Annotated in this window: 39 protein-coding genes; 19 read left to right on the top strand and 20 right to left on the bottom strand. The window is 54.5% G+C overall.

The genetic code is table 11. The annotated features are described in order from the left end of the window. On the bottom strand, positions 1–579 hold a 579-nt coding region (locus tag JRJ26_10850; protein ID MBW2057982.1), incomplete at its 3' end, for a hypothetical protein. Positions 580–1,171: 592 nt separating this feature from the next. Beyond that, positions 1,172–1,357, bottom strand: a complete 186-nt coding sequence (locus tag JRJ26_10845) for a hypothetical protein (protein MBW2057981.1) — start codon at positions 1,355–1,357, stop codon at positions 1,172–1,174. 42 nt (positions 1,358–1,399) lie between these two features. Here JRJ26_10845 and JRJ26_10840 point away from each other — a divergent pair, with 42 nt between their 5' ends. The 3 genes from JRJ26_10840 (at position 1,400) to JRJ26_10830 (ending at position 5,333) form a co-directional block, all read left to right on the top strand. Then, positions 1,400–1,705: a zinc ribbon domain-containing protein gene (locus JRJ26_10840; protein ID MBW2057980.1), complete on the top strand. Its 306-nt coding sequence runs from the start codon at positions 1,400–1,402 to the stop codon at positions 1,703–1,705. Positions 1,706–1,930: 225 nt separating this feature from the next. Further along, on the top strand, positions 1,931–4,777 hold the full coding sequence (locus JRJ26_10835; protein ID MBW2057979.1) for a UPF0182 family protein: 2,847 nt from the start codon (positions 1,931–1,933) through the stop codon (positions 4,775–4,777). A 109-nt stretch (positions 4,778–4,886) separates the two neighbouring features. Next, positions 4,887–5,333, top strand: a complete 447-nt coding sequence (locus JRJ26_10830; GenBank protein ID MBW2057978.1) for a methylated-DNA--[protein]-cysteine S-methyltransferase — start codon at positions 4,887–4,889, stop codon at positions 5,331–5,333. 36 nt (positions 5,334–5,369) lie between these two features. On the opposite strand, the gene JRJ26_10825 is transcribed toward JRJ26_10830, so the two are convergent. Further along, complete coding sequence (locus tag JRJ26_10825) at positions 5,370–6,479, bottom strand: PilT/PilU family type 4a pilus ATPase (GenBank protein MBW2057977.1); 1,110 nt, start codon at positions 6,477–6,479, stop codon at positions 5,370–5,372. 178 nt (positions 6,480–6,657) lie between these two features. On the opposite strand from JRJ26_10825, the gene JRJ26_10820 reads away from it, so the two are divergent. Then, on the top strand, positions 6,658–7,587 hold the full coding sequence (locus JRJ26_10820) for an LD-carboxypeptidase (GenBank protein ID MBW2057976.1): 930 nt from the start codon (positions 6,658–6,660) through the stop codon (positions 7,585–7,587). Beyond that, positions 7,584–9,014 (top strand): UDP-N-acetylmuramate:L-alanyl-gamma-D-glutamyl-meso-diaminopimelate ligase, encoded by a 1,431-nt coding sequence (gene mpl, locus JRJ26_10815; protein MBW2057975.1) that lies wholly within the window; start codon positions 7,584–7,586, stop codon positions 9,012–9,014. Before JRJ26_10820 ends, mpl begins: the two co-directional genes overlap by 4 nt. Before the next feature lie 24 nt (positions 9,015–9,038). Here mpl and JRJ26_10810 read toward each other — a convergent pair whose 3' ends face one another. Then, a complete protein-coding gene (locus JRJ26_10810; protein MBW2057974.1) occupies positions 9,039–9,404 on the bottom strand; it encodes a response regulator in 366 nt (121 codons plus the stop codon). 418 nt (positions 9,405–9,822) lie between these two features. Between JRJ26_10810 and JRJ26_10805 the strand changes: the two genes are divergently transcribed. The 3 genes from JRJ26_10805 (at position 9,823) to JRJ26_10795 (ending at position 13,737) form a co-directional block, all read left to right on the top strand. Beyond that, positions 9,823–11,190, top strand: a complete 1,368-nt coding sequence (locus tag JRJ26_10805) for a sigma-54-dependent Fis family transcriptional regulator (GenBank protein MBW2057973.1) — start codon at positions 9,823–9,825, stop codon at positions 11,188–11,190. 497 nt (positions 11,191–11,687) lie between these two features. Further along, positions 11,688–12,722, top strand: a complete 1,035-nt coding sequence (locus tag JRJ26_10800) for a lysophospholipid acyltransferase family protein (protein ID MBW2057972.1) — start codon at positions 11,688–11,690, stop codon at positions 12,720–12,722. Beyond that, the gene (locus JRJ26_10795; GenBank protein MBW2057971.1) at positions 12,607–13,737 is read left to right on the top strand and encodes a hypothetical protein; all 1,131 of its coding nucleotides are present in this window, start codon (positions 12,607–12,609) and stop codon (positions 13,735–13,737) included. The genes JRJ26_10800 and JRJ26_10795 overlap by 116 nt, the downstream gene beginning before the upstream one ends. A gap of 77 nt (positions 13,738–13,814) precedes the next feature. Here the strand turns inward: JRJ26_10795 and JRJ26_10790 are convergent, their stop codons facing one another. The 9 genes from JRJ26_10790 to fabF all read right to left on the bottom strand — a co-directional run bounded on the left by JRJ26_10790 (position 13,815) and on the right by fabF (position 24,859). Continuing rightward, the gene (locus JRJ26_10790) at positions 13,815–14,315 is read right to left on the bottom strand and encodes an NUDIX hydrolase (protein MBW2057970.1); all 501 of its coding nucleotides are present in this window, start codon (positions 14,313–14,315) and stop codon (positions 13,815–13,817) included. 65 nt (positions 14,316–14,380) lie between these two features. Further along, positions 14,381–15,343 carry an ArsA family ATPase gene (locus JRJ26_10785; protein MBW2057969.1) on the bottom strand — a complete coding sequence of 321 codons (963 nt, stop codon included), beginning with the start codon at positions 15,341–15,343 and terminating at the stop codon, positions 14,381–14,383. Positions 15,344–15,485: 142 nt separating this feature from the next. Continuing rightward, positions 15,486–16,328 (bottom strand): c-type cytochrome biogenesis protein CcsB, encoded by an 843-nt coding sequence (gene ccsB / locus JRJ26_10780; GenBank protein MBW2057968.1) that lies wholly within the window; start codon positions 16,326–16,328, stop codon positions 15,486–15,488. A 150-nt stretch (positions 16,329–16,478) separates the two neighbouring features. Beyond that, complete coding sequence (locus JRJ26_10775) at positions 16,479–17,222, bottom strand: hypothetical protein (protein MBW2057967.1); 744 nt, start codon at positions 17,220–17,222, stop codon at positions 16,479–16,481. Then, entirely contained in the window at positions 17,219–18,346 is a 1,128-nt protein-coding gene (locus JRJ26_10770) for a response regulator (GenBank protein MBW2057966.1), read from the bottom strand. Before JRJ26_10770 ends, JRJ26_10775 begins: the two co-directional genes overlap by 4 nt. Positions 18,347–18,666: 320 nt before the next feature. Continuing rightward, positions 18,667–20,046 carry a sigma-54-dependent Fis family transcriptional regulator gene (locus JRJ26_10765; protein MBW2057965.1) on the bottom strand — a complete coding sequence of 460 codons (1,380 nt, stop codon included), beginning with the start codon at positions 20,044–20,046 and terminating at the stop codon, positions 18,667–18,669. Beyond that, positions 20,018–22,255 carry a GAF domain-containing protein gene (locus JRJ26_10760; GenBank protein ID MBW2057964.1) on the bottom strand — a complete coding sequence of 746 codons (2,238 nt, stop codon included), beginning with the start codon at positions 22,253–22,255 and terminating at the stop codon, positions 20,018–20,020. Before JRJ26_10760 ends, JRJ26_10765 begins: the two co-directional genes overlap by 29 nt. A 15-nt stretch (positions 22,256–22,270) precedes the next feature. Next, on the bottom strand, positions 22,271–23,509 hold the full coding sequence (locus tag JRJ26_10755; protein MBW2057963.1) for a beta-ketoacyl-[acyl-carrier-protein] synthase family protein: 1,239 nt from the start codon (positions 23,507–23,509) through the stop codon (positions 22,271–22,273). Between the two features lie 69 nt (positions 23,510–23,578). Then, positions 23,579–24,859 carry a beta-ketoacyl-ACP synthase II gene (gene fabF / locus JRJ26_10750; GenBank protein ID MBW2057962.1) on the bottom strand — a complete coding sequence of 427 codons (1,281 nt, stop codon included), beginning with the start codon at positions 24,857–24,859 and terminating at the stop codon, positions 23,579–23,581. Positions 24,860–25,196: 337 nt separating this feature from the next. Between fabF and JRJ26_10745 the strand changes: the two genes are divergently transcribed. The 5 genes from JRJ26_10745 (at position 25,197) to JRJ26_10725 (ending at position 29,220) form a co-directional block, all read left to right on the top strand. Continuing rightward, positions 25,197–25,367, top strand: coding sequence for a hypothetical protein (locus JRJ26_10745; protein MBW2057961.1), 171 nt, complete (start codon positions 25,197–25,199; stop codon positions 25,365–25,367). Between the two features lie 2 nt (positions 25,368–25,369). Then, the gene (locus tag JRJ26_10740; protein ID MBW2057960.1) at positions 25,370–25,708 is read left to right on the top strand and encodes a hypothetical protein; all 339 of its coding nucleotides are present in this window, start codon (positions 25,370–25,372) and stop codon (positions 25,706–25,708) included. Next, a complete protein-coding gene (gene yacG, locus JRJ26_10735; protein ID MBW2057959.1) occupies positions 25,705–25,893 on the top strand; it encodes a DNA gyrase inhibitor YacG in 189 nt (62 codons plus the stop codon). The genes JRJ26_10740 and yacG overlap by 4 nt, the downstream gene beginning before the upstream one ends. Before the next feature lie 133 nt (positions 25,894–26,026). Further along, entirely contained in the window at positions 26,027–26,659 is a 633-nt protein-coding gene (locus tag JRJ26_10730; protein MBW2057958.1) for a ribulose-phosphate 3-epimerase, read from the top strand. 326 nt (positions 26,660–26,985) lie between these two features. Further along, the gene (locus JRJ26_10725; GenBank protein ID MBW2057957.1) at positions 26,986–29,220 is read left to right on the top strand and encodes a DEAD/DEAH box helicase; all 2,235 of its coding nucleotides are present in this window, start codon (positions 26,986–26,988) and stop codon (positions 29,218–29,220) included. Between the two features lie 133 nt (positions 29,221–29,353). Here JRJ26_10725 and JRJ26_10720 read toward each other — a convergent pair whose 3' ends face one another. Next, on the bottom strand, positions 29,354–29,746 hold the full coding sequence (locus JRJ26_10720; GenBank protein ID MBW2057956.1) for a hypothetical protein: 393 nt from the start codon (positions 29,744–29,746) through the stop codon (positions 29,354–29,356). Between the two features lie 143 nt (positions 29,747–29,889). Further along, complete coding sequence (locus JRJ26_10715) at positions 29,890–31,920, bottom strand: enoyl-CoA hydratase/isomerase family protein (protein ID MBW2057955.1); 2,031 nt, start codon at positions 31,918–31,920, stop codon at positions 29,890–29,892. Between the two features lie 282 nt (positions 31,921–32,202). Between JRJ26_10715 and JRJ26_10710 the strand changes: the two genes are divergently transcribed. Beyond that, positions 32,203–33,570, top strand: coding sequence for a sigma-54-dependent Fis family transcriptional regulator (locus JRJ26_10710; GenBank protein MBW2057954.1), 1,368 nt, complete (start codon positions 32,203–32,205; stop codon positions 33,568–33,570). Here the strand turns inward: JRJ26_10710 and JRJ26_10705 are convergent. The 3 genes from JRJ26_10705 to JRJ26_10695 all read right to left on the bottom strand — a co-directional run bounded on the left by JRJ26_10705 (position 33,529) and on the right by JRJ26_10695 (position 37,194). Then, entirely contained in the window at positions 33,529–34,605 is a 1,077-nt protein-coding gene (locus JRJ26_10705) for a phosphatase PAP2 family protein (protein MBW2057953.1), read from the bottom strand. The genes JRJ26_10710 and JRJ26_10705 overlap by 42 nt on opposite strands. A 138-nt stretch (positions 34,606–34,743) precedes the next feature. Further along, complete coding sequence (locus tag JRJ26_10700) at positions 34,744–35,970, bottom strand: HDOD domain-containing protein (protein MBW2057952.1); 1,227 nt, start codon at positions 35,968–35,970, stop codon at positions 34,744–34,746. 129 nt (positions 35,971–36,099) lie between these two features. After that, complete coding sequence (locus JRJ26_10695; protein MBW2057951.1) at positions 36,100–37,194, bottom strand: pyruvate formate-lyase activating enzyme; 1,095 nt, start codon at positions 37,192–37,194, stop codon at positions 36,100–36,102. Between the two features lie 279 nt (positions 37,195–37,473). On the opposite strand from JRJ26_10695, the gene JRJ26_10690 reads away from it, so the two are divergent. From JRJ26_10690 to JRJ26_10680, 3 genes are all read left to right on the top strand, one after another. After that, entirely contained in the window at positions 37,474–38,481 is a 1,008-nt protein-coding gene (locus JRJ26_10690) for an MBL fold metallo-hydrolase (protein ID MBW2057950.1), read from the top strand. 56 nt (positions 38,482–38,537) lie between these two features. Next, complete coding sequence (locus JRJ26_10685; protein ID MBW2057949.1) at positions 38,538–39,212, top strand: hypothetical protein; 675 nt, start codon at positions 38,538–38,540, stop codon at positions 39,210–39,212. 85 nt (positions 39,213–39,297) lie between these two features. After that, positions 39,298–40,524: a glycosyltransferase gene (locus JRJ26_10680; protein MBW2057948.1), complete on the top strand. Its 1,227-nt coding sequence runs from the start codon at positions 39,298–39,300 to the stop codon at positions 40,522–40,524. A 68-nt stretch (positions 40,525–40,592) separates the two neighbouring features. Here the strand turns inward: JRJ26_10680 and JRJ26_10675 are convergent, their stop codons facing one another. Continuing rightward, a complete protein-coding gene (locus JRJ26_10675; protein MBW2057947.1) occupies positions 40,593–42,551 on the bottom strand; it encodes a hypothetical protein in 1,959 nt (652 codons plus the stop codon). Beyond that, positions 42,548–43,378, bottom strand: a complete 831-nt coding sequence (locus JRJ26_10670) for an AAA family ATPase (protein ID MBW2057946.1) — start codon at positions 43,376–43,378, stop codon at positions 42,548–42,550. The genes JRJ26_10675 and JRJ26_10670 overlap by 4 nt, the downstream gene beginning before the upstream one ends. A gap of 201 nt (positions 43,379–43,579) precedes the next feature. Between JRJ26_10670 and JRJ26_10665 the strand changes: the two genes are divergently transcribed. Then, the gene (locus tag JRJ26_10665) at positions 43,580–44,719 is read left to right on the top strand and encodes a 2-hydroxyacyl-CoA dehydratase (GenBank protein ID MBW2057945.1); all 1,140 of its coding nucleotides are present in this window, start codon (positions 43,580–43,582) and stop codon (positions 44,717–44,719) included. Next, positions 44,716–45,744: 2-hydroxyacyl-CoA dehydratase (locus JRJ26_10660; GenBank protein MBW2057944.1), on the top strand; the 1,029-nt coding region annotated here is incomplete at its 3' end. The genes JRJ26_10665 and JRJ26_10660, both read left to right, overlap by 4 nt.

The raw sequence follows: 45,744 nt of genomic DNA, 5'->3' as shown, positions 1-45,744 counted from the left end.
GATTCTGATGGGCGTATCCAGGGTAATAGAGCGGTCCTTCAGCAGTTCCGTTGCCGTAATCGTAACGACCTTTCCCTCTTCTTTGACAAGCCTGATAGGAGTATCGGGAGTGATATACTTCTTCTCAAGGAGTTCCCGGGGGGTAGTTATAATGACATCCTCGCCCTCCTCGACGACCCTGATCGAAGTACGAGGGCCGACGGTTTTGTCTTCCATGAGCTGCCTTGGCGTGGTGATGAATGTCTTCTCCTCCTCGACCAGTACCTTGATGGGAGATTCCATCCCTATGGATTGGCTTTTCAGAAGCTCTTTGGGCGTGGTGACGACAACCTTTCGCTCCTTTCTCGACAGTACCGTCCCGGCATCGACAAAATGATCAGCCTTTTCTATGTCTATCGGACCTCTGGCCTCTTTCTTGAGCGACTCGATATGTCTTACTGCCTTCTCCGTTATGGTTCTTTCCGCTTCTTTCTTACGTTCCGACCTGAGCAGGAAGCTGACGGCGATAGCAAGAGCAATGAGTAGAGGGACCAGGTACTTCAGGTAGGCAGTTATTCTTTGCCTCGTACTCCCTTCCATGGTCTTTCTCCTGTATGAAGCGCCCGGCCTCGTGGCACGAGCGGGTATCGATGCTCCCCGACAAGCCGGTAAAACAAGGACTGCAATACGGCTCCAGCAGCGGTCTTGAAAGGTCCAATCTCTGCAGCTCCCCGGCCTCCAACCACCTGGATTTCCTTCCCCCTCCAGAAGGTCCCAAGGCTCTTGCCCTGGGTATCAACACAGCCGCTTCTTTCTTGATAGGCCTGGATACATCCACCTTCGAACCGAGAAAATCGAATGGGCTTGAACGGCTTCTCCGCCCCTTGCCGGCACGTTATTAACATATTGTACATGCTTAAACAGATGAAGTCAAAAAAAGAGCACTGCCGAATCAGGTTCGCTTACCTGCCTTTCCCGTCTTCGAGTCTTCAAGAGCGCAGACGCGAATCCTCGCAGGGCGCACCGGTCTTGCGGCCCCGCTCGGCTGGAGAGAGGTCCTCTGACCGCAGGCAACGGAGCCGAATCCTAGAGGACCCGGCCCTCACGTGAATCTTGCATAAACCATTTCTGCCGTGATAGCCTTTTGGTTATCCATGGAGGCGGGAAGAGAGGTGATCCCCTTCTTCGGCTCTCAGTCTGCCCTTATGTGTTTGAACCGGATGTGGGTTCCTCTGGAAGGGGGAGCGTCCAAGCAGGAGATTTCGATCGAGGCGGTCGTATCTTTTCCCTTAATCTTGACGGAAAGCACACCGCCCTGGTAGATATGGGCTATTTCTTCTCTACTGAGGGTGAGACTTGCCGACAGTTCTCCTGCCATCGGGCATTTCCTCCATGAAGAAAGGTTTTTGAACGGTATTTTATGATTTTCATCGCAGGGATTCAACCCAAAACCAAGCGCCTCGATACCAATCCCCGGATCTGCCCTTCCTGTGGGGCGCCGGCAGCTTTTCTCGCCAGGATAGATCACTATCTGACACTCTTTTTCATCCCCCTGTTCCCGGTAAAACGAGGAGAGCCGGTCCTGATCTGCGAGAGTTGCGGGGCTGTGGCCAGCCAGGCAGGCGAACCCCTGTGGAAGGGCGGTGAGAACCGCTGCCCGCGATGTGGAGAATCCATACAAGAGGGCTTTCTCTTTTGTCCTTACTGCGGGGCAAGGCTCAGATAAGATCTGGGGGGAGCTTGTGGCTGGTGGTCCGGGAAGGTGGAGGAGACGTTGCTTTCTTTTCCGGGCCCTGCTGTTGCCAGTGGGTTTTAATGCGGATATAATCTTTCTGTTTCTTTAGATTTCTTGGCGGGAGGTCTACCCGGCAAGATCCGGTGGAGACACGGGTTTTTCCCCTTGGAAGGGTGGTCCAGGTTCCGGCACTTTGATGTAGGATTGGGAGACGTTATGAAAATTCAGGCAGGGCTCTTTCGAGCAGGTATCGTCTTGGTATTCGTTCTTATCGCCCTTGGCTGGTTGGGGTCGAGTCTCTATCCCGACTGGCTCTGGTTTCAACATCTCGGCTTTTCCTCTGTCTTCCTGACGACAGTGAGTTCCAAGCTTCTGGTCGGCCTGGGTGCTGGATTGGTTTTTCTTCTTATCGTGTGGGTCAACTACTCTGTTGCGCGTCGGTATGTGAAAAGGGCCGGCCCCTCGGCCGGTGGCAGGGGCGGGATCTCCGTGGAGGGTCTTCCGATCAGCGAAAGGACCGTCAGTTGGGCTATCAGCGCCTTTTTGATAATCGTCGCCCTGATGGTAGGGAGTGCGGCTTCGGCGAAATGGAGCATGATCCTGCTGTACTTCCACCCCAAAGCCTTTGGGATCTCTGACCCGATTTTCGGCCGGGACGTGGCCTTCTATGTTTTTTCTCTGCCCTTCTACCTGTTCGTCAAGGCATGGCTCATGGGTTTTGTCGTCTTCGCGGCCATGGTTGTGCTTCTGGTATACAGCCGCGGAAACCTCTTCCGCATGGAGCTTGGTGCCCCACAGGCTGACAGAGAGATCCAGAGCCCTCCCAAGCTGAAGGTCGATCCGATCGTTAGAAACCATCTCTCTGCCCTGGGCATAGTCATCATAGGACTTCTAGTATGGGGTTACTGGCTGAAGGTTTTCCAGCTCCTCTACTCCACCAAGGGGCCCGCCTTCGGGGCAAGCTACACGGATATTCACGTCCAGATGGTCTCATACAGAATTCTCATGGTCGTCCTTGTGGCCCTGGTCATCCTTTTGGCAATCAATATGTTTCGGCCTCGCCGGGGTGCTATCCTCTTGGGTCTTGCATCCACCCTGGGAGCGATGGTACTGGCGAGTGCCGTAGTTCCCTCGCTCGTGCAGAAGATCGTCGTGAAGCCCAATGAACTCGATAAGGAAAGACGGTACATCGCTTACAACATTGAATACACCCGGAGGGCTTACAACCTCGACAAGATTTCCGAGAAGAATTTCGTGGCAAACCAGGATCTTACAGCAGAAGATCTGGCAAGGAATACAATGACCCTGGAAAACATCCGGATATGGGACGATCGGCCCCTGAAGGAGACATACGGGCAGATTCAGTCGATTCGGTCGTATTACGGGTTTTCGGGTATCGACGTCGACCGGTACCTTTTGGACGGTCGTTACAGGCAGGTGACTTTGTCGGCCAGAGAGATTTCGGTGGATCAACTGCCATCCCAGGCCAGAACCTGGGTAAACCGGCATCTGGTGTACACCCACGGCTACGGACTGGCCTTGAATCCGGTGAACAAGGTGACCCAGGAGGGGCTTCCTGATCTATGGGTCAAAGACCTACCCCCGGTGACCAGGGGTATTGAAATCAGACGCCCGGAGATCTATTACGGCGAGAAAACGGACAACTACGTCATAGTACGAACAAAGGAGAAGGAGTTCGACTATCCAAAGGGCGACCTCAACGTCTATGCCACCTACCGTGGAGACGGAGGGGTTCAGCTCAACTCCTTCGTGAGAAGGCTGGTTTTCGCAATCTCTTTTCGAAGCACCGATATCCTCTTCACCGGTTATCTCACTCCTGAAAGCCGGATCATGTTCTACAGGACCATCAGCAGGCGTGTGAAGAAGATCGCTCCCTTTCTCAGTTTCGACCGTGATCCCTATCTGGTCATAGCGGAGGGGCATATCTTCTGGATTCTCGACGGCTACACAACGAGTCCCATGTACCCTTATTCCTCCAGGATGTCGGAGAAACTCGGCCTGGAGATCAACTACATACGCAATTCCGTCAAGACGGTGGTCAATGCGTATACGGGAAAGGTGACCTTCTACGTGATCGATGGGACAGACCCTATTATCCAGAGCTTCATGGAGATCTTTCCCAGCCTATTCCGACCCATCGACCGCATGCCAGAGTCCCTGCGATCGCACCTCCGCTATCCCAGGGATCTTTTCGATATTCAGGCCTCCATGTATCGATCCTATCACATGCAGGATGTGCAGGTCTTCTACAATCAGGAAGACCTCTGGCAGGTTCCCATGGAGATGTATGCCGACAGCCAGCAGCAGATGAAACCCTATTATATCATCATCAAGCTGCCGGACGAGAAAAAGGAGGAGTTCCTCCTGATGCTTCCCTTTACGCCTTCGGAGAAGGACAACATGATTGCCTGGCTCGCAGCGCGGAGCGATATGCCTCATTACGGGGATCTGCTGGTCTACAAGCTCCCGAAAGAGAAACTCATCTTCGGACCCATGCAGGTGGAGGCCAGAGTCGATCAGCAGACCCATATCTCGAGGGAACTGACTCTCTGGGGTCAGAAAGGATCGAGGGTTATCAGAGGAAACCTTCTGGCCATACCTATTGAAAAGTCCTTCCTTTACGTGGAGCCCGTCTACCTTCAGGCAAGCCAGGAATCCCAGCCGGGGGTTGCAGGTACGAGGAAGACGGTGGGAATGACGGCGGCCAGGTCGGTAACCCCTCCAAGAAGCATGGGAATTCCCGAACTGAAAAGGGTGATCGTTGCCTATGGAAACGAGGTGGTCATGAGGGAGGATCTGGCCAGTGCTCTGGCTGCAATCTTCAAGAAGGCAGAGCTACCAGAGGTGGGGAGGCAGACGACGAGGGAAGAAGAAGGATCGATTCGAGAGCTGGTCGTCTCCGCTCTGGACCAGTACAGGAGGGCGCAGAGACTCCTTAGGACCGGAGACTGGGCTGGATATGGGGAGGCGCTGGACAGGCTGAAAAGATTACTCGAGAAACTCGAGAGCAAGACAGGCGTGACCGTGCCCTCCGAAAAATAGAGCGTTATGGAGAGGGTGAAAGGCGTCAAGGGATAGTGCGCTGATTCGGGAAGCGGGCCGCAGAGGCAACAGGATCTTTCAGATATCCTATCTTTCTCCGCTCGGGCCGATGAGAATACGGGGGGGTTTCTCTGCCATCCACGAGGTTGGCTTCTGCGAAACAAAGGGGGACGATGAAGGGGGGCGGGTGCCATCTGTACTCCTTGCCTGCCGGGATCAGCTGGACGAGTATTTCAAGGGAGTTAGACAGTCCTTCTGCCTCAACCTTGAGCCTCTGGGTACGGATTTTCTTAAACTGGTGTGGTCAGAGCTCCTTCAGATACCATACGGCCAAACCAGATCATACGGGGAGATTGCCGCGCGGATCGGAAACGGCAAAGCCTTCCGGGCAGTCGGCCTGGCAAATGGGAGAAATCCAATTGAAGTCATCATCCCGTGTCACAGAGTGGTTGGGAAAAGAGGTGAGCTCGTCGGATATGGGGGTGGACTCTGGCGAAAACAATGGCTCCTCGATCACGAAAGGCGCGCAAGTCGACTGGCATGTTTTCAGGAGTGAGCCTCGGGGCTTCCCGCGGTTCCAAGCTCTCCCGGCTCACCGCGTCAGATCGAGGCCCTTGACGAAGTCCGACGGGCTTCGGGAAGCAGTTTTTGCCACGTCCAGGGTGATGAGCCCTTCTCTTAGAAGGCTGACCAGATCATATTCAAAGGTCTGCATCTGATACTCATCCATGCCGTTTTCAATGTGCCTCAACAGATCCTGGGGGGTGCTGTCTGGATCCCGGATGCACTCCTGGATCGAGTAGTTATTGACCAGGATTTCGGTGGCCAGAACACGACCGGAATGGTCCTGCCGGGGTAGAAGATTCTGTGAGACGATGGCCTTGAGGTTCTCCGCGAATCTTGAACGGATCATGTGTTGCTCTTCGGAGGGGAATAGGCCTATGACCCGGCTGATAGTCCGCGTCACGTCCGGAGTATGAACCGTGCTGAGAACGAAATGGCCGGTTTCTGCCGCCTGGATGGCGACGTCCATGGTTTGAGAGTTCCTGATCTCGCCGATGAAGATTATGTCTGGATCCTGGCGCATGGCGGCCCAAAGCCCGCTGTGATAGTCCTCAACGTCCCTGCCGACTTCCCGCTGTGAGATGCTGCTCTTGTCACTTTCGATGACGAACTCTATGGGGTCTTCAATGGTGAGAATGTGTTTGCACCAGTTCTTGTTGATAAAATCGAGAATAGAGGCGATGGTGGTGGATTTGCCCATACCGGTGGCCCCGGTTACGAGAAGCAGCCCCCGTTCGAACCCGGCGATCCTCTTGATGACAAGTGGAAGGCGTAACTGCGTGAAGCTTGGTACCTCTTTTGGAATTACACGAAGCACAATGGCAGGAGTATTCTTCTGTTTGAAAAAACTCACCCTGAACCTTCCCAGATTCTGAGGCGCAACAGAACAGTCAAACTGCTTCCAGTTGTTTTGGCGGTGGATTTCATCGAAATCAGACCGGAGAGTCTTGGCGATCGTGTGGAGGTCTCCAAGGGATAAGGGGGTCGACCCCAACCTCTTCAGCTCCCCGAAGATCCGATAGAACGGGGGTTCGCCCACCTTGAAATGGATGTCTGAGACAGGATATTTGTAAGCCCCGGCCAGGACCTTTTCGATTAATTCACGCCCGGCATCTGAGGTCTGCTTTCCCTGTGACATGTGGTACCCTCCCTGGTAACCTGAGATGATGGATGAGCCCTCTATCCGAATGAGTTTATCGGCAAATTGTATTATTTTCTTAAGCACTTTCGGAGGTCCGCAGGTGTCCTTTTCTTGCCCGCGGCCTTGCTTTTGCATTACACTTAGTCCAACCCCCTTACCCGACGAGGAATATGCCGTGGAAGATCTTATCAAGGCGCCGGCCCTGGTCCCCGGAGACGCGGTGGCGATTGCAGCCCCCGCAGGCTGCCTCAGGGAAGAGGGGAGGGGTTTTCTTGAGAGGGCCGTTTCGAGTCTCCGAGCAATGGGTTTTAGAGTAAAGGCCTCTCCACCCCCCTTTCGACGAAACCGCTATCTGGCCGGGGAAGACGTTGAGAGAGCCGACGAGCTGATGGCGTACTTTTCTGACCCGGACATCCGCGCGGTGTTTTGTGCCCGTGGCGGATACGGGTCGCAACGGGTCATCCCTTTGCTCGATCCCGGCGTGATTCGGAGCAACCCCAAGATACTGGTGGGATCCAGTGACATCACGGCTCTGTTGGTCTATCTTCTGGAAGAGTGCGGCCTGATCCCCTTCCATGGACCCAACGTGGCAACCCGCCAGTTCTTCGATGGGGATGCAAAGAGAACCCGGGCAAGCCTGAAGGAGACACTCCGCCTGGGACTTCCGAGTGAAACTCCGGTCTGCAGGGTGTTGAAGCCTGGCACCGGACAGGGGAGAATCAAGGGTGGCTGCCTCTCCATTTTGGTGAGCACCATCGGGACGGCTTATGAACCCGACCTCAGGGGCAGTATTCTCTTTGTGGAGGACGTGAACGAACCGCCCTATCGAATCGATAGGATGTTGACACATATGAGACAGGCGGGAAAACTCGATCAGATCGAGGGCTTGGTTCTCGGCGAGATGGTGGGTTGCAACGATAAAGAGGGGACAAACCTGGAATCCGTAGTCCTCGAGTTGTTCCGCCATCAGGACATCCCCATATTGTCTGGGTTCCCGTCAGGCCATGGTGCGATGAACCTCACGATTCCACTTGGAGTCCGCGTCTTCCTGGACGGAGGCCGAGGCCGTCTCATTTTCAAGGAGAGTGGGTTATCTATCCGATGAAGTCACAAAATCACATTCATTTCATAGGAATCTGCGGAACCGGCATGGCTGCGGGCGCCGTGCTGATGAAGGCGAAAGGATATCGGGTGACAGGCTCGGATACGGGGGTCTACCCACCCATGAGCACCTATCTAGAGGGAGAGGGCATAGGCTTTGCCATCGGCTTTGATCCGTCGAACCTGGTGCCCAGGCCTGATCTCGTGGTCATAGGTAATTCCCTGTCAAGAGGAAACCCGGAGATCGAAGCGGTCCTCGATCTGAAGATCCCGTATGTTTCGCTGCCGGAACTGCTGAGAAAGGAGCTCATCCGGGCAAAGCGGTCCCTCGTGGTGACAGGAACTCACGGCAAGACCACATCGTCCTCTCTCCTGGCCTGGGTCCTCGAATCGAGCGGGAGAAGCCCATCCTTTTTCGTCGGCGGCATACCACTCAACTTCGCCAGGCCGATAAGACGGACAGAGGGGAGTGAAGTGGTTCTCGAAGGTGACGAGTATGACACATGCTTTTTCGACAAGAGGCCCAAGTTTCTCCATTATCGGCCTGATGTGATGATCATAACCAACATCGAATTCGACCATGCAGACATCTACAGGAACATCCACGAAATCGAGACGGTCTTTGCAAGTGCGCAGCAGCTGATTCCCCGGAAAGGACTGGTGGTTGCCAACGGTGACGAGAGCGCGGTCAGGAGGGCTCTGAAACGAACCTTCTGTCCTGTTGAATGGTTCGGTCTGGGAGAGAATGTGACATGGCGGATTGCCGAGTTCAGACCAGAAGGGGAGGGGATTGCCTTCTCCTTACTCCACAAGGGGCGTTTGAACAGTCGACTGTATCTCCCCGTGATGGGCGAACACAATGCCCTCAACGCAGCGGCCGTCTATATCGTATGCCACAGGCTGGGCCTCACGAGTCAAGAAATACAGAGGGGATTCGGGACATTCAAGGGGGTTCGGCGCCGAATGGAGAAGAGGGGAACCTTCCGGGGTGTGACCGTCTTCGACGACTTTGCGCATCATCCCACAGCCATTGCCAGAACCATATCGGCTCTTAAGGCCCACTATCCGGGACGTCCCCTGTGGGCCGTATTCGAGCCGCGGACCAACACGACCCGCCGCAATCTTTTCCAGAGGGAGTTGGCAGAGGCGTTCCGGGGGGCACGCGGGGTTCTCATTGGGGAAGTATACAGGAAAGACCGTATCGACCCGGTTCATCGACTCGACCCGGCAAGACTCGCCAGGGATATCGAGGTGAATCTCACTCAAAGAGCGTGGTATATGCCCGAGGTCGACGAAATCGTGGCTTTTCTCTCTGACAGTGTCCGGCAAGGGGAACTCGTTGTAGTCATGAGCAACGGCGGATTCGGAGGTCTTACGGACAAACTTGTCAGCACCCTCAAACAACAGGACCATAGGGGAGATATCCACTGAGGAAGGCTGATGAGAGAGGCCTGCTTACGGAGAGGAAGAAATAAGTTCTCTTATCTTCTTTTTCAATTCGGTGAGATCCGAGGATTTGACCACGTACGCATCGGCTGCTCCGGTCAGGAAATCTTCACGGAACCTGGAGTAACTGGTATTCAGGATCACCGGGATCTTCTTGTGCTTGCGGAGTATCCTGGTCATCGCCTCCATGCCGTCCATTTCCGGCATCACGATGTCGAGTACCACCAAGTCCGGAATCCTGTGTTCAACCCTTTCAAGGGCTTCCTTACCGTCCCTGGCCACCATGATCTCGTAACCTTCGTCACCGAGCACCTCCTGGCAGAGAAGTCGCTGATCCTCATCGTCGTCTACAACGAGGATGGTTTTCTTAGCCATCACCGTCCGCCCCTCACAGGGTTAAGCCGGTGGATCACAAGAACCCACTTTGGTTTCGGCCCCTGTTCTGTTGGCTTCAACTTAACATCCGACCTCTGCCGTGTCAAGCTCGCCCTTGATCGAGCTCCCTATCGGTGGAAAGAGAGATTTCTGATTGCAGCCTGAGGGAAGGGGGCGAGGTCGCAACCATGGAACCCTGATCGGGTTTTACTCAAGGAGGTGTCGCCACCCGATGGAAGGTTAAAAAAGTTTAATCTCCCTTTAATGGATTTTTAATTCTCTTCGGGTATATACTAATCAGTAAAGAAACATTTATCTCCTTACGTCGGCAGAGCGGGGGCTCTGCCTTTTTTTTTCACCCTATCAGAATGATAGTTGTTCCTTGAAAACCAACAGGTCTTGTGGCAGTATAGGAAGTATGGGTGCCGATAAGACGGGATTCTCTCTGCTGCTCGTCGATGATGAGGCAATGGTGCTCTCTCTGCTTAGGGATATCTTCGTAGATGAGGGCTACCATATCCACACGGCTCGTAATGGGGAGGAGGCTCTGGCGATCCAGAGGAGGACCCGCATACACGCGGCGCTGATCGATTTCAAAATGCCCGGCATGGACGGCCTGACGCTTCTGCAAGAGATGAAAGAGCATGACTCGGACCTCATGGTCATAATGCTGACCGGACATGGGGGGGTCAGGGAAGCTGTGAAGGCGATAAAGCTTGGAGCTCTTGATTTCCTGGAAAAACCCTTCTCTCCTGAGGGACTACGTGCTCGAATAGGCCAACTCCGCCACATCTGGGAACTCAGCGAAGAAAACCGCAGGCTCAGAGCCAGAGCGATATTTCGGTTTGGCTTTGACAGTTTGGTGGGTAACTCCAAGGCGCTTCTGAAGGTGAAGGAGACTATCGGCCGGGTTGGCCCCATGGATACGACGGTTTTGATTCAGGGGGAGACGGGAACCGGGAAGGAGCTGGTGGCCCGTGCAATCCACTTTCACAGTTCTCGGTCCAAGAAGAATTTCGTAGCCGTCGACTGTGCTGCCATAAGCCAAACCGTTATGGAAAGCGAGCTTTTCGGACATGTCAAGGGTGCTTTTACAGGAGCCCACGTCTCCAATCCCGGTCTGTTTCGATCCGCCCACAAGGGGACCCTCTTTCTCGACGAGGTGAGCGAGTTGTCCCCGGCGGTTCAGGCCAAGCTCTTGAGGACTATTCAGGAGAGGGAAGTACGCCCTGTTGGAGGGACCAGAAGCTATAGCGTGGACACCCGGATCGTGGCAAGTACCAACCGAAATCTTGCCGAGGAAGTCGGCAGGGGTACGTTTCGAGATGACCTCTATTATAGGCTCAACGTGGTGACGATCGACCTGCCGCCCCTAAGAGAAAGAAAAGAGGATATTCCCCTCCTGGTGAGATATTTCCTGGAGCGCTTTGCCACAGAGTACTCACCCGTAAAGGGAATATCGGAAGAGGCCCTTTCCTGCCTGGAGAAGTCCGACTGGCCCGGGAATATCCGGGAACTGGAAAACGTGATCCGTCGGGCGGTCTCTCTGGGACGGGGAGAGGTGATCCTCCCCGGGGACCTTCCCCCCGTTTTCTCTTCCCACTCGGAGCATTCCTCGAGCTGTGTGGTTCCGCCTTCAGACGACACGCTGGCTGCCTATGAGAAAGCGGCAATTCAGAACGCGCTCATCAAAAGCGGGAGCCACCGAAAAAGGGCTGCCGAGATTCTGGGAATCGGAGAAGCCACGCTTTACAGGAAGCTCAAAGCATACGGCATCTACGGCTAGATTCTCCCCACGGGCCTGGGATGGGAGGGCCGATTCCATGCCCGGCGGTTCGGTGTGGAGAATCGTTTCACGGTCTGCCCCAAAGACGCCTCTCAAGGCCAGTCTATCACAATGATATAGTATCTCTCCATTTTCCTACCATTTTGCTAGTAAGCCTCCCAGGGATCGACGTGAAATAGGTCTTTCACATCAATGGCATATGGAATGGGACGCCTTCGGTACGCTTTTTGCTTAATAATTGGTCTTGCTTGAGCAATTTTTTGGTTTTGCTCGAAATCGTCTACTCGTCTTATCAATGTTTTAGAGAACGCGCTGTTTGTTGTTTGGCCAACCACGTGTGCAAGCATTAAGTTGTTAAGTGTTTTTTTTCTTGACTAGGCACTTTTGTTTATTGTAAAAAGATTTTTGGTTTGTATGGCGGAGGGTTGGACGAGGAAAGGAGTGAACTCTATCACATAGCTTTGCATCGTGTTCGGCTTTTCCGGGAGGTATGGGGGATGAGGGGGATAAGGAGACACAATCTCAGCCGGTTCTTGCAATCCCGTGTGTTCATGGCCCTTGTCAAGGTTTTACCGTGGATGGTTTCTTTCTATTTCCTATGGCTTGTGACGATGCTGTATTTTCTGTTGAATCGGGAAGATAGAAGAATCGTAAGGAAAAACATCCATGAGGTTTTTGGGAAGAGCCGCAGCAGCCGAGAACTCGACGGCCTTTTTTGGGCTACACTGAAAGGGATTTTTCGTCATTATTTTGAGAAGCTCTTCCTCGCCTGTACCACCGATCGCCAGTGGCAAGATTACTTCAAAAAGAAAATCCGTATCTCCGGTAGGAGGCATCTGGATCGGTTCTTTTTGAAAAGGAAAGGGGTCATCCTAGTAACAGCCCATTTCGGTGCTGTAGAGTTTCTCCCGGGCTTCTTGACCCTTCTCGGATATCCAGTTGCTATTATCGCAAAGTTCAAGACCCGGAGACTCAGGGAAAAGTGTAGGGAGCAGGCTGCAAAGGTGGGGGCGAGGATTATCGATGCCAGTGAACCAAACAGTTTCTTTTCGGCCCTCTGTGCGCTCAAGGAGGGGAGAGTCCTAATTACCGAGTGTGACGAGGTGGAATGTTGGAAACCCTATCCCGGCAGATCGATTCCTCTTTTTGGGACATCCTTCCAAGTGGACCGGATCCTGACGATCTTGCAAAGGAGGTCGGGAGCGCCTGTTGTTTTCGGATACGTACGGAGGGAAGAGAAGGGGCGCTACGTTGCAGAGATCGAAAATCTCCGGCAGCCAGGTGGGGCCATGCCGGACGGATTGGCAGAAGCTGTACTGAAAAAATTCGAGAGGCTTGTTTACACCCATCCCGACCAATGGTACATTTGGAAGAATTTCCAACGAATGAAAGTATCGGGTCGAGAGGGAGTGACAGGTGAAGATCGAGAGGGCGACCGTCTATCTGTTAAGGCTTCCCCTGGTTCAATCATACAACCACTACGCGGCTTCCCGCAGCTACACGGACAATATTGTTGTCAGACTCCAGTCTGAGGGTTTGACCGGATACGGTGAGGGCGTCCCAAGGAGCTACGTGACGGGCGAGGGGGCGCAGTCTGCCTTCGAGGTAATGGAACGAAGCCTGGCCGATGTGCTCTCCCCGCGGACGTTTTCCGATATTAGAGACGTGAAGAGGTGCCTTTCCGACTGGGCCGCCGGTTCCCTGTGGAAGAGAAATCCCGCGGCTTTCTGCGCTCTGGAACTTGCACTGCTTGATCTATCGAGCAGGTGTTGGGACTGTTCATTGGAGGGTATCTTCGGGTTTGAGTGGAACCAACCCCCTCCTTACAGCGCGGTCATCCCCCTGCTTCCTCCTGACAGACTCGATCCTTTTCTCTCCCTTGTGCGAGAGCACGAGATGAGGACGATCAAGCTCAAGGTGGGGAATCCCGTTGATTTTGCGGTCTTTGAGAGGATTTTTGCCGTGCTTGGCACCGATCTTGACCTTCGTGTCGATGCGAACGGGGCCTGGACACAGGACGAGGCCTTAAGAAATATCGACAAATTAAGAAGGTACAAGATACGAGCGATCGAACAGCCTGTGGCAAAAGAGGACTTTGAGGGCCTCAAGAAGGTAACGGCTGCATCTGGAGCCCTGATTATCGCAGATGAATCGGTCTGTTCCATCGAGGATGCTCGGAAACTCTGCGAAATGAAGGCGTGCCATGCTTTCAACGTGAGGATCTCCAAGTGCGGCGGGCTTCTCGCCTCCCAGGCAGTCGCGGATATCGGCAGGCAGGGAGGATTGAGAGTCCAACTCGGCTGTCAGGTCGGTGAGACGGGGATACTTTCGGCTGCCGGCCGCCACCTTGCTGGCTGGCTTCCCGATCTCCTCTATCTCGAAGGCTCCTTCGGTACCTGGGCCCTCCAGGAAGACGTCGTCGAGGAGGACATCAGGTTCGGGAAGAACGGGGAGGCCCCTCCTCTGACAGGGAAGGGGTTGGGCGTCCATGTCAGGGAAGAGACCCTGGAGCGGTACGCTACGGACGTGGCAACATTGATAATCTAGCAGCTCTTGCCACCGGATCTCTCTGCGATCTTCTTTCACACATCCCTCAGGCAGGAAACAGATGGATTTGATCGCGATCACTTTCCCGGTCGCGTGGCTGAGGGGCGAGGTCTCAATCCAGTCCTCTCGTAAAAGAGGTAATCATCCAGAATCCTTCTATGATCAAAGGCCAGAGTATCCGGGATCTGGGATTTCTTGAAGATCCGAACCTGAGCGGCATCGTCCCCGGCTACGGGTTCACCCGCCGACGTGGCGATAAAGACCGTTGTGATCGAGTGGTGGCGCGGATCGCGACGGGGATCAGAATATGTGTGGAACTGCTCAGTGAGTTCAACTTCCAGCCCTGTCTCTTCAACGGCTTCACGGAGGGCCGCCTGTTCGAGACTTTCTCCATACTCACAGAACCCACCTGGAAGAGCCCACATCTTGGGTTCTCTCTTTCTCATTATGAGTACCAATCCTTCCTCCTTGTTACTGACTTTACACCGAATGATTATATCCACTGTGGTCAGAGGGGAGGAATACTCCCGGATAGGGGCTCCGCATTTAGGACAGCGCACCACCCTTGATACGGCCATTTCTGACTCCTTGCATTGTTTGTCCACCCATCTCCCTTCTCCCAGTCGAACGGATTTCCCCCTCATCAACTCCCAGGAGGGAAGAGGATTCGTGAGACCTCGCTGATCCGTTCGAGACCTTTCACTTCCCGAGGTGACTCGGGGAGATGGACTATCTTGATGCGCTTGCCGTAGCTCTCCTCAAGGACCCGGAGATAGTCCTGCTGCATTTTCTGTTTGATTCTGTGAAAGTCGCAATCGGCCTGTTCAATTACGTGGTTGACTATTAGATATCTCACGGTCAGCTCATATTCATCAAAATCCTTGATGATCCGTTCGGTCTGCTTGACTCCGAGGGCCTCTGGTATGGTCACCAGGACAAAGGCGGTCTTGCCCTGATCCCGGATGAACCGAACGATCTTTTCCGCCAGGTCTCCCCAACTGCTGATGATCTCCATGAGGGATCGTTTCCCCTTACGAAGGCGGATGCCGTCCTTGAATTTCTCGAGGTAGGTATAAATATTAAGGTAGAATTTTGTGGCAGCTTCCAAATGCTTCAGGAAAATCTGGGGCAGGTGGAGGAGCCTAAGGGTATGTCCGGCAGGGGCGGTGTCCCAGACGACAAGATCGTACTGCCCCCCCTCGACCAGGTCGAGGATGTAGTTGAGCATATACTCCTCCTCGATTCCCGGTGCCGTACCGATATAGTCCACGAAGTCATAATCTAGGTTTGCAAAGGAAGATATTACTTCGTAGATCTCCGGACCAAATCTCTTCCGCCACATATCCAGAACAATCTCGGAGCTGATTTCGATTCCATACAGGCCGTCGACCCCCGTAACGGCGGTTTCTCTGTCACCGATGGAGCACTCGAAGATGTCAGATAGGGAAGGGGTGGGGTCGCTTGAGATGACAAGGGTTTTCCTTCCGATTTCCGAAAAATGGAGGGCCACAGCAGCAGCGCACGTCGTCTTGCCCACCCCTCCTTTCCCGCCTATCAGAATGAGCTTACCGTGTTCACTATCGAGTTTTGAAAGGGAGGAAACCATGGAATTCCTCTTTGTGAAAGATTTAAGGAACAAAATATAGCATATGAGGCCGAGGGGCAAGACCGGACTTCTGTGAATCGATCTTGGAACCCGTCGAGTAGATTGCGAGGAGCGAGAAAGGTTTTGGGAAGCGATCGAACTCCTACGCGTAGCTGTGCAAGCCCGAAATTAGATAGTTGACGCCGAAATAGGTGAAAATGACCGCTCCAAAACCTATGATCGAAAGAAAGGCGGCTTTCCTCCCGGACCATCCACGGGCCAGCCGGGCGTGAAGAAAGGCGGCATAGACAAACCAGGTTATCAAGGACCAGGTCTCCTTGGGATCCCAGCTCCAGTAAGAACCCCATGCGTAGTTGGCCCATGCGGCTCCGGTGACGATTCCGAGAGTGAGCATGGGAAATCCGATGAGGATCGATCGATAGCTTATCTCATCCAGGACCCTGGCCGCAGGCAGAAAACGTGATGGAGAAGGGTCACGTCTCTCCCTACTCTCCCTGATCAGATAGAGAAGACTGAACCAGAACGAGACGGCAAAGGCTGCATATCCCACAAAGCAGGTGATCACGTGGATGGCAAGCCACGGACTCTTCAGGGCAGGGACTAGGGGGTTGATCTCGGAGTTCACACCAGGAATGATAGCTGTGAGGGCCATGAAGAGAAAGGCAAAAGGCGTCACGAAGACACCGATCGTTTTCTGCTTGTAAAGGAGTTCCAAAACGAGGTAGAGAAGAACGATCGTCCAGGAGAAAAAGATCAAGGACTCGTACATGTTTGACAGGGGAACATATCCGTACCCTGTCTTGTGCGTCTCGATCCACCGGTAGACCAGGCCAACCGTGTGGAGTGCAAGCGCCCCAGCAAGCAAAGCGGTTGCGATCCGTCCGATCGCTTGGTTTCGGCTGACAGCGTAGATGAGATAGATCACCGTCACGGCAAGGTATGCATACATTACTACGCCGAAAATCCACGCACTTGTCGTCTCCATGATGGTTTGCCTTCCTCACGGGAGAATGATAAGGACTCTGAGAAAGCTAACAGATTTGATGAGTCTCTGTCAATGGATCGACCCGATCGGATTTCCTGACTTTTCGATCAAGAATTCTGGGCGATTCGCAGCTCTACATGAGAAGACGGTTTATGGGGGTGAAGGTTCGCTGATGAGCGACTCTCGCTCTGGTTCGGCGATTTTGGGTCTTTCCCTTTCGATCCTGAACTGAACCCTTGCCGTGGCCACGAATAGATCATCGTCGAGGCTTTCGCGGAGGAAGCAGGCGAGAGAGTCACGCTCCCTCCGGGCCAGGCGGTTTGAGCAGGCTCTAAAGGCGGTCTCCATGATCCTCTTGTCCAGAGAATAGGACCACAAAACAGGGGTCTTCCTCTCAAAGGCGATTCGCTTCAGCTCTTGCGGCCTGATACGGGAGACCGTTCTTCCCAGGCTTTCCACAAAGATTTTGATCTTCTGGGAAGAAACAAGAGAGGGGGAGAGTGCTCGTTCAAGCTCTCCCTGGATCGCCTTTTTGTCAACGGTCAGCCTGCCGGGTATGAGACGAAGCCTGCCGGCAATGAGTTCGTATCGATAAGGATCGAGAATGCTTTTTCTGGACTTCTTCACAACGAAGTGTTCTCTTCCATTGGTGGCTTCAAAGTAGCTGGTTTTCACGGGTTCCCAGTAGTCCTGATAACTCATGAAAGACCCTTCCAGCACCTGGAGCACTTCGTGTGGGTGGTTCAAATGTCTCTGGAGGAACAGGGCGCGATCGTCGTGCTCAACAGCCACCCATTTCCCGTGTTCTTTGTGGTACTCCGGAGATCGGTCCACTGAAGAAAAGAGAGCAACAGCATTGCACTGAATGCAGCGTACCAACTGCTTCTCTATCATAGGGCTTCCCCGTGAAGTCTCTCGTGAAAGCCCTCGGGCTGACACAGGTCTTTCTGTTCTCGCAAGACTTCCATGAAGATCCCAACCAGATCGGGGTCGAAGCAAGTCCGGGCACCTCTCTCGATCTCCGCCCGAGCCTCGGCGGGGTCCATGGAATCCCGGTAGAGTTTCTTCGACATGAGAGCGTCATAGGTGTTCCCGATGGAAAGGATTCGAGCACCGAGGGGAATCTCCCCGTCTGCCAGCCCACCGGGATAGCCCGTCCCGTCGAAGCGTTCGTGGTGATGGCGGATGACCGAAATCGTACTCTCCGGCAGTTGGAGAGGCTGAACGAGCTGGACCGATTTGAGGGGATGCCTCTTGAGAATGGCCCAGTCGGTACTGGAGAGCTTTCCTTCGTTGTTCATGAATCGACTGCTGATGCAAACCTTTCCGATGTCATGGAGGTACGATGCCACCTGTAGAGACGTTCTCACCTCCTCGGCGAGTCCAAGCTTTCGGGCCACAGAGTCCGTATATCGGCCGACTCTTGCCGAATGGCCGGCAGAGTAAGGATCTCTCTTCTCGATCCCCTCTGATACCATACGAATCAATTCGAGACTCGAGATCTCTTTTGCCTTCGGCCCGAGTTGCTCGCCGTTACGCAGGAGTCTTCTCGTCATTTCCAAGATCTTGGCCAGGCGTGGCTCTGAGTATCCTTCCACCGAAACCGAGGCGATTTCGCTGAAGATGGTTTTGATAGTGATCTCGGTATCCCTCATTTCCAGACATCGCTTCACCACGGAGAGAATTTCCTGGATATTGAAAGGCTTGGAAATATAGTCAAAAACATCGAGGCGAATGGCTTCCACCACGGACTTGAAAGTACCATAGCCGGTAACAATGATAACCAGCACGTCCGGATTGGATTTTCGGACCTGCTCCAGCACTTCCAACCCGGAGAGGCCCGGCATCTTCAGGTCGAGGGTGATGAGATCCACGGTGTTCCTTCCAAGGAAATCGAGAGCGGCTCTCCCATCGGAGGCTGTGTGGACGTCATAGAAGGGCTTCAGGATAATCCTGAGCGATTCCCTCGGCCCGAGCTCGTCATCGACAATCAGTATTCTTGCATGCTCCACCATCATTCAACCTCGAAGCAGAAGGACAATACCGTTATGCAAGCAATCTACTTGCCAAAAAAACTCTGGTCGAAGCACTAGGTTTCGTCTTTTAACCTATTGGAACGGCGATACAATGCTGGAATGCACATGGAAACGGGAATAGGAAAGATCCTTTGCTGGCAGCATCTTCTGTACAAATTTGGGCATTCCGCTAATGACAAAGATGACAACACAGCGAAAAACAAAGGAAATTCTCCCTTAAATCATGAGGTCCAAAATTGGGCACTCGAGTCGACTTTTCCAACAGCCCAGAGCCACCGAAGGGTAGAGTACACCTGTAGGTTCTAATGGGGATCGAATTCGATCTTCAACTTGTCCAGCTTATATTTTAGGATGCGCCGGCTGATTCCCAATTTGGCTGCTGCCTGGGACTGGACATAGTTGGCTCGTTTCATACCGTCCATGATGATATCCCGTTCAAACTCGGCAACGGCCTTGGTCAAAGATATGTCTCCCCCAAGGACGGCGTCTTTCAGCCTGTTGATCCGCACGCTCTCACGGACGTTGACAGGGAGATCTTCAGGTGTGATGATCTCGGATGTGGACAGAGCCATCACCCTCTCGATGAGGTTTTCGAGTTCTCTCACGTTACCGGGCCAATCGTAATTGATAAGGACATCCATCACGCCCTGCGATATCTTGTACGGTCCCTTCTGATTTTCGGTGCGGAAGTGTCTCATGAAATGATCAACCAGAACCGGGATATCCTCTTTCCGGTTTCGTAAAGGGGGAATCTCGATCGGAACAACGTTGATTCGGTAGAAGAGGTCACCCCGAAAACTCCCGTTCTTGATCGATTCCTCCAGGTTCTTGTTGGTTGCCGCGATCAAGCGAACATCGACCTTGATGTTCTTTGAGCCTCCCACACGGGTGAACTCCTTCTCCTCGAGAAAACGGAGGATTTTGGCCTGAGTGGAAAGGCTGAGTTCCCCGATTTCGTCGAGGAAGAGGGAACCCGTGTGTGCCATTTCGAAACGGCCGATCTTTTTCTCATAGGCACTGGTAAAGGCCCCCCTCTCATGGCCGAAGAGTTCGCTCTCTATCAGGGCTTCAGGTATGGCGGCACAGTTGATTGTAACAAAGGGTCTGTCCCTTCTTGAACTGTGGCGGTGTATTGCACGGGATATGAGTTCCTTGCCTGTTCCGCTCTCTCCGGTGACCAGAACCGTAGTCTTGGAATCCGCAACCTGCCGGATGACCCTGAAAATCTCCCTCATCTCCCTGCTCTTGCCTATGATATTGTCGAAGGTGTAGCTACGTTTCACCTCCGACCTGAGGAGCTCCACTTCCCTGGACAAGTCCTGAGTCGACAGGGCCTTGCGAACCACAATTTTCAGTTCGTCAAGATCGAAGGGTTTCACGATATAGTCGTCCGCTCCGAGCTTCATTGCCTCCACCGCATTCTTAACGGTCTTTGTGGCGGTAATCATGATGACGGGAAGGTCTCTGTTGCGCTCCTTTATCTGCCTCAGAACCTCCAGGCCGTTGATATCAGGGAGAAGAATATCCAAGAGAACGATATCAGGTGCCCCCCCATCGACGAGCCGGAGAGCCTCATGGCCGTCCTCCGCCAAGAGGATACGGTAGGTGTGCTTGAAAACCCATTTGAGTGACTCTCTTATGGCCGACTCATCATCAACGATCAGCAAAGCCTTCTTCGCCACTTTTCTTCACCACCCCAGAAAGCTCTGATAGGTAGGATTCTCGAACCGGCTGTTCCCTATCGGTACCATCCTTTCCCGAGGCACCTTCTCTTGTGATTGGGAAATCGATGAAGAAGGAGGAACCTTCACCCACCCGACTCTTCACGGTTATGATCCCCCTGTGTTCCTGAATGATCTGGTGGGAGATGGCCAGGCCGAGTCCGCTCCCCTTGTCCTTGGTGGTAAAAAAGGGAGTGAAAACATCGTCCAAATGGTCTTCAGGAATTCCCCTGCCCGTGTCCCGTATCTCAACCTGAAGGACCTTGTCGCTACCCTTTCTCGAAAGGGTTCGGATTTCGACGACCACCTGTCCCCCATCTTCGGTGGCCTCGATGGCATTGAGCAGAATGTTGAGAAAGACCTGTTTGACCTGCTCCCGGTCGATGGCGATACGAGGAAGGTCGTCTTCGTACTTCTTCACGACTTCCAGATTCCTGTTTTTCAATTCCGTGGAGATAAGCAGGATCATGCCGTCCATGATCTCCGGGATGTCTTCCAGCTGAAGCTGGGGAGCAGCAGGCCTTGCAAACTCCAAGAGCTCGTTGACCAACAGGCATATCCTGTCGACCTCGCCGGAAGCTACTGCAAGAAAATCCCTCCTGAACTCCTCATCATCGATCCTGTCGGGGAGGAGTTCCACGAGGGTTTTTATCGCCACAAGGGGATTCCTGATCTCATGGGCCAACCCTGCGGCCAGAGTCCCCAAGGAAGCGAGACGATCCGCCCGGCGCACGACCGCCTTTTGTCTCTTCACGTCCTCATAAAGCTTGGCATTTTCTATGGCGATGGCCGTCTGGTTGGCAAGGCTCTCGAGAAGGCCGATGTCTTCATCGGAGTAAATCTCCTTTTGCGATTTCCTGCCCAAATTAATGAACCCGATGAGTCGTCTCTTTGTATGAAGAGGGATAAGAACCTCCGATTCCATCTGTCCCATTCTATTGATCACCTTTTGCAGATCAGGCCTTCTCGTTTGCTTCTCCCACTCCTCTCTTACTATAATGCTTCTATTTTTCTTCATCCATTCAATGAAATCATCGCCTGCACCCGGATATGAAACATTCTTCTCAGAAGCAGTAAATGTGTTAGTACCTTTTTCAGCCTGTAGTTCATACTTTCCTGTGCTTTCTTCATGGACAAAGATAGACGCATTGACGATATCCATTGCAGTCGTGATTGTATGTAGCACCTCTCTGCACAGAACTCCCAGTTCGACTATGGTTACTATTTCCTTACTGAACTCTGAAAGAATAGACCTGTACGCAAGCCTGTTCCTGAAGATTGTCCGTTCGAGGCTTGTCTCAGCATGTGGAATAAGAGCTGAGAATACTATGCAACTAATAGAAAGGATAACGAGGATTATGAATAAGAATACAAATTCAAACTTTTCGAAGATAATATTAGAGAAAAAAACAATCAACAGAACTGATGGAAGAACAACAGCGGCAAGAGTCACAGCATAGATAGTTCCTTTCTTAAGTACCAGATCTATATCCATCAACCTGTGTTTCGCAATTGCATAGGACAGAATGGCGGTCATTATGACCGAAGCGAAAGCAGCGGTTCCCATATTCAAGTACTTCAATCCCAAGGGCTGAAACACCATTAGTATCAGGATTCCAAAAAGTCCTGGAACGCTTATTGCCATCATGAGATACTTGGACTGGACTTTTTGTCTTCCGGTCTGGGCTCTCCTATAGGAACGATAAAAGGTCAAAAGGGTCAGAGAGACAAAAATCGACATATGGACCCTGAAAAGCCAATACAGGGGACCTGCGATCTTTCCGAAACCCCATGACTCTGTTTGGACGCCTGAAATGAACAAATTCGTGGGCAGCAAAGAGAGCAGGAAGAGAGACGGAGTGAACAGCAGCAAGGCCGTCGCTCTGTTGCGGAGGAGGGTACTTCGGTGTGGGAAGCCCAATGCGAGAACCCATGATGCATTGGGCGCAAGAATGAGTCCAACGTAAAGGAATCGATCCCAGAATAGCGCCGCCCTCGCGGTCGTTGAGTTTACCAGATTGAATTCACCGAATTGCCAGATACAGATCGCAAGCATCAGGAGGGCGAACAATCTATTCGATAGCGAGGCGGGATTTTTCCGGTAGACATATAAGCCGAAAAACGTATTCACGATCAGGGCAGACAAATCCGGAACTGCATACAATGTCACTTCAACATTCCTATGTCAGGCTATCTTGCCAACCACGACAGAACAGTTGATTCCACCATATCCGTGAGTATTGACAAGTGCAGTCCTTATGGTTTTTCCTCGAGCCTTGTTGGGGACACAGTCAAGGTCACAATCCGGGTCCGGCTGTTCGTAGTTTATGGTAGGAGGGAGAGTGCGATCGCGCATTCCGAGAAGGCAGGCAATTAACTGGAATATTCCCGTTGCTGCAAGAGGTTGGCCGATCATCGATTTTATTGAACTTACGGGTACTCGGTATGCATATTCTTTGAAGAGCCTCTTGATTGCTAGCACTTCGACTTGATCGGTTAAGACCATCGAAGGTGCATGGGCCGATATGTATTCGATTTCTTCTGGGATCAGGTGAGCTTCAGAGAGAGCGTTTTTCATCGACCGATACAGCCCGTCTCCGCTTCGATCGATTTCATAGACCCCGCAGGCATCGTTCGTCAACGAACAACCGAGCACCTCACCATAGAGATTCGCCGATCGAGAATCCGCGTGTCTGAATTCCTCCAGCACCAGGATCCCGGCACCTTCTGACAGTACCCACCCAGAACGGTTCCTGTCAAAGGGTCTGCTTGCCTTTTCAGGATCTCCATTGTTGCTCGCCAGACTGCCCGAGGCACTCAGAGCGGCAACCATGACCGGAGAAATCGGCGCATCGGTTCCTCCGACCACGGCTATATCGATATTGCCTCTCCGTATTTCCTCTGCCGCCAACCTGATTGCGTTCGCCCCGGCTGGACACCCTGTAGAAACGGTAACGGCAGGACCCCTTATGTTGAACTCAATACCTACATGGCTTGCCGCAGCATGTGAAAAGAACATGACCGAGGCAAAGGGACTCAGCCTCCTTATCCCTTTTTCGTGAAAGATTCCAACCTGTTCTTCAAGCAGGTCAAGACCTCCTATGGAATCGCCTAGGAAAACGCCGGCATTCAGGTTACAGAACATCTCAGGGGTAAGGCCACAGTCCCAGACCGCCAACCGAGCCGCTGCAAGGGCGAATTGGGCAAAGAGAGCCGTTCTTTTTGCTATCTTGCGAGTCATGAAGTCGGCCGGGTCAAACCGCTTCACCTCGCCTGCGATTTGGTAAGGATAAGAAGAGACGTCGAAGCGGGTTATCTTGGTGATTGCAGACTTACCGGAGACCAGAGCCTCCCAGAAGTCGTCCTTGCCGATCCCGTTGGGTGCGACCACGCCAATGCCCGTGATAACAACGCGCCGTCTCATTGTGAGCACATCCTCCTTCGGAACCAGATTAACCTAAGAAGGGACTCTCCATGGTCCAGACCATGGGCTTCATCCTTCATACTTCCGCAAGATCAAAACGCTGTTGAATCCACCAAAGCCCAGAGATGTGGACATGGCCGTCTTTACGGGGACCTGCCGCGGCCTATTTGGCACGTAGTCAAGATCGCATTCAGGATCGGGGAATTCGTAGTTGATAGTGGGATGGACCCAACCGTCTCGGATCGTCAGCACGCTCGCTATGGTTTCAACCCCTCCAGCCGCCCCGAGGAGGTGGCCGATCATCGATTTCGTAGAGCTGACAGGTATCTCGAATGCCCGCTCCCCGAAGACCCTCTTTATGGCTCGAGTTTCGATGGGGTCGTTCAGCTTTGTGGACGTCCCGTGGGCATTGATGTAGTCGATTTCATCAGGCCCGATGCCTGCCTCCTTCAGAGCCATCTCAATCGCCCTGACAAAGGAACGGCCCTCACTTTCCGGGACAGTGACATGGTAGGCGTCAGAAGTCATGCCGAAACCCGTTACTTCGGCGTAGATCGTGGCATTCCGCTTGAGGGCATGCTCGAGTTTTTCCAGAACCAGGATTCCCCCGCCTTCGCCCATGACAAAGCCGTCTCTTTCCCTGTCGAAAGGCCGAGAGGCTCTTTCGGGTTCATCGTTGCGAGTCGACATGGCCCGGAGGGCTACAAATCCACCGAAGGTGACAGGGGTAATGCCGGCGTCGGCACCACCGGTTATGATCACATCTTCCCATCCGTTCCTCAGGTGGCGAAAGCTGTTTCCGATCGCTTGAGACGCGGATGAGCAGGCCGTGGGAACCACATAGTTCATGCCGTGGCAGTTGAACTTGATGGCCACATTCGCCGAGACAGCGCTGAGGAGATAGTAGGGTAGGGTGTGGGGTGATCCCCTTCTGGGCCCCCGGTCCTCTATGAAAAGCTCGACGGCGTTCTCGAGGAGTTCTACGTTACCCCCGGCAGCTCCCAGGATCACCCCTATTTTGAAAGGATCGATGTCATCGATAGTCACCTGACGTTTCCCATAGGACAAGCTGAATCCGGCGTCTTCCAGAGCCAGCTTCGTAGCTGCCACGGCGAACTGAGAAGTGCGGCCCAGGTGCCTGGCCTCCTTGCCCAAGGGGACGTATCGTGAAGCGTCGAAATCATCCACCGGGGCAGCGATCTGGGTCCTGTACTGATCCATGTCCACGTTGGGAAACTCCACACGTCTAACCCCTGAGACTCCGGCAAGCAGATTCTTCCAGTACTGCTCGGTTCCGACCCCGATTGGAGTAATGGCGCCCATTCCTGTGATCACAACCCGATGAGCCACACCTCGCTCCTTTTCATATGGTGTTCAAGCTATAGGAACTCACTAGTATATAATTGGTTTTTCCCCTAAATGTCAATGAAAAAGCTTGGAGGAGCCTTCCCTATTCACGGATTTCCCGGGCTTGGAGGAAGGGCACGCCGGCGCCTGCACGTGCCGCTTGGGGACGGGAGGTGTTCCCCTGTTGGAAAGACAAAAGAACTGTAAAGTGACCTAGTTGGGGAAACTGACAATCGAAAACCAGGGAAGCTGGGGCTGCGGTTCTGTTGAATCACCGATCAATCTGTGGTAACAATTTTAGATAGATAGGCGAAGAAAAAGGAACCAGGAGAACCCCGCGATGCACACGGATGAGAAGAAGAAGTTCGACAAACGCGGCATTGAGCGGAAAATCCGGGAGGGCCTGATATCGCAGAAGGAGTATGAAGATTACCTGACGAGTCTTCCAGATGTGTCCCACAAGGTCTCTGACAGGGAGGGAGAAAGAAGGGGAGGGAACCCGGGGGGCTGAGCATGCCGATCTATGAATACAGATGCAACGACTGTGGCAAGGAGTTCAGTCTCTTGGTGCTCAACCCCAGGGAGCCGACCCGAGTCAAGTGTGAGGACTGCGGAAGCCCCAACATCTCCCGCCTCATGTCGAGGTTCGCGTATCATCAGACCGAGGCCTCCAGGATCGATTCTCTCGATACGAGAAAACCGCGGGACGAATCCTTTTACCGGGATGACAGAAACATCGGGCTCTGGGCGAAAAAACGGGCAAGAGAAATGGGTGTCGACCTCGGAGCTGGGTTTGAGGAGACGGTCGAAAAGGCGCGTACAGGGAAATTCTTGGATGATTTCGACAAGTGAGGAGAAAGATCGTCTGCCCTATCTGTAAAAAGGAGACTCACTGGCAGGGGAATCCCTTCAGGCCCTTCTGCTCTGCCCGATGCAGGCTGATCGATCTCGCCTCATGGCTGGGAGGAGATTACGCGATCCCGGGTGAGAAGACATGTTCTCCACTGCCGGAGAAGGATGAAAAGACGGGTGACTGACGGTACATGGTTAAGCCATCTCTGTTTTTCTCACCGGCGATTCGGCGTGGCGGCTTGTTCTGCCGGTTATTCGAGGATCGCATTCTGGAAGCGAGGGTCGGCCCCGCTTCGTAACGGGCGTTAACGTGTTGCTATGCGAATAGTTCCGTCTATTCTTACAGACCGCCTCGAGCAGTTCCAGGACCTGCTTGTACGGGCCGCGGGGTTCGCCGACTATGTTCAGGTAGATTTTATGGACGGCCTCTTTGTCCCGTCCAAGAGCATCTCCCCGAGTGATCTGGACGGCCTCCACGCTGGCCTCTCCTGTGAAGCCCATCTCATGGTCGAGCGGCCCGTCGCCTACGTGGAGGCTTTGAGCTCCCTCGGGTTCAAACGGATCATCTTCCACTGTGAAGCGCGCTCCGACCCGAGAGCGGCAATAGCGGCCATAAGGGAGGAAGGCATCCAACCTGCAATGGCGATAAATCCGGATACCCCGATCTCGTGTCTGGAGGATTTTGTGGAAGAACTCGACTCGGTTCTGTTTCTCTCGGTGAGCCCGGGGTTCTACGGGGGACGTTTCATTCCCGTGGTTCTGGAGAAGATCCAGAGATTCAGGGGGCGTCACCCATCTCTGACTATCGGTATCGATGGGGGAGTGAGTCTGGACAACATCCCGGAGATCAAGTCGGTGGGCGTGGATTATGCCTGCGTGGGAAGCAGGATATTCTTGAGCGGCGATCCTGCAGCGAGTTACGTGGCCCTGAGTAAGAGGGCTGAGGAATAGAGATGTGGAGAAGTTTACATAATATATCTTATCAGACGTATCTCATCCCAGGTTTGGATTCACTTCCATTCATACCGTCATGATCACCCCTGCGGGTCCTGTCGGGATCGCGGTCCCGGCAAAGGGGCTTACACCCCGTTTCCTCCCGCTTGGCAGCGAGGACTCCGCGAGATTCACCGGAGACATCGAAGCATTCCTGGACACATAATGGAACAATGACGAGGTATACCACCTTCCCACAGCACAAGAGGAGCCGTTCTAGCTCGGCACGATCGAGGTCTGGAGCCCGGCGGACCAAGCCTCGACTCGCCCCTGGATTGGAAAAGGTGTTCGGCAGGATCGGGGTGCCTTCGCCGAGTCCTTTTCGGCCTGACCCCTACCAACTGGAGGCGCTCGAAGCCCTCAGATCCGGTGATGTTCTTGTCAACGCTCCCACGGGGTCCGGTAAGACCTGGATAGCCCAGGAGGCGATTCGTCTCTATCTGGCGAAGGGCAAACGGAGTTGGTACGCCTCCCCCCTAAAGGCCCTGTCGAACTCGAAACACAGGGAGTTTGCCGAGGTCTTTGGGATCGAGAATGTGGGCATCCTGACGGGTGACCGCAAGGAGAGGCCAGATGCACCCGTGGTCGTGGGAACAACGGAGATTCTTAGGAATCAGCTCTATGACGCCATGACCAGCGGGCAGGACATACCGGTCGACCTGGCGGTTCTGGACGAGGCTCATTACCTGAACGATCCTCAGCGAGGGGTCGTTTGGGAGGAGATCCTTATCTACCTGCCCAAGAGGATACGGCTCCTCCTTCTCTCCGCTACCATCGGCAACAGCCTTGAGATCAGCCGGTGGCTCGAAGAGACTCGTGGTGTTGGCTGTCGCGTAGTTCAATCGGATAGGAGGCCCGTGCCCCTCCACTTCCTCTTTCTCTTCCCCGACGGGGAACTCAGTCCTCTGGCCTCCCACAAAGGAGTTCTTCCGAAGATCAGGAGGCTTCTCTCGGGTCAAGGCGCTCCGAGGCGGGCAACCCCAAAGGTGAATTACCGGTTCAGTTGGGTCATTGAACAGCTCAGGAGATGGGATCTTCTACCCGCCATCTTCTTCCTCAAATCCCGGGTAGACTGTGACCGTGCGGTCCAGAGCATCACGGCTCCATCCCTCCTGAGAAACGACGACCTGGATTTCCAGGAGGACCTGGAGACGTTGCTCGGCCAGTATGGTTTTCTTCGAAACCACCGCCAGCTCCCATATCTCCAGCGGTTCCGTGTGGCTTCACACCACGGCGGGCAGCTTCCCCAGTGGAAGCTCCTGATCGAGGAGATGATGAACCGGGGCTACCTGGACGCCATTTTCTCGACCTCGACCGTGGCGGCTGGCGTCAACTTCCCTGCCAGGACCGTCGTGCTTGTCCAGAGCGACCGGTTTGATGGAACCCGGTTCTCCGATCTCACCGCAACCGAACTCCACCAGATGACCGGCCGTGCCGGAAGAAGGGGGAAGGATAGAGTGGGATTCGCCTTGGTCCTCCCAGGGGTCTACCAGAACCCCCGGCTCATACAGCGGCTCATCGACTCCCCACCGGAGCCCATAAAGAGCCAGATCCAGATGAGCTTTTCCATGGTCCTCAACCTCCTCTTGTCTCACAGGCCAAAGGAAATCAAGGATCTTCTCGACAGGTCCCTGGCCGCCTTTCAGGAGAGGCAATCCTCCACCGATCTTGAGAAGCAGCGCCAACAGCTCCTCTCGAGGTTAGGACGGTCATTACCCGAGGGTTCGATCTTCGAGAGGCCCGATGGCTCTCCTGGTCTCCCCCTGGAGACCGCAAGTCGAAGCGGAGGAGCCGACAAAGCCCCTTCGGGCCTACACGACCAAGGCGAAACACCGGCCACCGTGGAACTCTTCAAAGGGCAGAGGAGAGTCAGGTCTACCAAGAGTAACCGGGCCCTTCTCAGGAAGCTCAAGAAGCTGACACTCCGGACCGATCAGGCACGGTACCGCCTTTGGTCCGAATTCAATCGGTACCTAGACTTTCTCAAGGAAACGGGCTTTGTTGATTCGGAAGACCGTCTCACCGCTGACGGCAGGTGGGCCTCCTGTCTACGGGTGGATCACCCGCTCTTGATCGCCGAAGCCATTCGCAGAGGAGTCTTTGACGGGGCCGGTCCCCCTACCCTGGCCGGGCTCATCGCTCCCTTTGTGGTGGATAGAACCAGGGAGATTGAGATCCCAGTCGAGAGGAGGCATGACATCAAGGAACTCATCAGGCGATTTGCATACATGGCCGAGGCTCTCACACCTCTACAGAGGTTGAAGCGAAAAAAGGGATTTGAGACACTCCCCTTGCAACTCTGGCCTGCTCTGTCTCTCTTCCTGTGGACAAAGGGCACGCCCTGGGATTCTCTTATAGCCGCCACTCGAATCGAAGAAGGTGACATGGTAATGCTGGTCTCCAGAACAGCGGACCATCTAAGGCAACTCTTCGATCTCGCTACCACCCATCCGAATCTCGCACTGGTCGCGCGCCGGGCGCTGCCCCTCATCCTTCGCGAACCCGTGGTTGTTTCGTAATGCCGATGAAGACCGGAAAACCCGACAAGAAATGTGATAACTTACATTAAACACTATCGGTGACGTAGCTGTAATAAAAGGTGTTTACACTCAAGCCGGCTGCCTCCTGGAAATCTCCCCGCTCTGGCACGATCTACTGCCCCAGTCTCCTCTTTCGCATCTTCTCGAGGTATCTCTCCCGTCTCTGCCTCGCTTTTTCCCTGCGCCGGTATTGCCGGAAGGACTGTAGACCCTTTTCGATATCTGAGATCGTCGACTTTATCTGATTTCTCGCAATATGGATCGCCTTCCCCGTCTGCTTGGGGGAACTCGCTCCTTCGATTTCGAATGTGCAGGCCGATTCCACTTTGCCGAGCGAGTGGTCCAGCCTGGCGAGAAAATCCCGAACCGACTCCTGTTCGTTCAGGAGCCGATCTGTCCGAGCCCTGCCGTACCGGTGCTGGAGGAGGTTGACAAGGAGCGATATAAGGAAAAAGAGGAGGACCACAAGGAGGACCGAGGTTTCCATGTGCATGGGAATCTGCATGGTTTCCCTTTCCGACAAGAGTATTTGGAGCCACGGGCATAGCCCTGGGCATCGGTGGCCCCGGAGCCGATCAAAACCTACAGCATCCTCTAAAAAATGAGTGACAAGTTACTGATACTCAAAGATCTTCTGCTGAGAGAGCCTCAAGTCTGATCATATGCCTTGAAGTCTGGACGCCGCTTCTCCATGAAGGCTGAAACCCCTTCTCGGGCCGCAGGGGTGGCCGAGACCCTGCCGAAAGCCCTGTAGCCGACCTCGAGTGCCTCTTCAAAAGACGAGGCGGCCGCAGCCTGCTTGATAGCCTCGGTAATGGTTTCGACCACCTGGGAGCTCAACCTGAGGTCCCCTGCCGCCGGTGCTTCCAGGGGTGAGGGCGGAGGGATGGCTACAGGTCCGTCAGTGATTCTTTCGATCCGTCCGTCAATCCTCTCGACCTCCTCGACTGCCCTTTGGATCATGCCTTCATAATCCTCTGCCAGGCAGGCGACCATGCCGATCTCGTGGGCCTCGGGTGCTGTGACACGGGTCGCCAGGCGGAGCATATCGTGGAAAAGGAGAGCCCCATGCGGCCACCTTCTATAGGGCACTACCAGCCCCCCGGTGCCCGGGAGGATTCCCAGGGTGACCTCCGGGAACTGAAACCAGGCCTTTCGAGTCGCGACGATTCGATGGCAACGAATCGCCAGTTCGAGGCCACCGCCGAGGGCCATTCCGTTTACTGCGGCGACCACCGGTTTGTTGGATCGATCGAGGTACCGGAAAAGACGGGAACTCTCCCTGCACAACTCTATGGACGCTTCAATATCGCCGAGCACCTCGGGAAATCTTCCTATCTCTGCTCCGGCACTGAAGGCCCTGTCTCCATATCCCGTGATTATGAATCCTCGTACTGAGGAGTCGGCCTCGTTCTCCCTGATGACCTGGAGGATCTCGGAGTTGACCTCGGTGTTGAGGGCGTTCATGACATGAGGCCTTCTGATGGTGATAACCTTCACCCCCTTCAGGTCATCCACCAGGACGTTTCTTTTGAAATTCTGGTATCTTTCAAGCCCTCCTTCCATACCGGGCATACCAGGTCTTTCGGCTTGGAAAGTGGTCATGATCCTCCTCACCCTTTCCTCTCCGAGGTCTCTCATGACGTCAAAGGGTCCTTTCCTGAACCCAAGAGCGATCTGGCATCCAAGGTTGAGATCTTCCAGGGTTCCTATACCGCGGTTGACCACATCAAAACACTGGGAAAAGAGAACACCCAGGAGGCGGTCTCTGACCCTCGCGGCCAGTTCGGGATCCACCTCGACCGTTTTGCCGGGGCCGCCCGTGGCCCAGCTTTCTACGGACCTGAGTATGTGGGCAGGCCTGTAGTGATACCCCTCCTCCATCTGTAGGGAATTGGCTTCTACAACGATGGGATTCCCCCGAGCCAGGTTCAACACAAAAAAAGGCCCTGCAGAGACAAACTCCCGGGCCACCTGATCGATTTGGGCTGCGGTGGCAAAGTCCAGCATAAGAGCCGCGTCGTTACACCAGTTGTCAAAAACCCGGTCCAGAATAAAGCAGATCTCACTCCTCGAGACTATGGGGACCTTGCCCGTCAGGCAGAACATCCAGGTGAGGTAGTCGACGATTCCCTGGTCGACAGCCTTCCACTTGATCACCTCGACGGCAGGGTTCCGCCAGGCCGGAGCAAAAAAGTGTGTAACAGTGGTTCTCTGGGGGCGATTCGCCCCTGAGAAGATCCTCTCTGCAGGAATCGAACTCGTATTCGAGGTGATTATGGTATCCGGTCTGACCAGATCCTCGACCCGGGCAACGATCTTCCGCTTGATATCGAGGTTTTCGGTGGCCGCCTCGATCACGAGATCCGCACCGGCGATCTCTGAATAGTCCATCGTATAGACGATGTTCTTCCCGGCCTCTTCGGCCTGGTCCGGTTTCATCTTCTTCTTGTCCAGGGCCTTTTGGATATACCCTTCAATCCTCTTCCTTGCATTCTCCAAGGGTTTCTCCACGACATCGACAAGGACCAGCCGGGCATGGGGCATTACGCTCTTGAAATAGTAACCAATATCCGGGCCGATGGTTCCGGCACCGATAATGGCAATCTCTTGCGGAAGAGGCTGGTCCGGCCTTTTGAGCAGAGGGTTTCGATGAAGGGGGTACAACTCCGAATCCATGGCTTCACCTCCATTCCTGCATATGGCGCGTAAGGAAAACAAGGCACTAGGACCAATTTATTTACAAACACCGGGGTTGTCAACCGACAATCCGCCGGGGTTTTCCGAGTTCTCAACCGAAGATCGCGACAGGTCTTCAGTCCCACGATTGCTTCTCTCTTGAACATGAGCCCGGCCCAAGGCGGCAAACTCGAGGCGATTCGGAAATGACTAAGCTCTTTACGGTTTCCTACCGATATATATAGGGAAAAAGAGACGATCTCCCCGGCTCGACAGGTGTCCATGAACCCCACAGTCCTTGTAGTCGATGATCAAAGGGTAATCCTGGAGCTTCTCAAAAGGGTTCTCGAAAAGGAGAACTACCAGGTGCTGACCGCCGAGACAGGTGAGGAGGGTCTCGACCTGTTCAGCAGGTACCAGCCGGAGCTTACATTACTCGACATTCGGCTGCCTGACAGAAACGGTATCGACGTCCTCAAGACCATTCGGAAAACGCATCCCGAGGCTCTTGTCATTACCATGACGGCCCATTCCGGCATTCAGGGCGCCATAGAGGCGATACGCGAAGGTGCGTACGACTATCTCCCAAAGCCGATCGACGTGGATTCGCTCCGGTTTACAATCTCCAAGGCCCTTGGGATTCTCAATATGAGGAGGGAGATCGGAGAGATCCAGGAGACCCAGAAGAGCAAATACGGTTTTGACAGAATCATCACCCGGAGTGAGAGGATGCAGAGAATCCTCTCTGTGGCGAAAAAGGCTGCCAACAGCCAGTGCTCCACTATCATGATCCAGGGAGAGAGCGGGACCGGCAAAGAACTCTTGGCCTCTGCCATCCATTACAGCAGTCCCCGCGCGTCGGCCCCTTTTGTCGTCGTCAACTGCACCACCCTTTCGCCGGAACTCCTCGAGAGCGATCTCTTCGGCCATGAGAAAGGATCCTTCACCGGGGCAATCCGCAAGAAACCAGGGAAATTCGAGACCGCCCAAGGGGGAACGGTCTTTCTCGACGAGATCGGAGAGATCGACCCTACGCTCCAAGTGAAACTGCTCCGGGTGATCCAGGAGAGAGAGTTCGAAAGAGTGGGAGGGTTGACGACCCAGAAGGTGGACATACGGATTATTGCAGCTACCAATCGGAATCTCCGAGAAGAGGTCGACAGGGGAAACTTCAGGGAGGATCTCTTCTATAGACTTATGGTAATACCGATCTACCTTCTTCCCCTCAGGGAGCGCCGGGAGGATATCCCCTTGCTGGTTGAAACCTTTGTAAGTCAACTGTGCCGTGAAATGAATATGAAAGTCAGAACCGTCGCCCCCGAGGCCATGGATCTTCTCACCAATTACCAGTGGAAGGGGAATATTCGAGAGCTCAAGAACGTCCTTGAGAGAGCCGTGATCCTAGGAGAAGGCGATACGATCATTCCAGAGCATCTGCCAGACGAGGTCCGTTTTCCTCAGGGGACCTCCCTCGACCCCCCCGGAGACTGGCCCGGCGAGATTTGGCCACTTCAGGTGATGATCAAAGACTATGTCAGGAGGGTCTTGACCCTGACCGGGGGAAACAAGAGCGAGGCGGCCCGCCTCCTAGGCATCACCCGCCAGCGGCTAAAACGGATCTTCCGCAACAACTTCGTCGAATCCTCCTGAAGGGGGCGCCTCCTGCCTTTTTCCTGTGCCAGAGGTGGGGCTTTCCGCTTCTGCCTCGACCTCAAGGGATAACCCTCCCCTTCTGCTATGCGTCCCTCGCACAAGAGGTTCTCCAGGGACCGACAGGCCCCTGTTCCACAGATCGTTGAGAAGCGGGGAGAGACAGAAAAAGACGAGTCCGATCACAGCCCCGTAGATCACATCGATCCCGTAGTGGTAACCATTGTAGACCGTAGAGATAGCCAGACCGGTCACTGTGACCGCGAAAGCCGGGGGGGACAGCCCGCACCGGATCGCGGTGCACAATACTACCACGGCCACGGCCACATGGGAACTCGGAAACGCCCCTCCCCGGACTGCACCGCCGAAAAAGAGCCACTGTTCAAACGAGGTCAGGGGACCTCCCCGGAGGGAAACCAATTCAAAGGGGAGAGCCTGAATGAAAAATACCGGCCCACCCACGGGCATCAAGAGGTAATGGAGAAAGCAGAAGAAGAAAGTCGCATTCGTGGCCAAGATGAAGTCATTCAGCACGGCCCAGTCCCGCCTGAAATAGAGACTCAAACCGAGAATCGGGATCAGGCCATAGTAGGACATGTAGAAAAGCGACATGATTTCCGTCAACCAGGGACCCGACAGGCTCTGAAGCCAGACCGTTGGATACCCTCCAAACAGTCGGACCTCGAAGTGAAGCACCCAGGCGTCAAGGAGTGCGGGTCGAACGAGGTGGATCATCTGGCCAACCTCTTCAAATAGAAAGACATAGAGGATCGGGATGTACCAGACTCGAAAGAAGAGGCTCACCCTTCCTGGGCGCCGGCGATAGACGGTGAGGACGACAAGAGCCAGTGCAAGAAGCCCCAGATGCACACCGAGATGGAGGAGAGTGGCCCGACCTCTGCCGCCGAAGAGGACCAGCAGAAAAACGATTGCCGCGAGGTAGAAGAAAAAGAGGAAATCCGAAGGCTCCAACAGGCCCGCCCTTCTTGATCCGGCGCCGGCGAGAAAATCACCTCTTTCCATCGTCCTGTTCAAGACCAAGACCCCCTTTCAAGGCTCGGGCGAACATGAGAGGAGCCACCCACCGTATCCGGGGGAAAAAATAGCAGAAAAGGATGGATTTGGCCAGTCGATGAGGAAAGAGGGCCAGAGGGTCGAGCAGTCTCTGCCGGGTCAGGTTGTCTGCCTGGGAGTTCTGGCACCTGGAACGGCTTTCTCGGTCATCCGGCCGAGTACCTGTTCCAGCCTCTCCGCTTCTTCAAGTATGACCTGCACGTACTTTCCCCCTTTGGAGTCAGGGTCCACGATGGAGGCCAGTCTCTTGGCAAAACCACCTACGGCCATGAGAGGATTGCGGATTTCATGAGCCACGGCCTGGAGCGTATCTGCGATCAAGGCCTTCTGCTCCTCTCCCCCTTGCAGGCTGCCAAAGGAGGGCAGCCTTCCCTCTGGGGCGGATCCCTGGCCTGCTGACAGCCTTTCCGAGAGTCTGCTCAATGCCCTGTTTGCCTTTTCCATGAGTTCGATGATGTCCTTCTCCCTGTCCACTTCGAGTTTCAGGCTTTGGGCTATCTCTTCAACCCGCTGGAAGGTGGTGACGAGTATCCCGCCCACAGTATCCCGGTCGAGTCCCAGACAGGACTCTGCCTGTAGAAACGTAGAGGGCAGATCCCCTGCCTTCTGGCAGATAAGGGCCGCGAACTGCCCTGCCACGTGGCAGATCGACCCCAGAGTCGACTCCTCTCCATGGAGAGTCTCTCGACCTGGAAAACCTTGGCATTCAACAATGCCCCCGGGGAATCTCCAGTACCGGAGGGCTGCCTCACCGACCTGTCTGTGATCGATTCCGTACTCCTGACGTTCCCAGGAGAGCAACGGAGCCAGAGGATAGATATGGAGGCCGTCGCCCGAGTATTCCCCCTTCACGAAAAGGTCATAGAAGATCAGGAACCCTATCTCGAGGACCAGACCCGCGACAAACGCCTCTTCAGGATCAGAGCCGCCCATAAAAGCGGCCAGGGATTCTGCCAACAAGGCCCTGTAGAGAGAAGAACGCCAGAACTCCTCGTAGTCAATGGCTCCGATCTTTCCCATGGGGAAGGCATCTCTCAGAGACAGGGAGAGGCCCATTATTCTCAATCTGTCCAGGCCTATCCTCAGGATTGCCTGTCTCAGTGTGGCTACAGGGCGCCCGGGGCAAAAGAATGCGCTGTTGGCAAGCCTGAGAAGGCGGACGGCCAGAGAGGGGTCTCTTTCGATCAGCCTGGCCAAATCGCTCACAGAAGCCATTTCATCGGATGCCATCTCGACGAGCTTCATGGCGACAACCGAGAGAGGCGGCAGGCTGTATCCGGATTCGAGATTTAGCAACAGGCTCGTTGCAGGTTCTCTTCTCATCATCACAACCGGCCCGTGTTGGACCCGATCAATCCCGTCCCCCGGCAACCCGCCTGGGGCAAAACCGGTCCACCAGGGATTGCCGACGCATCCGTCCATAAGACTTATCGGAAGACTCAGAGGATAGATGAGTCATCTCGGCATGAGTCGCGAAATAACGGGTGAGACCCCTTCTCTTTCGGCCATGGCAGCAATAAGACCTGTCGTTCCTGTCATCATGTTGTCCCCAAAAGGCGCGCCGAGAACCATTCTGTCCAACCCCATCCGGTCCACCACACCCCTCTTGGGGCCCGTCGCCACGATGAGCTCCACCCGGTCAAAGCCCACCCCTCCCCTGACATAGGCCCCGTGTCCCCCCCCGGAAACAACCCTCTCGTGGGAGAGCCTGCCCTCGGCCAGATCGACTATAAGGGATTTGAGAATCTCCGGGCTGAGATCCCGTGTGTGATACTCAAAAAAACCCATGATCTCCTCCTCTACCAGGAGAGCCCCCAATGTATGGGATGTGGCCACATCGAGGACAATAACATTCGCCTTTCCCAGGGCCAGGGGGTCTTTTGAAGCTCCCAGAACGGCCGCCATACCCGTATCCATCAGATATGTCCTTCTGGCCCGAATCCTGCTCGAGTCCTTCGCAGCGGCGTGCATCCGCCGCAAGAAGGGGGGAATCTCCCGGGCTTCAAAAAGAAACGCCGAGGGCCTGGGGCTTCTTTCGATGATCTCCCTGAAGATCTGATGGCGGAAATCAAGGGAGGAAATCCCCTTTTTCGGTGTTCCGTGGTCTTGAACCGCCACACCGAGAAAATCCACAGCCGCCTCGATTCCCATGGAATTGAGCGTTGCACCTATGAGCTCGGGCCGGACATCTCCGGTCTTGAACCATGCGACATTCCTCTTCCCGGCCTCCAACCGGGCCGTTCCCTGAGAAACCAGGTGGACACCCGACTTCTTGATCCTGCCGAGGTGATGGTGGATGGTTTCCGCAGCAGACCTGGTCATCATCACCCTCGCCTCACCCGCCTTGATTCTTATGGCTTCCGCAACGGGACCGCCCCCCATCTGGCGGCCGGTGATGAGGATCCTGTCTCTCTCGCAGGCCGCTATCCTCTCGGCAAGGACGCGGGTCGGGGATTTGCCGACGAATTTGAACTGATCCCCAGTCGCGGTATCGACGTAGAGAGCATCGAGGGTTCCTGCACCCACATCTATGGCCAAAAATCGCGGCATTGAGAAAGGCCTCCTTTCCAGGCTGAAAGACCTCTTCAGGGATCTTGTTGGGCACCGGCGGTATTGCCCGGTCAGCCGGTTTCGACCTGCCCTTGCTCGCGGACAAAAGCGGAGTTCATCGTGTGATCATGTCCCCGCTCCTGGCAGGGGGTCATGTCTTGTGGTATGGTTTGGTATAATAAAGAAAATCCGTGAAAAATTCAAAGAAAGGGGAGACTTTGCTCTCTCGACCAAGGGGAAGTAAGGCATCGTTTTTGCAATAAGGGAGAGGGTCGATCGATGCAAGACCTCGCGGGGAGGATTCACAGGATAGAACTTCCCGTCCCGTTCCCGATAAGGACCGCCAACGCGTATCTCATCGATGAGGAGCCACTGACCCTCGTCGACACGGGCGTCAAGACCGATCAGTCGTTCAGTGTCCTGGTAGAGTCTCTTGCGAGGTTGGGACGGAACGTCGGGGATATCAGGAGGATCCTTATTACCCACGGCCACATCGACCATTACGGCCAGGCAAAGAGGATCGCCTCCTTGTCTGGCGCCGAGATCTACATGCATTCCAAGGCATACGAGAGGATTCGATCGATGGGTCGGTTTCAAAGGAACCTCGTATCCGTGCTTCACCAAAATGGGACTCCCAAGGAATCCCTGGATGAAGCCATCGGTTACATGAAATCGGCGGTGGAGGCATTGTCAGACCCTCCGGACAAGGTGTGCTTTATCGATGACGATGGGAAGATCCCTTTTGACAAGATGACCCTCAAGTCGATCCACTGTCCCGGGCACAGTCCCGGATTGGTCTGTTTCTATATGGAGAGAGGAGGTGCTCTGTTCTGTGGGGATCATCTTCTCAACGACATCTCACCCAACCCGATCATCGACCTCTCCCGAAAAGATGGGGGCCCTCAGAGCACCAGCCTCGCCGACTATCTGCGCTCTGTTTGGAAGATCGCGGACCTGAGGGTTACTCTGGTTCTTCCCGGGCACGGCGAACCATTCGAGGACTTTAGAGGGGCCGTGGAGAAGGCCGTCCGCCATCATGAGGAGCGTCTCTCCAAGGTGCTTTCCATCCTTTCCGAGGGTGAAAAGACCGCCTACGAGATCTCCAAGAATCTGTTTCCGAATACCAGATCTTTCGATGTCTTCCTGGGGGTGTCGGAGATTCTGGGCCACCTGAGAATTCTCTTCGATCAGGGGAGGGTTCTGTCCAGGTCGCGGCAAGGCATAGATTACTACAGGGCGGTTCGGGACCGGGATCTCCCCCTGGGAGAAAAACCTGTGATGGAGTAACCCAACTTCGGTAAGGAGCCGAACTTTTGAGTGTCTCGGCTTCTAGGACAGACCATATGAGGGATCGACAGACCGATTTTGCACCGTTTCAAAGCGTATTTCAGTTCCGCTCCAGAGCATCCCTGGAGAGACTGACAGGGCAAAAGGCTTCGAATCTCGAAGAGCTGTTGGAACTCATCAGGACGTGTCCCGACTCTTCCATCTTCTACCACACCTTCTCGGCCTTTCGAATGCTCCGAGAGGTCCACGTACCATACACAAACGGTTTCTCCGTCTGGATCTCCAAGTATCTCAATGACGAGGCCCTGGCCGAAAAACTCGCAACTGTGGATCTCACAGAGCACAGTACCATAGAGAGCCTGAGAAGGCAGATAGTTGAGACAATCGAGAAATACAGGAACGAGAACCCCTCTGTCTTTCAAAAAACCGCTGACAAGCCTTTCTATCTTCTCGATGCGATCAGAATCGTCTACCTTACCGACAAGTTCGCCTATGATCTGAAGTCATTTCGCGAGTTGTTGAATACGGTGAGTGTGGATTCGCTTTATTTCCATTTCATCGAGTCACGGCTCTACACCCAACTCCGGTCAGACGATTTCTCAACGTGGATAGAAGAGAGCCTGAAAGATAGAGAATTGGCAAGAAAGATCAGAGCGATCGATATCAGCGTCTATACCCTGGAAGAATTGCGGGAGAGAATCATCCAGGTTATCGACAAACACATGAAGTAGGTGGCGTCCCGGGCCTTCCCTTGCTCCAAGGTTGTTCCCGAGGCCCAGGGCTCCAGGCACAGGGATTCTGAGGTCCTCTATGAGTATCCCCAGCTTATCGGATTACAGGAAGGTTGTCGGCCGGAATGTGATCGAAGAACTCTATATTCTGGCCTCCCACGTGGGCGATCGCTCGATAAAGATGATCAACTCTACGGCCGTGGGTGGGGGTGTGGCCGAGATGCTGCACCGGGTGGTGCCCCTTCTAAACGAGCTGGGTGTGAAGGCCAGATGGGAAGTGATCAAGGGGGGCGACGACTTTTTCGACATAACAAAGGCCTTTCACAATGCCCTCCAAGGCAAGCAGGAAACCTTTCAAGAACACGTCTTCAAGACCTACCTGGCCTACAACGAGATGAACAAGGAGGCCATGGATTTCAGTGAAGACCTGATCGTGGTTCACGACCCGCAGCCCGCTGCCTTGATCCACTGGCACAGGAATCGAAAAAACAGATGGGTCTGGCGCTGCCATATCGATATGTCCCATCCCAACAGGCAGGTCTGGGATTTCTTGAGGCCGTTCGTGGAGGAGTACGACGCGGCGATCTTTTCTTCCCCGCTTTTCTCGCCGCCCCTTGCAATCCCTCAGTATCGCTTCTATCCAGCCATCGATCCTCTGGCCGACAAGAACAGAGACCTCGACCCCCCTTATATTGAGAGCGTCATGGAGAAGTATGGAATCCCCAGGGATAAACCCATTGTCACCCAGATCTCCCGATACGATCCCTGGAAAGACCCCGTGGGGGTGATCCAGGCTTTCAAGATGGCAAGAAAGCATGTGGACTGCCGTCTCCTGCTCGTGGGGGACAAGGCGGCCGACGATCCTGAGGCCGAGGAGGTTCTTGTAAAGGTAAAAGAGGCGGCAGGGGAGGATCCGGACATCCACATAATCTTTCTGATCTCATCCATTCCCACCGAGATAAACGCCTTTCAAAGGGCCTCGGATGTAGTCCTCCAGAAATCCCTCAGGGAAGGATTTGCCCTGACCGTCTCCGAAGCCCTCTGGAAATACCGTCCTGTCATCGGGAGCGCCGTGGGGGGTATTCCGGCACAGATCATTCACGGGTACACCGGAATGTTGGTTCATTCTGTCGAGGGGGCCAGTCTCCAGATTCGTAAGCTCCTCAACCAACCGCAATTGGCCCGGCGATTGGGCGAAAACGGCCACAAGCGAGTCCAGGACGAGTTCCTGGTCACCAAGGTCCTGAAACGCTACCTCCTCCTCCTCCTTGCCTTGGACCATCCTCAGGAGTCCACTATCTTTCTCGAGTAGTCCCGCTCTTGGTCGTTTTTTCGAGCCGGGGCGATGCGTCTGCCATAAGGAGTCCGGACTCGCCTGCTCTACCAGATATAGTCCTTGGCCAAAGCCCTCTTGTCGTGGCCGAACAGAACATGAAAGATCCGGATCTTCTTGAACATATTCGGCGAGAGAGTTCCAATAGGTACGTAGACGATCTGCCGGTCCATACGAGCGGCCATCCCCTTGAGGTAACTGCGGGGCGGCTGAGCTGCTACATAGACCACGTATTTCTCGAGGGAGTAATCAAGGGCAGCCACGAGGAGTTTCTCCGCCTTGGAGTGGAACCAGCGATACTCCGGGTCTTTCCACACGTCCAGCATTCTCAGAGGAGGATAGCTCAAAAGGAATCCCCCGTATTCGCAGCGACAGATGCCAGGTCCCACAATGTTTTCGGCTGGATCCGTCGCGTAGAAGGCCATGTCGGATTCCTGCTCGTGTTCCCCGTGCCACGTCATGCAGTAAGGAAACCGGTTGTCCCTGTCGAGGTCGAATATGACGACAACGGATCCGACGGCCCCTTTTGCAATCCTGTTCTCCCTCACGTAGATCCTTTTCTCGTAGAACCTTCGGAGTGTCTCTCTCATGTCGATGCCGTCCAGGAGGGAAGCCGTAAGGGGAACGGTGCGACTCTCCCGTTGCGAAAGCATGTGGCCGGCTTTCTTCTTGAGAAACTGCCCGTAGTTTTCAATGACTATATCCTCCGGCGGATAGGAGCAGATGGCTCTGGTATCGAACCCCCTGAGCCACTCCCCGGGAAAACGTTCACGGGGCCTTTTCCTGCCCGGCAATGCCACGGGTTGCTTGCGCGGCTTGTGGATTCTCCTCCGTATGCGTATCCGCCTGGTTCCAAGAAGGATCTGTTCTCCCGATATCCTGATTGTAGGCAGACGGGCAGGTTCTTCAACCCACGGATAGTAGCAACCGAGGCGCCACATGGCATAGCAGAAATTGTCATCCACACAGGCCCTGGCCGAGGTGAGATCATGGTAAAAATCCGACAGGAGCAGACCATCCAGCATGGCGTAGTTGCGGCTGAATTTGAAAAATGTTCTCTCCTGCCATGGGGCCACCTTCTCCCCGGTATCCTGTCCGTAATGGACGGCGGCCTCTTCAAAGAGTCTCAGATTCACCCGCTGACGGTCGATCATGGATGAGACCGGATCGATTACATGATGGGCCGACCGCACCAAGGACTCGCGGAGAGCACCCTCCTCGGAGGCGATCTTTCCACCGTCCACGACCTCAAAGGGGGAGGCCTTCAGTGTCTTGCGCGGGGTGTACCGCCGCGTGACAGGTTCGGGTGGGAGCTCACCACGGTGAAGTTCGTAGATCCCCGACAGGAACGGAAAAGCACTCATAACTTCACCCATACTCTCAGGGTGGAGGTTGAAAAGCTGAACAGTCCCGCGTCTTATTCGCCCCATGGGATGGGCCTGGGGAAGAGGAAGCTCCTTCAGGATACCCTCCATGTGGACCATACCGCAGACAAACAGAATGGAAGAGAATCTCCCTCTCAACTGTTGAAGGTGAAAAGCCATCCCTTTTTCACGGATCCTGTCCTGGGGCGACTTCTTCAAATGATCGAGCATATAGTCCCGGAAACTCTCATAGTAGGCCTTATGGCCGATCCTTAGAAGAGCATAGGAATCGGGTAAGGGGTCCCTGAAAAGGGGATATTCGTCCGAGTCGACGTCAACAAAAAAGGTGGGAATCCTCTTCTCGGCAGCGTATCGAACGGACTCGACGAGAGGGTCGGCCGGCTCGATGAGAAGGTAGATCGACTCTCTCCTGTCGTTCTCATAGAGAAGTACCGAAACAAAGGGGAGCCGCTCAATGCCCTGGCGGATCTTACTCTCCAGTGTAGCCGGCAATTCGACAGCCATGGCATCGGGCTTGATCTCATCAAGAGCGGTACGGACCAGTTGGGCAAACTCGATGCGATAATGGCATATGGGAAGACAGAGGATGTTGCCCTGTTTCTCTGTATAGGGCGAGGTCACAGGTACTGCACCACCTCTCGTCCAAGGGTCATGCTGACAGCCTCCTGCAGCGCGTGAGTCACGGAGAGGCCTTCGGATTTGATGAGCTTTGCCGCATATCGAGCCACATTGATGCCATCGCGCACGGTATAGATCTCATCGTTCTTGTGAGCCCGCTGCAGGAATTCGACCACATAGTCGAGGACCTCGTCATCGACAAAGGGGAGGTTCTCCCTCAGAATCATCTTCTCTTCATTCTTTTCCGGGAAATCTACATAGATCTGCGGTTGTAACCTGGAATGAATATACTCGGGAATCTCGTAAGTGCTCGTGTCGTCATTCATGGTGACAGCCAGCAGGAAACCCTTTTCCGCAGGAATCTTGATCCCGGCCACAAGGGACTCCACATAGCGACGGTCATCCAGCAGGGGAGCCAGAGATGCCCAGGATTTTTCGCTCATCCTGTTCCCCTCGTCGATGATACAGACCTCACCTCTGATCATGGCCGTCACCAGAGGACTCGCCGCATATCCTATAGATCCTCCAGAGGTGACCACAGGTGTTATGATCAGGTCTTCCGGCCGGGTATCCATAGTTGCCTGAAACATGTAAGCCGCCTTCCCCAGTCGCCGTGCCGCAGAATAGCCGAGAGTGGTCTTGCCCACTCCCGGTTTACCGATGAGCCGGGGGTTGAAGGGAAGATCCTTCTCATCGATGACCATCCATGCAGCCAGGAGTTGCTTTATCACCTCTTGCTGGCCTACCCACTGGATGCGCAACTCTGTCGGCTGGGCCAAGGTAAGTTCCAGATCATCTATGCGGGCCCGGTTGCGGGCAATAAACTCCATCTGCCTCCACTCCCTGTCTCCATGGATCGGCGTCTCCCCTCCCAAGGCAATTATACCACTGCCCATTGGCGGTGCAACAGAGGGAAGACACGAGCGGGGAGTGGAGGAAATGCGGATTCATCGGAAAGGGACGGTTGGATCGCATAGAAGGTGTTGAATCCGCCCTTTCGAATGGGGTATATCCCATAAAGGGAGAGATCCATGACCGGGGAGAGTACCTTTCTCAGAGACCTTGAGGATACCATCCGGTCCTTCAGGACCGGCCTCTCAGCCGGCGGTGCTCCGGTGGTCGGATGGTGCTGCAGCTATGTACCGGTTGAACTGCTCGAGAGTGCGGGTCTCACTCCCCTTAGGCTCCTCCCCACTCCTCCGGCAGAAATGGGGGATGCCCATCTCGATCCGAATTTCTGCCCTTATGTGAGGGCCATCATGGGAGAAGGTGCGGCCGGGGCCTATACCTTTCTCTCTGGTCTGGTGATTATGAACACATGCGACGGCATGCGGCGCCTCTACGACGCGTGGTCCCACTTTCAGGGTCCTCCTTTTGTCCATCTCATGGACCTGCCCAGGACCACCACCCGGTCAGCCCTCGCCTATTTCCGAGAGGAGATTTGCAGGCTGGCGGAGCGGATCTCACACCACTTTGGAGTCTCCATTTCACCTTCCAGAATGGATCTCTCCTTTGAGGCTTCAAACAGGACCCGGAACTTGCTGCGGCAGGTGGACGATCTCATGGCTCAGGGCAGACTCGATCTTTCGGGTCAGGAGTTTTGTGAGCTCTCCAGGGCTGGCGGGCTTCTTCCCCGGCAAGGTTTTGACACTCTGTTGCAGAACGTGATTGAGAGGTCCGGCCCGGGCCAGAGGAAGCAGGGAATCCCGCTACTCTTGACGGGTTCCATGCTTGAAAACCCGGAGTTGGTATCCATTGTCGAAACATGGGGAGGCACGGTGGTGGCCTACGATCTATGTGTCACGGGCAGGCACGCCCAGGAGGCGATTCCCTTGACAGATGACCCCTGGACATCTCTTGCTCGTCACTATCTGCTCCGTCCCCCATGCGCCCGGATGCAGGAAACCCAGAGAAGACTCGACCTCCTGTTGAACCTGGTACGATCCTATCGAGTCAAGGGGGTAATCTACTATACCCTAAAGTTCTGTGACACCTTTCTCTACGAAGCCCCGGTTGTAAAGGGAGCCCTCGAATCCATGGGAATCCCCATGCTCATGATCGAGAGTGAATACCGGAAAGGGCTGGGAGGCGGAGTCCAGACCAGAATTCAGGCTTTTCTGGAGATGCTTTCCGGCGGGGACAGGGGCCCGCGAGGGGAGGGAGACCTGTGAGAGAACGCTCAATCGCCTGGATAGTCAAGAGGCCTTTCGTATACGATCTGTTGAGACTCCCTCTGCGCCTCTATTATAGCAGGGATGATAACCCCGCTTTCAGAATCTGGGTTTCCTTTCTGCTCCATACTTACAGAGGGGCTTTCGGCCGAGCCAGGCCGGTGATCTGGTCGAGTGCTTTCGTGCCGAGCGAATTGGTCTACGGCCTGGGCGGCGTCCCGGTTCACCCTGAGATCCTCGCCTCACTGATGGCATACTTCAACATAAGCGGCAGGTTTCTGGAAAAGGGAGACTCGAGGATCTCCACAGACCTCTGTTCCTTCTATCGGATCGCCCTCGGAATGGCCATGGCCGATCTCCTCCCCAGACCGGACGTTCTCATCAGCTCCTCCAACCTCTGTGACGGGAGCAACAAGTTCTTCGGCTATCTCGGGCGGCTGTATGGGGTTCCCCACTTCTTCCTCGATGTTCCATACCATGACGGATGTCAAGGCCGGCGGTATCTCCTGGACCAGCTTCAGGGCCTGATCGAGAGTGTTCAAGGCATAACCGGGATTCCATGGACGAGAGAGAGGATCCAGACCATTGTGAGGCTGTCCAACCAGGCTCGGGTTTACCTCCTGCGGGTCAACCAACTCCGCAGATCCCGGCCCGCTCCGTTTCCGGCGAGCGAGGCTCTCTCCTATGGAGCCGGAATGATCTTCTCTTCTTTCGGGACAGCTCAGGGTGTCGCCTTCCATCGGGCCCTTTACAGATTCGTTCGACAGAGGGTAGACCGGGGCAGAGGTTATTTGCCCGAGGAGAGACATCGCCTCCTCTGGCTTCATCACATCAGGCCTTACTATCCGAACGATATCTTCGAGGTTCTCAGCCGGAAAGGTGCTGCTGTCGCCTTTGAAGAGGTAAGCCACGTCTACTGGCCTCCCCTCCGGGAAGAGGCTATCCTGGAGGGTCTCTGTGACAAGATGGCCTCCAGTTTCTCGAACGGCCCACTGGAGCGGCGGGTGGAGAAGGCTTTGGAAATG

The sequence above is a fragment of the Deltaproteobacteria bacterium genome (assembly GCA_019308905.1).
GTDB lineage: Bacteria > Desulfobacterota > BSN033 > WVXP01 > WVXP01 > JAFDHF01.
Note: the sequence above shows the minus strand (reverse complement) of the source record. Positions and strands in the feature narration are given on the sequence as shown.

Excerpts from the sequence above, each read along its gene's own strand:
- JRJ26_10845 (MBW2057981.1), bottom strand. The coding sequence starts at position 1,357 with ATGGCAGGAGAACTGTCGGCAAGTCTCACCCTCAGTAGAGAAGAAATA.
- JRJ26_10840 (MBW2057980.1), top strand. The coding sequence starts at position 1,400 with ATGATTTTCATCGCAGGGATTCAACCCAAAACCAAGCGCCTCGATACC.
- JRJ26_10835 (MBW2057979.1), top strand. The coding sequence starts at position 1,931 with ATGAAAATTCAGGCAGGGCTCTTTCGAGCAGGTATCGTCTTGGTATTC.
- JRJ26_10830 (MBW2057978.1), top strand. The coding sequence starts at position 4,887 with ATGAGAATACGGGGGGGTTTCTCTGCCATCCACGAGGTTGGCTTCTGC.
- JRJ26_10825 (MBW2057977.1), bottom strand. The coding sequence starts at position 6,479 with ATGTCACAGGGAAAGCAGACCTCAGATGCCGGGCGTGAATTAATCGAA.
- mpl (MBW2057975.1), top strand. The coding sequence starts at position 7,584 with ATGAAGTCACAAAATCACATTCATTTCATAGGAATCTGCGGAACCGGC.
- JRJ26_10810 (MBW2057974.1), bottom strand. The coding sequence starts at position 9,404 with ATGGCTAAGAAAACCATCCTCGTTGTAGACGACGATGAGGATCAGCGA.
- JRJ26_10805 (MBW2057973.1), top strand. The coding sequence starts at position 9,823 with ATGGGTGCCGATAAGACGGGATTCTCTCTGCTGCTCGTCGATGATGAG.
- JRJ26_10800 (MBW2057972.1), top strand. The coding sequence starts at position 11,688 with ATGAGGGGGATAAGGAGACACAATCTCAGCCGGTTCTTGCAATCCCGT.
- JRJ26_10790 (MBW2057970.1), bottom strand. The coding sequence starts at position 14,315 with ATGGCCGTATCAAGGGTGGTGCGCTGTCCTAAATGCGGAGCCCCTATC.
- JRJ26_10785 (MBW2057969.1), bottom strand. The coding sequence starts at position 15,343 with ATGGTTTCCTCCCTTTCAAAACTCGATAGTGAACACGGTAAGCTCATT.
- ccsB (MBW2057968.1), bottom strand. The coding sequence starts at position 16,328 with ATGGAGACGACAAGTGCGTGGATTTTCGGCGTAGTAATGTATGCATAC.
- JRJ26_10775 (MBW2057967.1), bottom strand. The coding sequence starts at position 17,222 with ATGATAGAGAAGCAGTTGGTACGCTGCATTCAGTGCAATGCTGTTGCT.
- JRJ26_10770 (MBW2057966.1), bottom strand. The coding sequence starts at position 18,346 with ATGATGGTGGAGCATGCAAGAATACTGATTGTCGATGACGAGCTCGGG.
- JRJ26_10755 (MBW2057963.1), bottom strand. The coding sequence starts at position 23,509 with ATGAGACGGCGCGTTGTTATCACGGGCATTGGCGTGGTCGCACCCAAC.
- JRJ26_10745 (MBW2057961.1), top strand. The coding sequence starts at position 25,197 with ATGCACACGGATGAGAAGAAGAAGTTCGACAAACGCGGCATTGAGCGG.
- JRJ26_10740 (MBW2057960.1), top strand. The coding sequence starts at position 25,370 with ATGCCGATCTATGAATACAGATGCAACGACTGTGGCAAGGAGTTCAGT.
- JRJ26_10730 (MBW2057958.1), top strand. The coding sequence starts at position 26,027 with ATGCGAATAGTTCCGTCTATTCTTACAGACCGCCTCGAGCAGTTCCAG.
- JRJ26_10720 (MBW2057956.1), bottom strand. The coding sequence starts at position 29,746 with ATGCAGATTCCCATGCACATGGAAACCTCGGTCCTCCTTGTGGTCCTC.
- JRJ26_10715 (MBW2057955.1), bottom strand. The coding sequence starts at position 31,920 with ATGGATTCGGAGTTGTACCCCCTTCATCGAAACCCTCTGCTCAAAAGG.
- JRJ26_10710 (MBW2057954.1), top strand. The coding sequence starts at position 32,203 with ATGAACCCCACAGTCCTTGTAGTCGATGATCAAAGGGTAATCCTGGAG.
- JRJ26_10700 (MBW2057952.1), bottom strand. The coding sequence starts at position 35,970 with ATGATGAGAAGAGAACCTGCAACGAGCCTGTTGCTAAATCTCGAATCC.
- JRJ26_10695 (MBW2057951.1), bottom strand. The coding sequence starts at position 37,194 with ATGCCGCGATTTTTGGCCATAGATGTGGGTGCAGGAACCCTCGATGCT.
- JRJ26_10690 (MBW2057950.1), top strand. The coding sequence starts at position 37,474 with ATGCAAGACCTCGCGGGGAGGATTCACAGGATAGAACTTCCCGTCCCG.
- JRJ26_10685 (MBW2057949.1), top strand. The coding sequence starts at position 38,538 with ATGAGGGATCGACAGACCGATTTTGCACCGTTTCAAAGCGTATTTCAG.
- JRJ26_10670 (MBW2057946.1), bottom strand. The coding sequence starts at position 43,378 with ATGGAGTTTATTGCCCGCAACCGGGCCCGCATAGATGATCTGGAACTT.
- JRJ26_10665 (MBW2057945.1), top strand. The coding sequence starts at position 43,580 with ATGACCGGGGAGAGTACCTTTCTCAGAGACCTTGAGGATACCATCCGG.